A 57,671-nucleotide genomic window follows, 5' to 3' on the forward strand; every position below is an offset into this window, starting at 1 on the left:
TTAATACCTTCGTAAATAAGTACGTTGGCATCCACAGCCATACCGATCGTAAGAACGATACCCGCAATACCCGACAAGGTAAGTACAGCACCCAATGAAGCCATCACGCCCAATAGCAGGAATAAGTTGATCAACAAGGCCATATCGGCGATCCATCCCGCACGAGAATAGTAGGCAAACATAAATACCAACACAATCACCAAACCTACCAATGATGACACCACGCCGTCTCTGATGGCCTCGGCGCCCAGGGTAGACCCTACTACGGCTTCTTCTACGATATTGGTAGGAGCGGGAAGCTTACCTGCTTTCAATACGTTGGACATATCCTTGGTTTCCTCTACGGTAAAGTTACCCGTAATGCTGGAGTTACCATTAGGGATTTCTCCTTGTACGGTAGGGGCAGTATACACCAAATCATCGATAATGATGGCTACCGGACGGCCTACACTGCGAGCTGTAAGGGATTTCCACTTGCGAGCACCCTCTCCGTTCATACGCATCGTCACTTCAGGACGGCCTCTGTCGTCGTAATCGTGAGTGGCATCTACGATCACATCGCCCTCCATAGCGGGCTGGCCACCTTGTTTTTTAATAAAGTAAAGCGGTAGTATCAACTGACCATCGGCAGCATCCATCCCTTTACGATCCCACATAAATACGAGGTCGGCAGGGAAAAGGCTACGAACTTCAGGGCTGTGCAATATACGATTGGCCTTGGCAGTATCTTTCAAATAAACGCCCAACCCTTGAGGCATGGGTACAAACAAACTCGTCAATGCGCTGCTTTGAGCCGCTGCTCTGGCACTGTCGGAAACGGTGGAGTCGGCTTTCTGTGCCAACTGTGCCGCCAAGCCAGTGGCTTCCGTCTTGTCGGTAGTATCAGTAGAAACAGATGGGGTCGCTGGTGCGGCCAATTTTTCTTTAGCTTCTTCACGCTCCAAATAGGCTCCTAAGCCTTCTAAAGCGGGCATAATTTCGTTGGTCAAATAGACCTCGCAGAATTCCAATTTGGCAGCTCCTGAAAGCAATCGACGTACACGCTCGGGGTTTTCTACACCTGGCAATTCCACCAAAATACGGTTGGTATTGGGCAAACGCTGGATGTTAGGGTTGGTAACTCCAAATTTATCGATACGGGCTTGGGTAATCTGGAAAGCACGGTCAATAGCGCTATCCACCTCCGTATTCAGCATACTCACCACTTCCGATTCCGATGAGCTGCTGTTGATCTTATCCTTATTGGCACTGGTAGCAAACACCGAAGCCAAGCTCGTATTTGGAGAGGCTGACTTATATGCCTTTACAAAAAGGTCTACAAATGAACTGGTGCTGGTTTTTTGCGCTTCAGCGGCTTCTTTTAAGGCCTTTTGAAAGGCTGCCGAGCGCGCATTTCCACCTGCCAAACCCTTGAGGATGTCTACAGGCGATACTTCCAATACCACGTGCATACCCCCTTGAAGGTCTAGCCCTAAGGTAAGCTCCCGCTCCATTACTTCTTGCAAAGTTTGGCCCAGGTACACATCTTGCCTCCATAACGAATCGATATATTGCTGCTTCTTAGTGATACTCACCGTACCATCGGCACTGGTGGCATACGCTTCTGCCTTGCCCTTAATATTTCTCGACACAAAGGTAAACGAGAGATAGTAAACGCTAATAATGGCCAAGACAATGCTCAGGCCTATTATTCCTTTCTTATTAGTCATTTTTATATTTGCTTAGAATGATTGCTTAATTATATTGATTACCTCAGCCATGAGAAAGAGATTGGCCTAGGTATAACCTATCCTGAAAGGGCACCAAAGCCGCTAAGGGGCGTTGGTAACGATACTAACCCCAAATATCCGGGAAAAGGTACTATAAAGTACTGCAACAGACGGTGCTAGGGTACTCTGATATACGAAGCCTTCCAATACCCGCCAGATGGGGGAAGGGATAATATAGAAGTATTGTAAAAAATCGTAGGAAAGTGAAGGAGTAATGACTGCGTTCAAATGTAGCGTCCGCAATACGGCATCCTTGCCCAATGGGGCCTGGTCCTGTCCGGTTTCGGCTTGAGAGGCCAAGCTCACCGACTCTGACTGCTCAGCAGGTAAAATTGTTTCAGCCATAGGCCACGACCTACCCGCAGCTACCATTAATACCATGGCAGCCATCAGTACAGTTAGGACCCGACTAAAAAGCTTCTTTGTTTTCACTTGTGACAATCAATTAAAGCGCAAATTAGAGAGTAAAATATCAAAATCACAAATTCCTCTCACATTATCTAAAGGGATTCCCTGTCAAAATCGCCCAATAGGCCATTGGTAAGAGGAGTTCTGTCTTAAACTGTAGAGGGCTCCTTGGCAGAATGCGTTGTTGCGCTTTGTTGCAAGGGTAAGCTGATATAAAATGTGGTACCGTGCTCCTCTTCGCTTTCAAACCATATTTTACCCTGATGCCCCTCTACTACGTTTTTGGAGAAGGGCAGGCCAATTCCGTACGATTTCTCGCCATTGGTGCCGGTTCTCTTTGCGCTACCATTATCAACAAACACCTGTTCATGAAGTTCTTTAGGAATTCCTATACCCTCGTCTTGAATTTTGATCACGACTTCACTTCCCTCTAGTACTAGGAAAACATGGATATCCTTACCTACCGGACTAAATTTTATGGCATTGATCAATATGTTGATTAAAACGCGCCCCAGTTTCTCCTTATCTCCCTCCATGAAAATATCTTCTTCGGCATGCAGAAATAGCCTTTGTTTTTTTGCTTCGGCCTTGAAGGTAATCTGTCGAACACAGGCAAAGGCTAGCTCCCTTAGGTCCATCTTTTCGGTTTTCAAGTCCTGGCCCTTTTGCCCATTCCGGTTGCCCAACACATCCCGAACCATATCCATAGACTGCCAGGTTAGCTCTTTAATCATCGTGACCAACTTGCGTTGATCTTTATTGAAATTTACTTCATCTAACAAAATAGAGGAAATACTCGCTATTGCCCCTATCGGGCTTCGCAGGTCATGCGCCACCACCTTTAAGATCCTATCCTTCTCCTTACTACTCCTATTCAAATCTGCGAGGGTCTGTTCATATTTCATATTCTGAACGGTGATCTGCTTATTCAAGTTTTCGAGTGACCTAAGGTTATTAGTCGATAACCGCCAATGGCGCCACAGAAGTAGTAGTATGGCCAACGTCATAGCCAACATAGCGAAGGAAAGGTAAAGCCAAATCTTCTTTAATTCAATGGCCTGGACTAGCTCTCTATTTTCTTGTTTTTGTCTCAGGATCCGAAATTCCTCATCCAAGTCGGCCAAAATCAGCTTGTGTGCTAAGGAATCGGAAGCCGTTAAAACGCTCTGATAGCGCTTTAGATAAACATAGGCAGAGTCCATTTTTTTTACCGAAAAAAAGTAATCCGACTTTAATTTATAAAGCTTTTCTTCAGCCTGTGGAATCTCCATGAGTCCGGGGCTCGCATCTAAGCGCTTCAAGACCTCATAGGTTTTGGCAGGCTGACGGGTTTGCTGATATAGCATGCCCAGTTTTAAGAGGGAGATATAGCCATCGGCCTTGTCGTATCCCGGTTGAGAATTGATCACTATGCTCTTTAACAAGAGGCTCTCCGCCTTGGCATATCGGCCAAGCTGTGCATAATAATCCGACTGATTCCCGTATATCACGGCCTGGGCACTATGGTTATATACTTTTTTGTAAGGGTATTTCGGTCCTTCCCTCTCAATATAATCTAGTGCCCTGTTACTGTACACTAAGGCGGAATCCAGCTGCTTTAATTTGCCAAAACTAATGGCTATATTATTCATCAGCTCTTGTTTTTTGGCAAATTCGGCAAAAGTGGTACCACAGAAATCCTGGCCCACTAGGCTAGCACTAAAATGTGTGATGGCATCCTCATACTTTTCCTGACGGTAACTCACCATGCCAAGCCGATAGTTGTAGTCGCTCAAGGCACAGGGGTTAGCATCCTTTTTGGCAGCTTCCATGGCCTCATAAAAACTTTCATAAGATTCTGGATATTTACCCATGTCCAAAAGTCGGTCCCCTTTAGCAAAATTGACGGCTATATACCGGCTCCTATAACGCATGCGCAAGGTCTCCGAATCTAACAAATACAGGGCACTATCCAGGCTTTCTAAGGCTTTCAGAAACTCGCCCGTCCTTCTGTAATATTCCGCCCCCAAAAATATATAACGATCGAGGCGGTCTTCAAGGCTTGGGGAATCAAGCTCGGCATAAACGGAATCGTAAACGGCCAACGCCTCTTTGGGTTTTCCAGAGTTAAAGGCCGAATCGACCAATACTTGAATGGAGAAATCTGTTGCTAAATGCTTTTCCTCTTTTTGGGGGGTACAGCCCAAAACCGCCCAGTACAGGCAGGCCAGCCCAATCACGCCTGTCCATGGGCCCGGAAAAACATATTTCAACAAGTAGTGATACATATTACAATACAAACAGAAGGCATTTACAACATGAAATAACCACTCTAAATCCTATTAAATGAAATTTCCAAAATTTAAAGACCAATTCCAACTAAATCGAGACACAATCCTTATAAAATTAGAACAAAATATACGAATTAGTTATTTACTCATGTAGTACAACAACCCAGCAACGTCATTAATCATGGGCTAAACTCATTATGCATGAAGAAACTTTAGATATTGCTCTCCCAGTTCTGTCAAAGAATAACCCGGCTCATGGCTAAAAGTAAGGCCTAAGGATTTCAGTTTTCTGATATTCAGCTTCAGCCATTCCTGTTCCTTATGACCCTTTTTGGCCAGTTCAGCCGATTTCATATGCGGGTTATCACGAATCAATTCGAGCGTTTTTGTCGTCCATTTACCCAACTTACTGTGCTGGTCCAGCTTAGTAAGCTGCTCTTGTAAGGCTTCAAACCTCATTTCCGGTGACAAGTCCCCTTCTTCACTCGGTTCCACAATACTTTTCTTGTTGAACTTATTGCTATTGAACGCCTTTTGTTTTTTTAACATATAATTTTGTAGGATTGTCGAAAGCGACAAAGATACAACGATATTTGATAGTCTGATCTTGTCTATTCTTGAGAATAAAAACCTTGGGGCAACATAGATTCTCCTCCTCTAGGCACCAGTAGTTCGTTGAAGAGAAGTACAATCCACCTATTTTTTCAATCGTCCATATTTTTTCATCAGTGCAAGGACCTTCTCCCGTGGGAGGGCCTCTACCCTATGCCCCTCCGATCCTTCCAGAGTAGTAGCCATAAAAAGGGAATTGATGATAGCCTCTTCTGTCGCTTCTATAGCAGCCATAAAGATGGGAGAAACGTAATCGTTATGTAAATAGGTTGCCGGAGCCGTAGGCTGAGGGCTCTCATGAAGCACCCGATTGACGGTAGAAAAAGCGATCACATAGTCGCCACTACCATTGGATGCTATTCCTCCTGTTTTGGCCAAGCCCAGCATAGCCCTTTTGGCCAGCCTCTTCAGGTTGCGTGCATCTAAGGGGGCATCGGTAGCGATTACAATCATACAGGAACCATCACTGGATTTATCCAAAACATCCTTAAATGCGTATTGCCCCAACTCTTCGCCAATGGGGACTCCATTGACCTGCAATACCCCACCAAAGTTGGTCTGTACTAAAACCCCAATGGTATAGCCCCCAAACTTACCTGGAAGTACCCGCGACGACGTCCCGATGCCTCCCTTATATCCAAAACATACCGTCCCCGACCCGGCACCGACGTTCCCTTCACTTACCTTCCCTCCTTCGGACTGGGCAAGGGCGTTCAATATCTGTTGCTTAGTGACCGACCTCCCTCTGATATTGTTCAAATACCCATCGTTGGTCTCTCCTACCACGGGGTTCACCGACCGTACCGTCTCGTTTCCCTTCTGGCCGAGAGTCCAGTCGATCAGGGCTTCAGCGGCAGTCGGCACCGACAGGGTATTGGTCAGAATAATGGGTGTTTCCAAGTTGCCCAGCTCCTCTATTTGGGTAGAGCCCATCAGCTTCCCGAAGCCATTGCCTACATATACTGCTGCGGGGACTTTTTGCTGAAACACGTTGCCGTCATGGGGTAAAATAGCCGTGACTCCAGTATGAATCTCACTGCCCTCATGCAAGGTTACCTGTCCCACCTTTACCCCCACCACATCGGTAATGGCGTTTAGGTTGCCCGTCGGAAGTACCCCTATTTCAATACCCGCCTGCCGGGCACGTGTTTGCCCGAAGACCATCTCCGGCCCTATTGCCAATACGAGTAGCACTAAAATATGTTTCATTGCGGTCACTTTTTTAATTATTGTCATTATATTCCGTTATCCTCCTTCAAAATGAATCAAAATGCTTAATCTTGCCCCAGCTATAATACCACATCTTATGAAACTAACGGGACTTATCGCTTGGCTATTGTCAATCATTTCATTCCAGGCATTCTCTCAAACGACCTTAATCGTAAGCCCTCCGCCTCCCTTTTTAACTAATAATCAGCGGCTATTTTTAGCTACCGACTTCAACGATTGGGAACCAGGCGACCTTCAGTATGAGCTACATCAACAGGCCGACCGTTCCTATATCCTTACACTTCCCCAGCCCCCCACACAGTTCGAATACAAAATTACACAGGGAAGCTGGGATCTCATAGAAGGCCGCCCCGATGGAACACCCATCAAAAATCGGCAATATATCAGGACGACAGAGCAACCCGTCGACACGATTCGGATACGCCTTGCCGGTTGGGAATACAAGCCCACTTACCGCTTTGTAGTTACCAATCTCCCCGAAAACACCCCTAAAGATGCCCAAATATATATTACAGGGAATTTTAATAACTGGAATCCCGGCATGGAGGACTACCGTCTTCGAAAACAAATGGATAACACCTATCGGGTGACGGTGGTTTCCGATCTCGATCGGTTGGAGTACAAATTTACCCGTGGCGACTGGAACAGCGTGGAAGGGAAGTTGAATGGAAAGGCCTTGCCCAATCGCATCCTAGAGACCGACGATCGGGACCAAATTGAGAGGATTCCTATAGAAATACTAAGTTGGGAAGATTTCTCCAGCACTTTTAACTTCTTCTCTATCTACGACCTGTTGCTGCTATTCTCTTCCTTTCAGTGTATCCTACTTATTATAGCCATACCCAGTATGCAGGATTACAACCGTAGGGCCAATTACTGGTTAGTCATATCTATTTCCTTGATCGCGGCGATGGTCTTCCTACATGTCATAGGCAGCTACAGAGACGTGGCCCAGTCGAACACCAAGTTATTGCTCCTGCCCGACTTCACCATGTTTTTGTACGCCCCACTATTTTATTTTTACCTTAAAAACCTGCTCTTCAAGACCCCCGGTTTACCCAAACATTGGTGGAGGCATTTTATATTACCCGCTCTGCAAGTGGTGCTGTATTTACCCTATTTCTTGATGGAACACAAAGAGTTGCAAATCCTGATTGTTAATAAGGATCCTGCCATGTATATGCTCTTTATTTCGGTAGGCTTTGCTGGACTGCTGAGCAACACCTATTACTGGTTCCTTTGCCGGCGAACCATGCAGACCTACGAAAAAGAATATACCACCCTAGCCTCTACCGAACAAAATATACAATACCTCGGTACGGTGATGGTCATTCAGGCCGCTTGTCTGCTGATTTGGCTCACGGCTGGGGGGCTTATGGTTTTTAACCATTTTGAAATATCCAACAACTACTCCTCCTTCGAAACCAGCGTAGATACCATCTGGCTGGCCTTTTCGCTGATCCCTTACTTCCTGGGGTATTTTGCCATACACCAACCAGAAATTTTCAAAATTCCCCATAAAGAGACGGTAGGCTTATTTAATAAACCCATTAGCGAACCGCCAACATTGCCCTTGACTCCCACAACGGCCGACGATAACAAGGACAAAGAGTTTGAGATCCTTTGGCAGGAGTGGCAACATAAAATCGAAAAATTTATGGCTACGGAGAAACCCCATCATAATCCAGGCCTCACGCTGGGCGCCCTGGCTGAGCGGCTCCATATTCAGCCCCATCAGCTCTCTAGGATTATCAATGAAGGATATCAAAAAAACTTCTTCGATTTTATAAACGGCCACCGTATCGAAGATTTTAAAATCCAATATGAAGACCCCAAGAACAAACATTTTACCATGCTCGCTATCGCCTTTGAAGTAGGGTTCAATTCCAAAACGGCATTTAACAGGGCCTTCAAGAAAATAAGTGGCAGTACCCCAAGAGAGTACTTCTACGACTCCCGGGTAGAGGATTAATCAGGGATTTTCTTCTATTTTTTTGCATAAAAAAGGTGCCACCTTATAAAGTGGCCCATCAAAAAGACGCTTATCCCCCTATTATTCAAACAATTGCCAAAAAATCAATAATAATGGCATTTCGGGAAAGTGGAACGACAGCACCTTAGTTTGATAGTATTTTTGCAAGATCAATTTTAATAATTGACCGACCAAACCGGGTCATTTGCAAATTTAACTAACATAAATAACAAGGTAATGTCAGAAATTTACACGTCAAAATGGGCATGTGGCAGTCGAACCCACACCAGAAAGGGGCGCCTCCTGTCGGTACTCTTCTTCTTGGTTATTATAGGCCAGTCGGCCATGGCTCAAATTTCGGTCAAAGGAAAGGTTACCGACCAGGCCGACGGCTCAGCCATACCTGGAGCTACCGTATTACTCAAGGGAGGAACCATAGGGACCCAGACAAGCCTAGAGGGCACCTACGAGCTAACAGGAATCCCTGATAACGCCATACTCATTTTTAGCTTCGTAGGAATGAACAGCCAGGAGGTATCCGTGGGCAACCGTACCACCATCGACGTCGCCCTGTCGGCCGATTCCCGTATCCTCCAAGAAGTAGTAGTGGTAGGGTACGGAAGTCAGAAGAAATCGGATCTTACAGGGGCCATTACGGCCATTAGTTCGGTCGACTTTGTAAAGGGTAATGTAAACACGCCCGAGCAACTCATTGCCGGCAAGCTGGCTGGGGTACAAATCACCTCCAACGGGGGAGCCCCAGGCTCTGGCAGTAAAATTCGTATCCGGGGTGGCTCCTCACTCAGTGCCAGCAACGACCCCCTCATTGTGATCGACGGCATCCCCCTAGACAATAGCGACATCAAAGGTGCCGCCAACCCGCTGAGCTTTATAAACCCTAACGACATCGAGTCTTTTAATGTATTGAAAGACGCCTCAGCGGCCGCCATATATGGATCAAGAGCCGCCAATGGGGTGATCATAATCACCACCAAAAAGGGGCATTCCGGTGACAAGCTCAAAGTAAATTTTAGCACGCTATTCTCGGCCAGCCAAATTGCCAAAAAAATAAATGTGCTCAATGCCGAGCAGTTTAGAGAAGCCGTGAATACCCATGGCACCGAGACTCAGAAGGCGCTATTGGGATCGGCCAATACCGACTGGCAGGATCAAATATACCGCACCTCTTTTAGCAGCAACAATAATTTGAGCCTTTCAGGAGCCGTCAAAAGCATCCCTTATCGATTGTCGGTAGGTTATAACCTCCAAAATGGTATCCTGAAGACTTCCGCTATGGACCGTACCTCTGCCTCTTTGGGCCTAACGCCTAAGTTTTTCAAAGATCATCTGAAAGTCGACATCAACGTCAAGGCCTCTACCACCAAAAGCAAATTTCCCGACGAAGGGGCCATTGGCAGTGCCATAGGATATGACCCTACCCAGCCAGTATATATGGAAAACGATAAGTTTGGCGGGTATTATCAATGGTTAAATCCCCAAGGAAATATAGAGGCCCTGGCCGCTTCCAACCCCTTGTCCCTCTTAAGACTGAAAAGCAATAACGGCACCCTTAACAGGGTCATTGCCAATGCGCAGTTCGACTACCAATTCCACTTCTTACCCGAGCTACATGCCAACTGGAACATCGGTATCGACCGCTCCAGTACCGATGGCAAGGAATGGTCTTCGAACCTCGTATCAGCGTCATCCTATACCAATAATGGTTCTACTGGTTATTATACCCAGAGTCGTCAGAATTTCACCAATCAATTCTTTTTGAATTACGTAAAGCAGGTCGATCAGCAGAACTTCAACATCATGGTAGGAGCTGAAAATCAAGGATTTGTCCGAGAAAATGAAAATGGAACTACTTATGGCAACCCCGATGTGGCCGGCATCAAGTCCTATTTTAAAACCGACTATGCCCTATTATCCTATTTCGGACGCCTTAATTACTCCCTTAAAGACAAATACTTAGCGACCGTGACGGTACGTAGAGATGGCTCTTCGCGCTTCGCCAAGGAAAACCGCTGGGGAACATTCCCCTCCGTAGCTTTGGCATGGAAAATCAATAAGGAGCTATCACGCGACGACATCTTTTCGGACCTTAAGCTTCGGTTTGGATGGGGTATTACCGGGCAACAGGACCTCTCCTCTGGCGACTACCCCTACCTGAATGCCTATACACCCGGACAAGGGCTCCGCTACCAGCTTGGCAATACCTTTGTAGAGGTATTAAGGCCCAATGCCTACGACCCCAACATCAAATGGGAGCAGACACAATCAACCAACTTTGGCTTGGACTTTGGGCTTAGCAAACAACGAATATCAGGTAGTATCGATTTCTATCAGAAGAAAACCTCAGACCTGATCAACGAAATTGACGTACCCGCAGGATCCAACTTCAGCAATAAAGTAACTACCAACGTAGGGACTCTGGAAAATACTGGCCTAGAAGTCGTACTGAACTACACCCCCATTACCAACGACCACCTGACTTGGGACATCAGCGGTAACTTCACCTACAACAAAAGAAAAATAACCGCCCTTACCAAGGTGGATAACCCCAACTACGTGGGCGTGCTAGTAGGTGGGATCGATGGAGGTACGGGCAATTACGCCCAGGTGCATTCTACAGGTTATGCGCCCAACTCCTTCTTTATGTATCAGCAAGTATACAATGAAGCTGGCGCTCCAATAGAAGGAGTCTTCGTAGACCGCAACCAAGACGGGATCATCAGCGAACTGGATCGCTACCGATACCAGGCCGCACCACCAAGGTTATTTTTAGGACTCAGCTCTCAGCTAGCCTATAAAAAAGCCAGTGTAGGCTTCGTCATGCGCTCCAATATTGGCAATTATAACTTCAATAATATTTATGCCAACCGAGGCTCCTACCAATCGATTACCGGTTCAGGAAACTTTTTGAGCAACCTGTCGGCCAATGTCTTGGAAACCGGATTTACGCAAAGAACCGATCAATCCATTCTTTCAGATTATTATGTACAAAATGCGTCCTTCTTGAGAATGGATAATATCAATTTTGGCTATAACCTCGATCATTTATTTAAGAAAGGAAAAATAAGGGCTCAATTGTCGCTGGTAGCCCAAAACGTCTTTGTAATTACCAAATACAAAGGGCTGGACCCTGAGATAGCCGACGGTATCGACAAGCAAGTATACCCTCGCCCCCGTACGCTATCACTCGGTCTCAACCTTCATTTCTAAAGAAAGCTATCATGAAAAATATATTTAAAACCATTTTCTGCGCTGCCGTCCTACTTCTGAGCCTTGGAGCTTGCAAAGACTTGGACACCAAGCCCTATGTAGGGGAGGTTTCTGAACTCGTGTACCAGGACGTCAATAACTACAAAGAAATTCTAGCCAAACTTTATGCCGGACTGGCCGTGTCTGGAATTAAGCCCAAAGACGACGATGTAGACCTTAAGAACTATGATGGGGGCTCGCAAGGATATATGCGGGTGTATTGGTACTTGCAGGAGTTCCCTACCGACGAGGCCGTGACCGGATGGGGTGACCCGGGCCTACCCGATTTGCACCGAATGAGCTGGACGGCCTCCAACCAATGGTCATCGGCGTTTTACTCCAGAATATTGTTCCAGGCCGCAGTAGCCAATGAATTCCTACGCGAAACCACCGACAACAAACTGAGTGAAAGGGGCATAGAAAAAACCCAGGAAATACAGAACTACCGGGCGGAGGCGCGATTTATCCGTGCACTCGTTTATGCACATGGAATAGACCTATATGGCAGTATCCCCCTGGTCACCGAAAAAGATCAGGTAGGATCTTCCCTTCCCAAGCAAGCAAGTCGTCAGGAGTTATTTACCTTCCTAGAAACCGAACTAAAGGCACTAGAAACGGAGCTTCCAGCACCCAAAACCAATGAATATGGCCGTGCCGACCGGGCGGCGGCTTGGATGACCCTCGCCAAATTGTACCTTAATGCCCAAGTATACATCGGTCAGGAGAAATACTCCGAAGCGGCCGAATACGCAAAAAAAGTCATTGACGCCGGATTTACACTAGCCCCAAAATATGGCAACAATTTTTTGGCCGATAATGATACTTCTACCGAGACGATTTTTACCATCAACTTCGACGGCAACGAGACCCAAACTTGGGGTGGAACTACCACCCTTATCCATGCTGCCGTCGGAGGCAGTATGAACCCCGCCGATTTTGGAGTAGATGGAGGCTGGGCCGGCTTCCGCACCACCAAAGAGTTTGTCGGCCTTTTCGACGATGCTAAGGATACCAGGGCCATGTTCTATAAAGAAGGCCAATCCTTGGAAATAGAAAGCCTGACGACCTTCACAGATGGATACGCCATCAGCAAATGGAAAAACGTAAAACAAGATGGTACCCCAGGAAAAAACCTGACCCATACCGATACCGACTTTGCAGTATACCGATTGGCAGACGCCTACCTAATGTATGCCGAGGCCGTGGCCAGAGGAGGTAGTGGAGACGCAACCCTAGCCCTTAGCCTAGTCAACGAGTTAAGAACCCGGGCACAGGCCAACACCCTGACTACCCTCACCCTAGACAACCTCCTCAACGAAAGAGGTAGAGAACTGTACTGGGAAGGGCACCGCCGTACGGACCTCATCCGTTTTGGAAAATTCACATCAGGCTATAACTGGGCCTGGAAAGGTGGTGAAAAAAATGGGAAAGATGTAGAGCCTTTCCGCTCCCTATATCCCATCGCCGCTACCGACCTAGTAGCCAACCCGAGCCTAAGCCAAAACCCAGGGTATTAGACCATAAAATCAGAAGCGTCATAACAAACCTAATCGGCGCCTGGCCAAGGGTGCCTGGCTAAGGGTGCCTGGCTAAGGGCGCCTGGCTAAGGCCCCTTAGCACTTCATGATCCTAGCAGATTACCATCACGACCATAATTCAGAACATGATGAAACTTTTCAATAAACTCTTACTGCTGACCTTCACCAGTCTCCTAGCCTGGAGCTGTATGAAGGAACAAGATATGGCCATACTCAACAGTGGAGCCATCCCCCAGGTCACTCTGTCGACCAACGAGCTGGTCCTTAATAAGGAATCGGCCCAAGAAGAAGCCTTGGCTATTGCCTGGCAAACCGACTATGGTTTCAGCGCTTCCTCTGCTAACACCATCCTAATCGATAAAAAAGGAGGAGACTTCACCAAGGCCGCCTCCGTAACGACTGGTGCAGTGCAAGAGAAAAAATTCAAAACCGCCGAACTCAACTCCTTGCTCATTGGCTTGGGATTGGCTCCAAACGAAGCTGCTGACGTAGATATTCGCATTCAATCCAAATTGGGCACAAGCACCCTTCTCACCTCCGAGGTGCTGGGGCTAAAGGTGACCCCATATTCGGTACAGCTCGACCTTAGCAGCCCTTGGGGCATCGTGGGAAGTGCCATTAACGATTGGGGAGCCACTCCCGACGCCCCCCTTTATAAGACCGACACCCCCAACGAGCTAGTAGCCTATGTTACCTTTATAGATGGTGAAATAAAATTCCGCCAGGATAACGATTGGACCGTCAACCTCGGGGGTAAGGATGGAAAGCTTTCGGATGGAGGCGACAATATCGTCGTAAAAGCAGGCACTTATAAGGTAACCTTTAATGCCGTGGCCCTCACTTATAAAATTGAAAAATACGCATGGGGACTCGTGGGCAGCGCCGCCAACGACTGGGGAGCCACTCCTGACCTTCCCCTATCCTACGACCCTACCGTGGACCTATGGCGAGCGGTCGTCAAGCTAGTGGATGGGGAGTTGAAATTCCGTCAAAATAACGACTGGGGGGTAAACTATGGAGGCGCCAATGGGGTACTCGTCGACAATGGGGACAATATAGTAGTTACAAAAGGCACTTACTTGGTGACGGCTAACTTCAAGGAACTTAAGTACACCATTACCCCCTACATTCCTTGGGGCATCGTTGGCGACGCAACAGCCACGGGCTGGGGCGACCAACCCGACCAAAAGTTCAGCTACGACCTAAGCACCGAGACCTGGCACCTCAACAACGTGGTGTTGACCGACGGAGCCATGAAGTTCCGCCTCAACGACGACTGGGGGGTAAACTTAGGCTCTACAGCCGAGACCGAGCCAGATCCTATCGCCGAAAGTGGCCCCTTAAAAAGCGGGGGTAAAAACTTTGCCGTAACCGCGGGAGTATGGAGCTTCGTGTTGGATGTGAAAGACCTCGACAATCCCAGCTACACGGCAAAAAAAATTAAATAAACTTCAATACAATCATCAATAAAAACCAAACGGGCAGCAGGCTTCAAGTCGGTTGCCCGTAAATTCTTATCTGCTTGGTGCTACTAACCCCAATAAAAATGAACTTTCGGCTTTACTATATCCTCCTATTGCTGCTGTCGTATAGCACTTTAGTTCGGGCCCAAATTCAACATTTGGAGCCCCGGAATTGGTGGGTGGGCATGCATGAATCGGAACTGCAACTCCTGGTACACGGCCCCAACATCGCCCAATACGAGCCCCACCTTTCCTATAAGGGTGTAAGTCTTAAAAAAGTCCATCGGACGGTCAACCCCAATTATCTGTTTATCGACCTGCACTTATCTCCAGATGCCCCCGCGGGAACCATGGAGCTAAAATTCGAAAAGGCTGGGCTACCCATTATCACCCATCCCTATGATCTATTAAAAAGAAGGGCCCAATCGGCCCAAAGAGTGGGCTTTAACTCCCAAGATGTGATGTACCTGATCACCCCCGACCGCTTCGCTAACGGCACCACCGCCAACGATACCCAACCTGGCATGGCCGACACCCTCAACCGCGCCGAGCTATACGGGCGCCATGGTGGGGATATCGAAGGAATTATCGACCACCTCGATTACTTTTCCACACTCGGCATCACTGCATTGTGGATAAACCCCCTATTGGAGAACGATATGCCCAACAGCTCCTATCATGGCTATGCCATCACGGACTTCAGCAAAACGGATCCACGTTTCGGCACCAACGCCGACTATCTGCGGCTGTCTAAGCTTGCAAAACAGAAAGGAATCAAACTCATAGCCGACATGGTGGCCAATCATTGTGGGTTGGAACATTGGTGGATGAAGGACCTCCCCGACAGCAACTGGGTCAACTACCAGGGGCAGCCGCTTACCGTTACCAACCACCGCCGCGAGACCCTCCACGATGCCTACGCTTCCGACTATGACAAGACCCTCCAGTCGGACGGTTGGTTTGTAGCCTCCATGCCCGACCTCAATCAACGCAACCCTTACTTAGCCCAATACCTCATTCAAAATGCGATCTGGTGGGTAGAATACGCCGACCTCGACGGTATTCGTATGGATACCTACCCTTACCCCTCTAAGGAGTTCATGGCCGAATGGAGCCGGCGCATCATGGCCGAATACCCTAATTTCAATATTGTAGGAGAAGAATGGTCCTACAACCCCAGCTTGGTAGCCAACTGGCAACGAGGGGTGATCAATCGGGATGGTTATCGGTCCCATTTGAAAAGCCTCATGGACTTCCCGCTCAACCAGGCCCTGATAGAAGCCTTTAGGGAGGAAGAAAACTGGAGCCAAGGCCTCATTAAGCTATACCAAATCATGGCCAACGATTATGTATATGCCCAACCCAACGACCTGGTTATTTTCCTCGACAACCACGACATGAGTCGAATATATACCCAGCTCCACGAAGATGTTGATAAACTCAAACAAAGCCTGACCTTCTTAATGACTACCAGGGGAATACCCCAACTATATTACGGCACCGAAATCCTTGCAGCGAACCCCCACAGTGAGGAACATGGGGAAATCCGGAGCGATATGCCTGGAGGCTGGAAAGGGGATAGTGCCAATGTATTTGATGAAACGGGGTTGTCTCCCCAAGAGCTGGATATGCTTCATTTCGTTAGAAAACTACTAAATTGGAGGAAAACGGCCACCGCCGTACACCAGGGCAAGCTGATGCATTTCGCCCCTCAAGATGGCGTTTATGTACAATTCCGCTATACTGACAAGCAAAAAATAATGGTGATTCTAAACAAAAACAAAAAAGAATACCAGCTCGATTTAAAGCGCTTCGAAGAGATTCTGCCCCGCCAATTTAAGGCTCAGGATGTACTTCAAGACCGATCGATAGACATATCCGACCATCTGACTCTCCAGCCAGGAAAGGCTTTGCTTTTGGAAATAAATTAAATCTCTGACTTGCAGTGCTTGCTGGCCGGCATTAAAAATACCATCATAACCAAACCCAGCCCGATGATGAAAAACTATATATTGGTCCTTTACCTATGTTGTCTGTCGCTGTGGGGACAAGCCCAAGCCCTACAGGTAAGCCCAGCCTTCCCGGCTGCTAACGGCACAGTCACCCTTACTTTCGACCTTAACCAGGCCACCGACAACAGAAAAGAGGGTCTACTGAACAAAACTACGGGACTATATATATGGACTTGGGGGGGCTCCGATGCCAGCAACAAGGTGTCGGAGTATGGGCCGGCCGGTCAGACGAGCTTCAACCAACCCTTTGATCCCGGCAAGCTGACACACGTCAGCGGCAATACCTGGAGCATCACCCTTACGCCTACTCAGTATTTGGGAATCTCTCCCGAAAAAAAACTGGCCTGGCTGGGAGTTTTGGTGAAAAATGCGGACGGTTCGGCTCAAACAGAAGATTTCACCATCGACCTCTTCGATGCGGCGAAACTGCAGGTACAGTTCCGCCAACCCCTTTCCGACCAATTTTTCGTAGAAGCTAACGAGTCTATCCCGATTGAGGTAGTCGCTTCCCAAAAATCAAAGCTGGAGCTATCCGTGGACGGAACCCTGATAGCCACTACCTTGGATAGCACCCTAAAAACCACCATCCCGTCGGGTTCGGCCGATAACCAAACCCATACGGTGACGATTAGGGCCCAGGTGGAAGGACAAGCAGCCAGCGACGAATTCCGCTTTACCGTCTCCCCGCATCCTCCAATTATTGCATTGCCTTCGGGACTAAAAAGAGGAATCAATTATACTTCCGAGTCCTCGGCAACTTTAGTATTGTATGCGCCCAACAAAAAATTCGTTCACCTGCTGGGGCCTTTCAGCGACTGGGCCACCCAGCCCAACTACCTCATGAACCGTACCCCTGATGGGGATACTTATTGGCTTCCCCTGACTGGCCTGTCGCCGGGGCAAGAATACCCCTATCAGTATTTGGTAGATGGAAGCATAGCCATAGCTGACCCTTATTCCGACAAGATACTCGATAGAAATAACGACTCATTTATTCCGGCATCGCATTACCCCAACCTACTGGCATTCCCCGATAAGGCGAAAGACAATATAGTGTCCGTACTACAGACCAACCAACCCAGTTACGATTGGCAGACCTCGAGTTTCCAGCGTCCACAGCCCGCAGATTTGGTCGTATACGAGGTGTTGGTTCGTGACTTTACCAGTAGCCGGTGGTACCAAACCCTCACCGATACCCTCCCCTACCTCCAACGATTGGGTATCAACGCCATCGAATTGATGCCCATTATGGAATTTGCTGGCAACGACTCTTGGGGCTACAACCCTATATTCCCCATGGCACCCGACAAAGCCTACGGAACCCGCCAAGAACTTAAAGCCTTTATAGATCAGTGCCATAAGTTGGGCATCGCCGTACTGCTCGACATGGTGCTCAACCAAGCCGATTATGACTTCCCCTACGTCAAAATGTACTGGGATGGCAACCAACCCTCCTCCGATAGCCCCATGTTCAACCAGCAGGCTACGCATCCTTATAATGTATTCTTCGACTTTAACCATGAGGCTCCAGCCACCCAGCAATTGGTGCGCGACGTTACCAGCTTTTGGCTAGAACAATATCGGTTCGATGGCTACCGTTTCGACCTTTCCAAGGGCTTTACTCAGGTCAACTCCGGGAACAACGTAAGCGCTTGGGGGCAGTATGACCCTAGCCGGGTGGCTATTTGGAAGGGCATATATGACCATATCAGATCGATAGACTCTTCCGCATATGTCATTCTAGAACATTTTGGAAGCGATAAAGAGGAAGCCGAGCTGACCAATTATGGTATGCTCGTTTGGGACAACCACAACGGAGTCTTTAGAGAGACCATTAAAAACGGAAAAGGAAATTTCAATAGGCTCTCATGGAAAAATCATGATGGGTTTACGCGCCCAGCGGCCATAGGCTATATGGAGAGCCACGATGAAGAACGCCTCGTATACGACGCCACCACCAATGGCGGAATCGGGAATGGGTATTCCGCACGAACCTTAGACAACGCCCTGGAACGACTGAAAGCCTCAGCCGCCCTCGCACTTCTGACACCGGGCCCTAAGATGATCTGGCAGTTTGGCGAACTGGGTTACGACATATCCATAAACGAAAATGGCCGTACCGGAGCCAAACCCGTAAAGTGGGAATACCTCCAACAGCCCAACCGCCAAAGGGTTTACGAAGTGTTTTCCGAACTTATTGAAATGAAGCGCTCAGACCCCGCGTTCCGGAGCTCCACTTTCGAACTTCAGGCCGACGAGCAGACCATTAAAAAATTACATATTCAGGGCCAAACCCAGGAAATATGGGTATTAGCCAATCTGGGCCTCCAAACAGAAGACGTGGCCATTCCCTCCGGCGATTGGTACGATTACTTCACCGGAAGGTTGATTAATATCAGCCGTAATACCCCCTTCAAACCCGGCCAGTTTCATATCCTGACCTCCATCCAACATCCTGAGCCTACGCCTGGGCTGGTTCCCTGGAGCCTGGAGCTGATCACCGCGGTAGAACCAGCACCGGCCAACACCGATATCCTGCTTGCCCCCAACCCAGTACTTCATGCGGCTCATATACAATGGGCCAGCGACTATCAGGGCCCCATCACCCTGTCCCTTTGTACTCCCAGTGGGCAAACGCTCGAGCGCCTTTCCTATAACAAGACGGTACCAACGTTCGATCAATTTCTACGCTTGGACCATTTGCAAACAGGAATGTATTTATTGATTATCAGGGAAGGGGAAAACACTTTCACCAAAAAATGGATCAAGCAATAGTAGATCCTAAAATTATAGCCCCAAGCACTACTTATTCATAGGAGCCAGTGTATACTGGGCTTTGACCTGGATTGTCTGTGCGATTTTCATAAAAACAATTTTTGGAACATCTATATGATGATCTTCCAATTGTACCTCGAAACTTGAGTCGATTATGATGGTCCCCCTTCTTACAGCAATGGTTCCTTCTAGGGTCCTGGTCTGGCTCTGGCCATGTACTGTAAAAGTTCCTGTGGCCGATACCTTACTAATCCCTTCTTTGCCCAAATCGATCGCTTGGTTCACCTTCCCTCTAAAGCTTGCCGTTGGATATTGGTCCGATTCCATATAGTTTTCGTTGAAATGCTCTTGCATCAACTTATTAGGAAACACAAAATCCTTCATGTTCATACGAATGGCCAATTCTCTCGTTTTTGTATTGAACACGGCTTGCCCCCGTTTGTTCTCGGCTTGGATGTTTTCTAGTGGGGTATCCGAAGAAAACTGCGTATTGCCACTCGTGGTACTATACAAAGCTGCAGCGACTTGTCCCAAAGCGCTATAGGAGATAAACAGCCCAACCAGCACCAAGTGTAGTGTATATTTTAACTTATTCATAATAAAAGATTTAAAACCATCCACTCCCTACTCCTTCAGTTCCGTACCAACCGGGTCTTTTTGCCTAGGCCAAACGTTCGGGAAATATTAAAACCATAATGAATATCACCCTTTCCCCAGGTACCGAGTGTCTCCCCTACGAACTGCCGCTCGATCATCCCCAGTGCATTCGTAAAATGCAACTGGAATACATGCCCACCAGTCTCTATATCCACCCCAATCGACAGGGCGTCGTAATAGGGAGCGGTAGTAGTAAACTTTTCTCGGGCCGTATAAAAATATTCGGCATTGACCGACACCCGTTTGCTTAGCTTATAGCGGCCCCCTACCCCTACGGCCAGCAACAACTTTTCGTCCCCTTGGGTCAACGGATCATTTCTAAATAGCCAAGTCGGAGAAAGTTGCAAGGAGAGCTTTTCGCCAAACTTTCGAGCCACTAATACCTGGGCTGTATAGGCGATCCTGTCTTGAAAAACCTGCTCTTTGTCGGCCGTATAGGCACTAAGACTGCCGAAAATGGTAACCGACACGGGTACAGGTTTTAGACCCGTAGCTTGTTGAAAAAGCTTGTACTTCAAAAATGAATCATAGGCCTTTTGAAGGGTACTCCTGCCTAGCCCTACCATCAAGCGGTCGGTAATACCATATTCGAATCCCATGCGCATGGTGGCCTGGTCGAGGCCAAAGAACTGATAGGCTCCAGAATTCACGCGTCCAAAGCGATGTGAAATACGAAAATCCAAATGCTGCCTTTTCATCGTCTCTATCGATTGACCATTTACTACCCTGGTCGACTTAAAAGTGGCGGATACTGGGGCGTTAAGAGATGAATCTAAGGAGGGCAATTGATCGAACAGATCGTCCTGCGCTAAGCCCAATAATGGCATAAACAGGATCCATACTAGATATTTACACTTCCTGATCATACACAGTTAAGACGTTACGGTGAGGATATTGCCATCCATTGACAGCGTTATTTTATAGGTCTGTAGGTCGGGTATAGTCTCTCCGGTACTAGGTCCTTTCTGCACCGAACCACTGGTCGAAAACTCCGAACCGTGGTTGTTACAATACAAATTATTATCCCCTTTCTGGTATTGCAATTCGGTACCTACATGGGTACATCTTTTGGCTAGGGCGACATAGGTTTTTTGAGTAGTAAAGGCCACCAGTACATCCCCAAAAATCTGATATTCCCCTTCTATTTTCAACTTGGCGTTGGACGAATTACCGAGATCGACCGTGAAATTAATGCTGCTACCGGTGGTCGTACCTGTTACTCCGGTGCCACCGTCGCTTGGGTCAGGATCTTCGTCTGTAGTACCACAGGCACTCAAGCCCGTACCCAGGCAATAAAATGCCATTAAGGATGAGGTACTTAACCCCAGTCCTTTCAGAAATTCTCCTCTTTTCATAGTTGTGTTGGTTTATAGAATTTGAATGAATAGAATGCTCAAAATTTTATGATTAAATCTATATCTATAAGTAATCTCCTCGCCAACGCTCACCGAAACTTTGGGGTATAGCGCAAAGAAAACCAGATGCCTGCTGTAAACAGATTGACCTTACCAAAGCCTACTTTTTTAATGGGTACCGTAATATTGGGCTCGGCCATCAAGGATACCGATTTATTGAGGCGGTATTCATAACCCACCGATGCGTTGAGATGACTAAACCAGTACCAACCGGTTTGCCCTTCCCAATTATACCACTTGATACTGGGGTCTGACTGCGCGTAGAGGTATTCATATTTTTCATTTCCCATATGGTACGAGGAGCCCCCGGCTGTAAGGGACCATCTATGCCGACGGGTGCTACGCAAATCATAACGCAAATTGATTGGAATCTCCATAATCTTGCAATTTCCATCGACGGCCATGGGCATCACAGCCTGTCCCCAGTTGGACGGCCAAGTATAATCGCCATGTTTGGCCATGTATTTTTTTGTACTCATCACGGCTCCCGACTGAACGTAAAGCCGAGGTGCCACCCCATACTCCACCAGTAAAGCTACCGACCGGCCCATTTTTGCCTCCTTCATAAACCTTACCGACCCTAAGTCGGGCGAGAGCCCAAATTTTACGGCCCATTTAGGGCTATCTACCATCGGTTTCCGAGCCGGCTCCAACCCCAGGGCATCGGGCTTTTGAACCCCGGGCCATTGCATTTTTACAGGATTATGTACCGTTGGGTCGGCCAAGGCCAGCACCTCCAGTCCCCCCTGCTTGGGCTCCTGTTCTTGCGCGTTCGCTACCCCTATACGTTGCTCCGAAACCTCGGATTCCTGCCCTTCTCCCGATAGGTTTCTATCCCCCATTTTAGGTGTTAAAAGTGATTCAAAACTGTCTTCATTGGGTAAATGTCTTGCTTTATTGGAACCATCCACTTCAAACTTTCTACTTTCCGTATAGCGCGTGGGTTGTTTTAGCCGATTTTTGGGCTTAGGGGAGTCAGTTCCTAGCGATAAGCCTTTCTCACGACCCTCTCTAGCTTGGCTTCCCTCCGTGGTCGCTGTAGCCACGTTCCCTTCTTTGAGCATCGGGCTACTGTATTCCGCGACTTCTCCCTTGCCGGCCTCTATGGCTGAACCTTTTTCCTCAGCTCCATGAGCCGTTGTCGACGTGTTTAACTCTATCGTACTGTTCCTATTATCCTCTCCGGCTTCGCGAGTCCCTACCCATACCAATCCACCCAGCAACGCCACTACTCCTATCAGCATAGCCAAGGGAAGGCGCCTGTACCAAGGCAATGGACTGCCTCCTTGATCGCTGGCGTCTAAGCGCGACCGGAGGTCTTTCCAGCCATCGGGATCGTACTCCGTATCAAGCTCCTCTGAAGATTTACTGAAGAGCTTGTCCAGTTCGTCATCTGGTAACTCTATCATAATCTTCTATATTTAGCTTGGATAACATTTCTCTGAGTTTTTCTCGTGCACGTGATAAGTTCGACTTGGAAGCCCCTACTGTAGTACCCAGTTGTTCGGCGATCTCTTCATGCGAATAACCATCGATAACAAATAAACTGAATACCGCCCGGTAAGAAGGAGTAAGGCGCTGTATTAACAAAACCAAATCATCGTGCGACAACTTCCCAATTACCGTTTCATCCACCATGACCTGCTCAGCTCCCTTGGGGTCGTCATATATTTCATGGCGCGACTCTTTCCTATAATGGTCAAGGGCAGTATTAATCATGATCCTACTAAACCAGGACTTAAAGGGTCGGTTGACATCGAAGGTATCCATTTTGGTAAAAACTTTAAAGAAACCATCATTTAGAATTTCTTTCGCCTGGCCCCGATCCTTTGTGTAGCGCATGCATATGTTCATAGCAAAGCCATAGAACTGCTTATAGAGCAATTCCTGACTCCGACGATCTTGTTTTAAACAACCGTCGAGTAGCTCTTTCAACAAGTCCGCCTCACGCTCGGTCATATAGGTTATTTATTCATTGGTACGGAGTCCCCCCCCATGAGGTTGCGCAATTGAAAAAAATTATATTAAAATAATAAATATCTCCTTGAAAAACAATTAATTACAATCATGGAGCATGATAGGCTTCTAACAATAAAAATGCGGGTTGGCCATTCATTTTTTTAGATTAGCTACCTTTGTCGTTTCACTATCTTTCTAAAAGGAAAGACAGTTCCAAAAAAATAGTGAAACATAGACCATCGGACTCCATGGTCTTAAGCATACGATATGTCAGAAACAGAAAAAGCATCGACCCCTACCTCCCCATTTACCGTCAGGAAAATCAGTAAGGATGGGCTAAAAATAACTTTTAAACTATTTAGATATCTGTTGCCTTATAAAGGCACTTTTATTGCTGGCCTCATTTTCTTGGCCCTTTCTACCGGCACCTCGCTGGTATTTCCCAAGCTTATCGGGAGCATCATAGAAGTCATCGAGGGCAAGTCGCCCTATACGATCAACCAGATCACCCTATTTTTATTCTTTATCCTGGTCTTTCAGGCTATTTTTTCTTTTTTCAGAATCTACCTGTTTACCCAGGTAAGCGAATGGTCCATGACCGACATCCGTAGCGACGTCTTTAGCAAGATCATCACCCTTCCTATCAGCTTCCTAGAACAGCGCCGTGTGGGAGAGCTCACCAGTAGGATTACCTCCGACGTCGGACAGCTGCAGGGACTGCTATCGTTTACGATCGCGGAGTTATTTCGGCAAGTAGCCACCCTAGTCGTGGGCATAGCCATCCTATTTTACACCTCCTGGAAGCTTACATTATTTATGTTAGCTACATTTCCTATACTAGTGGTGGCGTCGGTATTTTTTGGCCGCCATATGCGTCGGCTTTCCAAGAAAGCCCAAGATGAGCTGGCCGCTGCCAACGTAGTAGCCGAAGAAACACTGCAATCGGTCAACGTGGTTAAAGCCTTTACCAATGAGCAACTGGAGTCGGACCGGTACAAAAGTATCTTGCTTCGTGTAGTGGACTTATCCCTCTATGCGGCCCGTTTTCGAGGAGGCTTCGTTTCCTTTATCATCTTCGCCCTCTTCGGGGGGATCGTCGGCGTGGTATGGTATGGCGCAGGACTGGTACAGTCAGGGGAATTCGGCTTGGCCGACCTATTCACCTTTATACTCTATACCACCTTCATTGGTGCCTCCATCAGTGGTATGGGGGATTTATATGCTCAAATCAATAAAACGGTAGGTGCCTCTGAAAGGCTTTTCGAGATATTGGCCGAACCTGCCGAAATAGAGCTCAAGAACACCCATCCACAGGCCAAAATCCCTATTAAAGGGGAGGTAACCTACGACAAAGTTGTTTTTTCTTACCCCTCTCGCCGAGATGTTCCGGTACTCAAGGGCATAGATATTCAGATACCTGCCGGCGAAAAAATCGCCCTGGTGGGCTATAGTGGCGCCGGAAAGTCTACCATCATACAGCTTCTGATGAGGTTTTATAATACCGATGCCGGGGAAATTCGCCTCGACGGCAGGCCAATTTCCGATTTCGGACTTACAGACCTCCGTAACAACATTGCCATTGTCCCCCAAGAGGTGATGCTATTTGGTGGAAGCATCTACGAAAATATCCTGTATGGTAAGCCTGGCGCCACTAAGGAGCAAGTCTACGAAGCCGCCAGGAAGGCCTACGCTATGGAGTTTATCGATACCTTCCCCGAAAAACTCGACACGCTCGTTGGTGAGCGGGGAATAAAGCTTTCGGGAGGGCAGCGGCAGCGCATCGCCATCGCTAGGGCTATATTAAAAGATCCTAAAATTCTGATTCTCGATGAGGCTACCAGCTCGTTGGATGCCGAATCGGAAAAGTTGGTGCAGATTGCCTTGGACGAGCTCATGCAAAATCGGACCACCATCGTGATTGCCCACCGACTGGCCACTATACGCAAAGTCGACACCATATACGTAATTCGGGAAGGTCAAATTGCCGAATCAGGCTCCCACCAAGAATTACTTTCTATGGACAACGGGCTATATGCAAGCCTCATTAAGATGCAGTTTGAAGACGCTGAAAACCTGAAATGAACCAACCCACTTCCTCCCCCCACGCTTTTTTCGAAAAGACCGTATCCGAAGCCCAGCAAGCCGAGAAGGTTGCTCAAAAAAGAATCAATTTATTAGCCATCCTCCGGCTGGGATCATTTATTGGCCTGGTGCTCGGGGCTTGGCTGTGGTATCGAACCGGGCAAGTCGCCTATGGCGGCCTCTCCCTTGTATTGGCTGCGGCATTTCTGCTGCTCATGCGCCGGCAACAGGTGGCCAAGAGAAAGCGCAGCTACCAACAAAATCTGCAACTTATCAATACAGATGAAATCAATCGTTTGAAATTTCAATTTACCCGTTCTGACAATGGACTGGAGCATAAAATAACGGACCATCCCTATGCGGCAGACTTAGATATTTTTGGCGACTATTCCCTATTTAGACTGCTGAACCGTACCCGTACCAAAACGGGCAGTAAAAGATTGGCAGAGTGGCTGCGGCAACCTGCTCCTTTGGAGGAAATCCTGATGCGGCAGGAGGCCATTACCGAATTTGCCAAAAAACCAGAGTGGCGGCAACACTGGGAGGCCACAGCGTTGCTGTACCCCCAAGCGGGACAACATATTGGAGCCCTCAGAACCTGGGTTCAGCAGACTATGGAACCCGATCTGGCGGGCTCTCTACGATGGAGATTCTTCCCGGTACTCACATTTTTGGTAGGTGGCGCATTTTTGGCGGGATGGATACCTGTATGGCCCCTCCTATTGGCTATTGGATGGCAGATGGTCATTTTGAAGCGCTATCAAGCGCTCTTAAAGGTTTTGGTGAACCAAACTACCGAGCTGGGCAAGACATTGATAGCCTATAGCGAGTTGCTCGAACAGGCCGAAAACAGTTCCTTTTCTTCTCGTTGGTGGCAACAGCGCCGTGCCGAGCTAAAGCAGGCTAGTCAAAGCCTCAACCAAGTGGGACAAATATTCGACCGGCTCGATTTTCGAAACAATCCTTATTTTTCAATTTTTATTGGCATCCCTACGATGTGGGACCTGCACTGCCTGGCCGGCCTAGAGGACTGGAAACGGAAGTATAGGACGCCACTGGGCCAATGGCTGAACGTACTGGCCGACACCGAAGCCATTAACAGCCTGGCTGGGTTTTGCTATGCCAACCCCGGCTATGTTTTCCCTCAAGTGAGTTGGGGTACCGAATTGGAGATTAATGCCCAACAACTTGGCCACCCCCTCATTGCCAGAGAAAGCATCGTTTGTAACGACTTTAGGATGTCGGGCAGGGGCAACACCATCCTCATTACTGGCTCCAATATGTCGGGGAAAAGCACTTTCTTGCGAACCTTAGGCATCAACTTGGTACTCGCCCAAACGGGATCGGTGGTATGTGCCCATGCCCTAGCCTGCTCTCCAGTACGCGTTTTTAGCAGCATGCGCACGCAAGATTCTCTGGAAGAAAGCACCTCTTCTTTCTATGCCGAACTGAAGCGTCTACGCCAACTATTAGAATATGCCGATGCCCCAGACCCCATACCGGTATTTTATCTGCTCGACGAAATCCTAAAGGGTACCAACTCCGCCGATAGACATAAGGGAGCCGAGGCGCTGATCAAACAGCTACATCACAAAAACGCCCTAGGGCTTGTCTCCACCCACGATCTTGAGCTAGGAGAATGGGGTAGTCAACGTGATTTTGTAGAAAATTTCCATTTCCGATCCGATGTAGCCGAGGGAAAGCTCGACTTCGATTATAAGCTACACCCGGGGATTTGTCGGAGTTTCAACGCTTCGGAGCTCATGCGGATGATGGGCATCAATATAGAAAGAGAGAAGCCATAACCTACCCAAAAAACAATCCCTTTCTGTTCTTATCATCCCTTTTACGTAACTTTGTAGATTAATTTTACGTTGTACTAGGCAGCGGACATATTATACAAAAAAAAATCAGGAGAAATAAGTCTTGAAAAGTTCCTAAATAAGTAATTTAAACGTTCACACAGAAACCTAAATGGAAGTATTAATAATGGCCGGACAGCTCATACTGGGCTTGTCCATCTTGGTAGGATTACATGAATGGGGGCATATGGCCGCAGCAAAAATGTTTGGCATGCGGGTAGAGAAGTATTTCATTGGGTTCCCCCCCAAAATATTTAGCTTCCAGAAAGGTGAGACAGAATACGGTATAGGCGCCATTCCTTTGGGAGGCTTCGTGAAAATATCAGGGATGATTGACGAGTCCATGGATACCGAAACCATGAATAAAGAGCCACAACCCTACGAATTCCGCAGCAAACCCGCTTGGCAGCGCCTGGTAGTGATGCTAGGTGGTATCATTGTCAATGTAGTGGTGGGGGTGTTTATCTTCATTGCCATAGCCTATAACCAAGGAGAAAAATTCCTTTCAGGAGAAGAGGTCAATAAATATGGAATTGTAGCGGGAGAGCTCGCTGAGGAAATAGGCCTTAAAACAGGCGACAAGATAGTCCGGGTCAATGGACAACCCTACCAAAACTTTAGTGACTTACTAAGTTCCGATGTTTTTCTGGGATCTTACAGCTCCTATACCGTCGACAGAAATGGCCAGGAAATTGACATAGACATCCCTAACAACCTGATCGAAAAGCTTTCGGATCCAGAACAAAAGGGGAATTTTATTCGCCCTCTGGAGCCTTTTAAAATTGGAGAAGTAGTCGCCGGTTCTCCAGCCGCCAAAGCGGGATTAATGACCGACGATAAAGTCGTGGCCATCAATGGAACCAGCATCACCTATTTTAACCAGATGCAGGATGTATTGCAAAACCTTAAAGGCAAGTCGGCTTCCCTAGCCGTACTTCGCAATGGCGAAACCAAAAACCTGAGCGTGGATGTGAACGAAGATGGTACCATTGGGTTCTATCCAGTGAGTTTGCTAAACTTTACGGTAGTAGACTATAGCCTCGGTGAGGCGATTTCGGTAGGTACTCAGGATGCCTTCGCCGTGGTGTTCAATAACATCAAAGGCTTCGGTAAGATATTTCGTGGGGAAGTGTCGGCATCGAAAGCCCTCAGCGGCCCTATCGGCATTGCACGTATGTTTGGTGGGGTGTGGGACTGGAGCCGCTTTTGGTACCTTACAGGCCTGCTGTCGATGGTATTGGCCTTTATGAATGCGCTTCCAATACCGGCACTCGACGGTGGCCATGCCGTCATTTTGTCGTATGAGATTATTTCAGGACGCAAGCCTTCCGATAAATTCCTAGAGAATGCCCAAAAAGTGGGCATGGTACTTTTGTTAGGACTGATGGCCTTCGCCATCTTCAATGATGTGTGGAAAGCAGTATTTTAAGATGCTCAATATTAAAGCCGGGAATTCCCTTATCAATATAGCTTCCCTAGCCCCTTTCGGGACCATTACGCAATGGTCCCGAAAAGGAGTATTTCTTCTATTGGTGTTGGTTACTTGTACGGCAAGTTCCCTGCATGAGTACCATGTAAGCGTTACCCAGATCCACCAAAACAAGTCAGGAAAAACTTTGGAAGTGAGTATCCGGGTCTTTACCGACGACTTGGAGCGTGCGCTTTCGGAGAATAATGGCAAACGACGATTTGTCATTAACGACAAAGACCAAAACGACGCTTTTATAAAACGGTATATTGCAGAGCACTTTAAGTTAGTCAATTCCAAAAACGAGCCCCTACAACTGAGCTATCTGGGTAAAGAGGCCGAAGCCGACGCTACTTGGATCTATCTGGAAACTGGTGTTAATACGCCTGTAGAAGGCCTTTTGCTCACCAACAGCATCCTTACTGACATTTTTGACGACCAGGTAAATATGACCAACCTTAAAATTGGTTCCTCAAAAAAAACCTACTTATTTAAGAAAGGAAAGACCAAACAGCCTCTGTAGGCTCCCTGGTGGTTGCCTTGCTGCCACTGTTTCCTTTGGCATGGCTATTTTGTATTGTTTTACCTTTCTTTTGATATTCATTATTTATATATTGGGACATGATTATCTGTCACAATGACAGAACGCCTATGAAATTTGAACCTTCTGACTTATACAGTCGACTGCTTGTATCGGACGATGACATTGATAGCCTTGAAATAGTGCCTTTGGGAGGACCAGATGGGGCCGAGGAACCATTGGAATTGCCTAGTGAACTGGCCATTTTACCTATCCGACAAACGGTACTATTCCCTGGAATGGTAATACCCGTAACGGTGGTGCGTCAGAAAGCCATTCGTCTGGTAAAAAAAATATACCGAAATTCGGATATCAATTTGCGCATCTTAGGGGCCGTTACCCAAGCCAAACCCAATAAAGAGGACCCCTCTGCGGAGGATCTTTATAACGTAGGGACGGTAGCCCAGATCTTAAAGATGATCACCCTTCCTGACGGCAACGTCACCATCATCGTTCAGGGTCGTCAACGCTTCGAAATTAAATCCATCGTCAGCGAAGATCCCTATATCACTGCGGCCGTGCAGGCTATTGAGGACGTTTTTGGGAGTGCTTCCAAAAAGGAATCTAAGGCCTTGTTGCAGTCCTTACGAGATGGAGCACATAAGATCATGAAGCTTAACCCGGAGATCCCTCAAGAGGCCCGGATCGCTTTGGACAATATTGAAAGTCCCATTTTCTTGATTCATTTCCTTTCCTCGAACATCAACGTAGACGTTACCGACAAGCAAAAGTTGCTCGAGGAGCGCAACGGTCATAAGCAAGCCAATCTGCTGCTACAGTACATGATGCGCGACATCGAAATGCTGGAACTAAAGCGGGAAATACAGTCCAAAGCTAGCTCTGATATCGATCAGCAGCAAAGAGACTATTTCCTACGCCAGCAGATCAAGGTGCTACACGATGAGTTAGGAATGGACAGTCCTGAGCGCGATTTGGACGAGCTTAGGCTCAAGGCTTCTCTTAAAAGCTGGACCCCCGCTATCCAAGCGCATTTCGACAAGGAACTCTCCAAGTTGCAGCGCATTAACCCCATGGCTCCAGAGTACCCCGTTACGATGAACTATCTAGAAACGATGGTAGATCTACCCTGGGGGGAATATTCGAAAGACAATTTCGACCTGAACCGTGCTCAAAAGGTGCTTGATACCGATCATTTCGGTTTAGAGAAGGTGAAGGAAAGGATCATCGAATACCTGGCGGTATTAAAGCTTAAAGGGAACCTGAAGGCTCCTATTCTCTGCCTCTATGGCCCTCCTGGGGTGGGTAAAACCTCCCTGGGCAAGTCGGTAGCCAAGGCATTGAACCGCCAATATATCCGTATGGCCCTAGGTGGGGTGCACGACGAAGCCGAAATCCGTGGCCACCGGAAGACCTATATTGGAGCCATGCCCGGCAAAATCATCCAGAACATCAAAAAAGCGGGAACTGCTAACCCTGTTTTTATCCTCGATGAAATCGACAAAGTTAGTTCCGATTTCCGTGGTGACCCCTCCTCGGCCCTGTTAGAAGTATTGGATCCCGAACAAAACGCTTCCTTTACCGATAACTACCTAGAGGTAGAATATGACCTGTCGCAGGTACTATTTATCGCCACAGCCAACTCATTGGAGACGATCCATCCCGCCCTCCGCGACCGGATGGAGATCATCGAAATGACGGGGTATACCATCGAAGAAAAATTACAGATCGCAAAAAAATACCTCGTTCCCAAACAACGCAAGGACCACGGCCTTAAAGCCACCGATATCCGTATCGACGATGCCGCCTTGCTCAAAATTATAGAAGGATATACCCGCGAGTCTGGAGTTCGTAACCTCGAACAAAAGGTAGGTACCGTGGTACGCAAGATTGCAAAATCGGTGGCTATGGAAGAGGACTACGTAAAAAGCGTGAAGGCCGACCATATAGAAAAGCACCTCGGAGCCGAAATATTTGACAAGGACCTTTACCAGGATAACGACTTCGCTGGAGTGGTTACTGGGCTAGCCTGGACGTCGGTAGGTGGAGAAATCCTCTTTATAGAGACGAGCCTTAGCAGGGGTAAAGGTAACCTGACCCTCTCCGGGCAACTTGGGGATGTAATGAAGGAATCGGCCGTAGCCGCCTTATCCTACCTCAAAGCCAACGCCGACCGACTAGGCATCGACTATAGGGTGTTTAATCATTACGACCTCCATGTCCATGTACCCGCCGGAGCGGTTCCAAAAGACGGCCCGTCTGCAGGAGTTACCATGGCTACTTCTATGGCTTCGATTTTCACCCAACGAAAAGTGAAGCCCTATATAGCCATGACGGGCGAAATAACCCTGAGGGGAAAAGTATTACCCGTAGGTGGTGTAAAAGAAAAAATCCTGGCAGCTCGACGCGCAGGGGTCAAGGAAATCATCCTATGTGTTAAAAACCGCAAGGACGTCGAAGAGGTCCCTGCCAACTACATTAAGGACCTAAGCTTCCATTATGTAGACCAAGTAGATGAGGTTTTGAAAATTGCCTTACTTCCAGAAAAAGTAAAGAATGCCATGACATTCGTCTTCCCTGCCGAAAAGAAAGATACCGAGCAGGAAGACCCCATGAAAGTGGTCACTGTATAAAAAAAATCCTTCTAGCGACCGTCTCCTTTTAATAGTGGGACGGTCGTTGGGTTTTAGGGGTTCCCATCGATTTGTTGCGTCCTAATAGACAGAACAGAAACATACGAATCGATGTCGCGAGCAACTTTATCTCCCCAATTACTTGACCAGCAGCCAGACCTGCTGCCCAACCATGCGCAACTACTGGCCTTGCCCGAGAAAATCATACAATTCGGTACCGGCGTACTGCTTCGTGGCCTACCCGATTATTTCGTAAATAAGGCCAACCAACAAGGCGTATTCAATGGCCGCGTGGTGGTGGTAAAATCGACTTCAGGAGGTGGTACCGATGCCTTCTTAGATCAGTCGAGCATATTTTCGCATACCATCAGAGGAATCGATAATGGGAAAGAGGTGGATCATACCCTGATCAACACAGCCATAAGCCGGACCCTGAATGCCCATCAGGATTGGGAAGAGATACTGCAATGTGCCTCCAACCCCAGCATGCAAATCGTATTGTCGAATACCACCGAGGTGGGGATACAATTTGCCGACGACGATCTTAAGGCAAGCCCACCGGTGAGCTTTCCTGGGAAGCTTACTGCCTTCTTATTGGCCCGGTACGAAGCCTTCGACGGCTCCGAAGAATCGGGGATGGTGATTGTACCCACGGAGCTCATTATAGGCAATGGAGATAAACTCAAGGCGATAGTGCTTCAACAAGCCACAACGCATCAACTAGATAAAGGCTTTATACGGTGGATCGAAGAGAGCAACCATTTTTGCAACTCCCTCGTCGACCGTATCGTACCAGGAAAACCCGACGCAGCCACTATTGAGGAACTTGCCGAAAAAAATGGCTACGACGATCAGCTCCTCATCGTATCGGAAGTGTATAGTCTTTGGGCCATTCAAGCCCAGAGCCCCGTTGTGGCTGAAGTTCTCTCCTTTGCCCAAACCGACCCAGGAGTGGTCATTGCGGCCGATATCGACCTTTTTAGAGAGCTAAAATTACGGCTATTGAATGGAACGCATACGCTGGCCTCGGGCTGGTGCTACCTCAACGGCCAAAACACGGTACGAGAATGTATGGAAAGCGAAGAGGCTTCCTCCTTCATTTCGGAAGTAATGCTTCAGGAATTATCTCCGGCCATTCCTTTCCCAGTAGAGCAATCCGTAGCCCTAGAATTTGGCAACCAGGTACTCGATCGGTTCAGGAATCCTTTTATCCGTCATAAGCTCATCGACATCACGGTGCAATATACCGCCAAAATGAAAATGCGCAACGTCCCTACTTTATTGAATCATTACCGTAAAAGCTCCGAAGTTCCACAACGTATTGCCAGTGGATTTGCCGCCTTTCTACAATTTATGAAGCCCGTAAAGGAGCAAGATGGCCAGTATTTTGGGGAAAGAAATGGGGAGCAGTATCCCATTCGCTGTGACGCTGCCGCCTACTTCAACCAAAAATGGGAAGCGGCCCAGTCAGCAGAATCCCTGGTGGAGGCTGTCCTGAGCGATGAAGGGCTGTGGGGCACCGACCTTACCACCCTGCCCGGATTTGCCGACTCCGTAAAAACTAGCCTGGCCAAATACCAGATCACTAGCCAAGCATAAAGCAAAAAGGGATGAAGTGCCAAAACGCTTCATCCCTTTTTAACTTAATAATAGCTAAGTAGCGCTTATTCCTCTGGACGGGCCTTGCTCGGATCGATCACCGTTTCTTTTCGGCTCACAGCCGAAGCTCCAAAAAACCCTAAAGCTTTCGGTCCATTTGGGTTGCTGTTAACAACATTACTAAAAATATTTTGGACAGGCGTAGCAAATAATCCCCCGTTGGAAGCTTGCTGCTGTACCTGCTTCAGAAACTCAAAAGCCTCATTGGTGATGCTATGCAGCTCCACCCCTACCGAATTCCCAGCCGAGTAAAGAGAATCGGTCGTGATCGACTGACGTAACGGCAATATAAAAATAAGTCCGTCGGAGGGGGCACCGGCATTAAAGGCCGCATCGTAAGCAATAGATATGTTGGAGGGCCTGTCGACCCGTGCCTGTCCATCCACTACCGGCTTGATCCAATAATTATCCCCTTCCCCCACAAAGTCGCGGGCATAGAATTGGGCAATATACCCTTCCTTAGGGCCATTGTCGGGATCAATGGGCAAGGTCTCCTTCTGGTATACGACCGAATCGACCTGCGGTACCCGCCTAATCTCCGTGTCGGCCGTATAAACTTCTCCATCCGTTGTTATGGTCAGTAGGTAGGTACGGCCAATACGACCTAAGGTGTCCTGAGCGGTCCCCCATTCATAAATACCATCTTGATCGACATCCAAAAACTCATAGACGTTTCCCTCATTATCTTCGACCAGTACCGAGGCATTGGTAACAGGCGTAGCGGGGCCATTGTTAAAATAGGGAGCCGACAAGCTGAGACTAATCTGCTGCACTCCGGGCTGATTGGTTATCCAACCATCCACAACCAATTGACTTGGCCCACTATCCACATTCAGATCGATAATATCTTCGCAACCGGTCAATAGCAGCATAGCCGGTGCAACTACCAAGCTTATTCTTTTTAAAATATTCATATAGCGTTTCATAAAGGAATGTCTACTAGTAGGAGATTAAAACTTGAAATTATAGGTTACCGACGGTATAAAACTTCCAATAACAGAATACTTAACGGCCTCCGTTCGGAGGGCATTATCCTCGTTTACCTGGGTATAGACCGAGAAAGGATTTCTTCTATTATAAACGTTGTATACCGAAAACACCCATTCTCCATCCCCAGTTTTGAACAATTTACGCTTAGACTTGAGCGTAGCGGCGAGGTCGAGGCGGTGATAGGCCGGTATACGGCTTCCATTCCTAGTGCCGTCGTAATTATGCCCTAGGGCCCAGCCATTATAGCCGTATCGGTTGGTAGGGAAGGTGGCTGGCGTACCAGAGGTTATGGTAAAATTGGATGATAGGGCCAATCGGTCGGTCAGGTCATAAATAGCAACGGCTGTAAAGTTGTGGGGCTTGTCGAAACGGGCCGGAAACCAGTTGTCGTTGCTGATCGTCTCCACCTTACGCTCGGTTCTCGAAAGGGTGTAACTGACCCATCCTGTAAGCTTTCCTTTATTCTTTTTAAGATAAAACTCGGCTCCATAGGCTCGGCCATCGCCAAATAGCAGGTCGCCGGGCACAAACTGGTTCAGGAGCAGGTCCGATCCGGGCACATAGTCGATCTGATTGTATAACTTTTTATAGTAAACTTCAACAGAAGCTTCAAAGGTATTGTCGCGGAAGTTTTGGAACCAGCCTAAAGCTATCTGGTCGGCCAACTCGGGCTTAATAACGGCCGAACTCATGGTCCAAACGTCCAAGGGAGAACTTGCCGCCGTATTCGATAGCAAATGCAGATATTGGGAAGTCCTGTTGTAACTAGCCTTAATAGACGTGTTGGTGGTTATCCCCACGTTCACAGAAAACCGAGGCTCCCAATTCCCATAGGTTTTGATGACATCGCCGTCGCCATAGCTTGTTCCTGGAAATATGGGTAACTTCCTCTGTCCCTTTTCTACTTCTAGGTAATCATATTCTGTAGAAGGCCCCAAGCTCCTGTAAAAACTGTAGCGAAGCCCATACTGTAAGGAGACCCTGCCCAGCTTTTGTTCGTTACCGATATACAGGGCCGATTCGTCGGCATACCGGGGCTCCAAACTGATATCGGTAGTTTCGCCCTCCGAAATGGCCGTAGCCTTCCCAGGACGTGAATCGTAACGAATATACTGTCCACCAAAAGTCAGCTGATTGTTGGGGGTAAGGTAGTAAGTAAAATCGGGCTTAATACTCGTGCTGATAATCTTCGACTTCCAGTCAAACTTATCTTTGGCATTGGGATCATTGGTATTTTGGCCCAGGGAATAATCATAATTGCTGTAGTAGCCGGTCAGATTCATAAATAGCTTGTTAGAAAATATATGGTTCCAACGGCCTGTAGCCGTGGCATTTCCCCAGCCAAAGCCAAAATCCCCACCACCGAAGACATCCTTACCAAAATACCCCGAAGCGAAGAAAGTATCCTTATTCCCCAGCTGATAGTTGACCTTGGCCGTCAGGTCATAAAAATTGAACTTAGAGTCGCGCAAATCCTTTTTGAGAAAAGGCTTCGACAAGATATCAATATAGGAACGGCGCCCGGCCACAATAAAAGAACCCTTACCCTTCGCAAAAGGCTGCTCATAGGTAAGCCTAGAGAAAATGGTACCAATACCGCCATTTACCTCCCTTTTTTTGGAGTTCCCTTCCTTCATCCGTACATCCAGAATCGACGAGATACGCCCTCCATACTGAGCGGGAATCCCCCCCTTAATGAGCTTTACATCTTTTACTGCATCGGGATTAAAAACCGAAAAGAACCCGAACAAATGGGAAGAGTTATACACGGGCGCTTCATCGAGTAGCACCAGGTTTTGTGAAACATCGCCCCCACGCACGTTAAACCCTGAAGCCCCTTCGCCAACGGTAGTGACCCCGGGTAGTAGCTGAATACTCCTAATAAGGTCCACCTCACCTAGCAAGGCTGGCATCTTCTTAATGGTCTTCATATCCACCTTATTGACCGACATCTCTATACTGCGCACATTCTCATCGTCCCTACGCGTCGATACGGTAACCTCCTGTAACTGCTCGCTCTCCGAGCCCAGCTCAATATTCAGGGTCTGGTCGGTAGTGAGGTCTATAGTTTTGATCCGTTTTTCATAACCAATATAGCTATATACCACATTATAGTTTCCAGAAGGAAGGGTAATAGAATAGAACCCATAGGTATTGGTGGTGACACCCGTTTGGGCCTCACGGACGTATACCGATACCCCTATGAGGCCTTCGCCATTGGCAACATCCTTAACATACCCGCTGATGGTCGACTTACTTTGGGCCTGGAGACTGTAGTTCCCCAATAGAACTAGACCCATCAAACAGATTTTGAGTATTGTATTTTTCATGTACTTACTTTATTTCCAATGATTAACTTATTAATTGAGTTGATACGCATGGACGACAACTTAAATAGGCATTACCCTCATCGACAAGGGATAAAATTAATATTAAAACTATACCATAAAGGTAAATAAAACCATAGTCTCCAGACTTGGAAAAAATGATGAACCGCACCAAAATGATCATGAAAGGGCCAGAAAAGGGGTTGGGTGAGCAATCTGTTTTAGTACTTTTTCAGGATACTAATGTCACCATTTCTTTATCTTCACAATCCTCCAAAAGGATTTTATTCGATTTCATAAAAACTGGATGGATCCAGTCGGCGGCTATTTCGACGAGGGGTATGAGGGTGAACCGCCTGTCTTGCAAACGGGGATGAGGGATAGTAAGTTTCTCTTGTTGGGTTATTAAATCATTAAAATAGAGGATATCAATGTCAATAACCCTAGCAGCCCAGCGCTGAAGGCGAACCCGGCCTAGGGCCAGCTCGATGGCCAGGGCAGTTTCTAAAACGACTTCGGGGGAAAGGCTGGTTTGCACCTGCAACACCTGGTTCAAAAAAGGAGGCTGGTCGGTCACCCCCCAAGGGGCCGTTTCATAAAGAGATGAAGCACCGGTAATAGTGCCTATGCGAAGTGAGATGGCCTTAGTGGCCTGGAAAAGCAAGTCCTGGCGATCGCCCAGATTCGAACCTAGCAATAGCAATACGGTATTGGGGGCGTCATGATCCATATCAGATACAAACATAGGCTTGACAGCTCTAGACGGCCCAAGGCCTACCCAGAACTACAAGCCAAAAAAGGGACCAACCAAAGCGGATAGTCCCTTTCCAATAAATTCGTAATTTCTTAGAATGTAAGCGTGCCTTTTTCGTAAGCCTTCTGAATGGTAGATTCTACACCATTCTTATTGATCGTACGAAGGGTAGACGCCGCTACTCTTAACGTAACCCACTCCCCTGTTGAAGGCAAGAAGAAACGTTTCTTTTGTAAATTCGGGAAGAATTTACGTTTTGTTTTATTGTTAGCGTGAGAAACATTATTTCCAACGCGTGTTCTTTTTCCAGTAATTTGACAAACCTTAGCCATATCCTTATGATTTTTGCAAATGAGGGTGCAAATATAGAACCTATTGTTTTAAGATGCAACAAACATTTAAAGATAATTTCATTTTTTTTACCAGCGTACCTTGAAGCCAACTCCGTGAATATTATCTATTTTGAAGGCTGGATCCCCTGAAAGGTACTTCCGCAACCTAGAGATAAACACATCGAGACTCCTGCCCATAAAATAGTCGTCGTCCCCCCAAATCGCCTTTAAAAGGTCCTCCCTCTTGATGATCTCCCCTGGGCGTTCCACCAGGTATTTCAGCACCTCTCCTTCCCTAAACGTAAGGCTCTGGGTAGTATCTTGGAGCGTTAGGGTCAATTTTTCAAAATTAAAAGAATGAAGTCCTACCTGAATGACCCCAGGCACTTTGGAGGACTGTTCGGCGGTATGGCTCCTTCTGAGGAACACCTCGATTCTCAGCTGCAGCTCCTCTACACTAAATGGCTTAGTAACATAGTCGTCGGCCCCCAGTTTTAGGCCCTTTATCTTGTCTTCTTGCAACGATCGGGCCGAAAGAAAAAGAATAGGAACCTGGGAATCTTGCTGGCGAATATGACCGGCCAAGATAAACCCATCCACTTTGGGCAACATAATATCCAACACACAGATATCGAAATGTTCTTTTTCGAACAGGGCCAAGCCTTCTACCCCATCGCTGGCATGTACGATTTCATAATCGTACTGTTCTAGGTTGTCGGCCGTAGCGAAAGCCAGGTTTGGGTCGTCTTCTACGTATAAAATTTTCTTTTTCAAGGATCTTATCTTTTAGTTTTACTCCCTCCGGCATCGCCATGGAGCCTATCTTTATTTATCTAAAGGGATGCTTATTTTGAAAATACTACCCTTTCCTAATTCACTTTCAAGGGTCAGTTTCCAGCGGTGCGCGCGTACGATCTGCTTCACGTAGCTTAAGCCTATGCCAAAGCCCTTTACATTATGCACATCGCCATAGGTGATTCGGAAGAATTTGTTGAAGATTTTCTTCTGAAACTCTGGAGCAATACCTATGCCCCTGTCGGCCACGGCAATCACACAGCGCCGCCTTTGGTAAAGCATACTCACCACTACCTGAGGAGCATCGGACGAATATTTAAGGGCGTTGTCGACCAAATTATTGACCATGCATCGAAAATGGAAGGGATCTGCCTCCACATGGCGCTCCTCCCCTTCGGTTACTAGGCCCACCTTGCCGCCATAAGGAGCGAGCACCTGCTGAACCACTTCCGACAGGCTCATATATTCCTTCGACAAATGAAGGGCATTCTGCTCGGCCTTGGCCATAGAAAGTACCATTTCTACCTGCCCTTGCATGCGCTTGATCTCCTGTTGTACCATTTGCACATACCTTTTATGACGCTCGGGTTGGGTGATAATCTGCTCCGTATTCAGCACATCGGCCGCAATACGAATGGTAGATATAGGCGTTTGGAGCTCATGGGTCATGTTATTTACAAAATCCTTTTGGACCTCCGAAAGCTGTTTCTGCCGCAGGATAACGAATAAGGCATACGCAAAAAAACAAACCGCTACCAGCACCAAGGCCGAGGACCCAATGGCACTGTTGATACTCCCGGCTATAAAGGTCGACTGCTCCGGAAAGCGCACGCCAAAATAATATGGATACTTATTGGTTTTGATCCAATTAGAAGTCTGAGTGGGCGACTTCTCATTGTTTTTGGTACTCATCGACATCCCGTAGCGAATGCGATTGGTGGTACAATCGTAAATACCTACCTCAAAATCCGTGATTAGTTTATGCTTCTGAAAACTTTCTTTTAGGTACAGTTCCAACAGCTCGGGCTGGGTGGTAGAATTGGTATTCACCAAAAAATACTCCGCAGAAAGCTGTTCTACCGGATTGGTGGTCTGCATGACCTGATTGACCCGCGCCAGCCTATCGGCGACATCCTGCAGGGCCACATGGGCGTTCTGGTTGAACTGTCGACGGCGCAACTCTAAGGCCTGCTTCACCCAGAAAATCTGGGTGATCACTACCACCAGAATGAGCAACGCCGAAAAAACCGTTAACCATTGTATCGTTTTCCTTGACATATTTTTTTTGGTTCCACAGCAGGCATAAAGACCTACACCATGGCATCAATTAACTTATTTTAGAGTAGACCTTCCCAGGCCTTTTGAACCCTACTAACGAAATTGGCACAGTTCCAGTGCCATTCTGCCCCCTTAATCGGCCAAATGGTAATCGACTAGCCCCGGCAATGGTGCCTTTGCCACATACCCCAATTCCAAGCCCTGACTAGCAACCACCACTTCCAAAATATCCTGAAAATAATACGCTACCGATCCAGTAAAATGGATGGGTAGGTGGGAGGATTCAGGGTGTTTTTTTACATATTTCAAAACGAAGGAAGTAAAGGCGTCGTTCACCATCTGCTCTATAAAACAATGCTGCTTATGCTCGGCCATAAACCGTGTAAAAGTAGCAAAATATCGGTTGGGGAAGGGTTGTCGATAGGCTTTTTCCAATACCGACAGTCGGTTTACTTCGGGAAACTGCGCTCTAAATAGCGTATCTAAATCGGCGGGAAGGTCCTTTTGTAAAAAAGATACCAGGAGCCCTTTTCCCAGATAGGAGCCGCTCCCTTCATCGCCCAGCCAAAAACCTAAGGAACCAATGGACTTGGTGATATAGGCCCCATCATACACGGCATTATTGGCACCAGTACCCAAAATACAGGCAAGTCCTGGAGAATGCCCACAAAGGCCCCTTGCCGCTCCTAACATGTCGCTGGCCACCAACAAATGTTGTAGGGAGGGGAATAAGGACTTCAAGGCCTCCGAAACCGGCCTCGAGGACAATTCGTCGGCACAGCCTGCCCCATAAAAATACAAGCTATCGATGGGCCCCGGCAAATTGGGCAGTACCTCTTCGGCAAGTATCCGTCCCACCTCCTCCTCCTTCTGATAAAAAGGGTTGATACCGGCCGTCTGAAACTGCTCCCTTACGGAAGCTTCTTCTACCCTCACCCAGTCGGTTTTGGTAGATCCGCTATCGGCAATAAGCATTGTGGTGGTCTTCAAAGCCATGTTCCTTCTTTTAGATGTTGATCTATTTTTCCTAATTTCATATCAAAAGCGATAGAAAGCCCTATTATACCAATTTGCCCACCGCCCTAAAGCGTCCGAAAACTTGGTCGGTATGAGGAGCATCCCCAAGTTCCTTAGTCAGATCCTGACCCGCCCAGTGCTCATAATGGTGCCCGTTACGCCATAACCGCGAGGGCGACACATCGTAAATAATGCCTCCATACGCACACCAAATCTCCTCTTTATCCTGTCCATTTCTCAACGCCAATTGGGCCCTGGTATATTCCTTCATTTACTCCGTAGGTTTGTCAATTTTTTTAAGAGCCTAATTATAGGACAAAAAAAGCCCATCTCCAGATAATATTTTGATTTTAAGTCAAAAAAGTGGGAACTTGGCACTTTGTTTAGCACAAACATAAACCTGAAATATGAAAAAGAAATACGCTTTAATATGGTGTATCTTCATCGGACTCACCGTCCTTTCCTCTAGCTGCAAGAAAAAGGTAGCGCCGATCTCCGAAAGAATCGCCAAGGCTTGGTTGGCACAAGAGGTCAAATACAATAACGATGTGGTGTTTACCAGAGGAGGTAGCAACAACATTGTATTGGGCTATTCCAATTTTCGCCTTACCTTGAGTACAGTCAATGGTGAAAACAAGGTAACTTACATCGAATTTGACGGAAATAGTTTCTCGGGAACCTGGGCCCTAGACGGGGACTCCAAACTGACTCTTAGCGGGCTTACTCCCGAACCTACTGGCACAGGGGGTACCATTTCGTTTACCATCGACTCCATCGACGACAACCAAATGGTGATTACCCGCACCACTACCAGCAAAAAGACAGGCGATACCAAAAACACCTATACACTCGTCAAATAAACGGTGGTGTGCCATTTGCAACCGTCATGGAACCTTGCCGTACATTTTTACATTGATCTATCACGAGCCATTTCGTAAAAGAAGTGGCTTCTTTATTTGAAAGCCATATATTATTATGTCACAAACAAGAACGGAAATCAGTAGCTTAGGAGAGTTTGGACTGATTCAAAGAATTAATAAAGGGTATAAAACCACCCGTCCCGACAGCATTACGGGTATCGGCGACGATGCCGCCGTAATAGACCTTGGGGATGAGTTTGGGCTTCTCACCACCGATATGCTCCTGGAAGGTGTACATTTCGACCTTTCCTTCTTCCCCCTAAAACACCTTGGCTACAAGGCCATCGCCATCAATGTATCCGACATTGCCGCCATGAACGGTCGGCCTCAGCAGGTAACGGTAGGAATAGCCCTGAGCAACCGCTTCTCGGTAGAGGCCGTCGACGAATTTTATGAGGGTGTGAAGCTAGCCTGCAAAGATTTTAATGTGGACTTGGTCGGTGGCGACACCACCTCCTCCCGCTCGGGACTGATCGTATCGGTCAGCGTATTTGGCAAGGTAGCCAAGGATAAAATCACCTACCGCCATGGAGCCAAAGCCGGAGACCTACTCTGCGTAACGGGCGACCTTGGCGGGGCCTATCTGGGGCTGCAGCTCCTGGAGCGGGAAAAGCAGGTGTACCTAGCCAACCCCAATATGCAACCCGAACTGGAAGGGAAGGATTATGTAATACAACGGCAACTTCGCCCAGAAGCCCGTATGGACGTGGTCTACGAAATCGAAGAGGCCGGAGTGCTCCCTACTGCTATGATCGACCTCTCCGATGGGCTAGCCTCCGACCTGTTGCATATCTGCTCCCAGTCGGGGGTGGGCGCCGTGGTATTTGAAGACAAACTCCCCATCGACGACCAATCCTTCCTAGCCGCTACAGAGCTGAAGTTGAGCCCCATTACTGCGGCACTCAACGGAGGCGAGGACTATGAACTGTTGTTCACCGTCCCGCAGACGGCCTACGACCTCATTAAGAACAATCCAAAAATCAGCTTTGTGGGCTATATCACCGACACCCCCAACGAGGTGCTGCTGCATACCAATGGCGATAACCGAATCCCCATCACCGCCCAAGGCTGGCAACAATAGTCGGCACGTTTTGAGTATATTGACCCAAAAAAACACAATCGGAACCGGTTGTGTTTTTTTGGATTGAAGGAGAGTTTACCAGCATCCAATCGGTCCCCTTGATACGCCTACCCCCTAAAAAGGAGAACCAAAGAGCCCGTAAAACAATCAAAGTGCTGAATTTCAGTGCATTATAAATTATTTTATATTTTAAACACTCCAATATTTTTTTATTACTAAGCAAGTGCTTAGGTTTGCAAAACAATCACCAACAAATGGCAAGGAGCAAGCAATATAACGAACAAGAGGTAATCGAAAAGGCCACCGCCCTATTCTGGGAGAAGGGCTACGAAGGCACCTCGGTTCGTATGCTGGAGAAAGAAATGGGCATCAACCAATTCTCGATCTATGCCAGCTTCGGCAACAAACGCGGGCTCTTTTTGGAATGTATCCAGTGCTATAAAAAAAGATTGAAAGGAATAATAAGTACCCTAGAGGCTTCGAAGGACGGACTAGGTGGCATTAAGCAGTATTTCTATGACTTTGTGGCGTTTTCTAAGGAGAATGGCATAAAAAAAGGATGCCTGGTGAGCAATACCGTTAACGAATTAGGCCCTGATTCCGACGCACAATTGATGCAGGAACTCATGAAATTCTCTGGCGAAATCCATACCTTATTCCGCGACAAACTAAAACAAGACCCGACCAAAGATATGGAAACCATAGAGCGGCAAGGCCATTATTTGTTGGGCTCCATGCTAGGCCTATCGCTGGTTTCAAAAGTTTTTACCCAAAAGCAAATTGCCGACTATATCGAAACGATATTCTCTAATTTGTGATTTTTTTTGACCTTTTTCTAAGCGATTGCTTAGAAAAAAAAATTAACCAACCAATCATCAATAAAACCATGAGTGCATTTAAATTACACGACCTTGAGTCGGCCCCTGAGAACAGCAAACCTCTCCTAGAAGAATCTAACAAGGCCTTCGGGATGATCCCCAACCTACATGCGGTATTGGCCGAGTCGCCGAATATTCTAGAAGCCTACAAAACTTTACATCAGTTATTTGCGAGCTCTTCCTTCAATAACGACGAGCTCACCGTAGTATGGCAAACCATTAATGTAGAACACGAATGTCATTATTGCGTACCAGCACATACCGGCATTGCCCATATGATGAAGGTAGATGCCGCCATTACGGATGCATTACGGAATAGAACGGCACTTCCTTCCGACAAATTACAGGTATTACACGATACCACCCTATCGATAGTGCGCAACCGAGGAAGGATTTCTGAAGAAGAATTAAACGCATTCTATACCGCCGGATACACCCAGCAAAACGTTCTAGATATCATTTTGGGGCTTTCGCAAAAAGTGATCAGCAACTATACCAACCATATCGCCGACACACCGGTAGATGCTGGCTTCAAAAAATTTGCCTGGGAACCTACTACTGTATAATAACCCTAGCCAGGTGGCCTCCCCCTTGCGTAAGGCCACCTGGATTCGAACCATATAAACAAAAACATATCATGGGTATTTCAATCAATAACAGAGTCGCTTTAGTAACGGGTGCCAACCGTGGAATTGGCAAGGCCATCGTAGCATCGCTGATCGCCCATGGGGCGCAAAAAGTATACCTGGTCGTTCGTAACCCCACCTCTACGCAGGAATTGGAGGAGCAGTACGGCACTAAAGTGCAGACCATACAGGCCGATGTAGCCGACTCCGCTAGCATAAAGGCCTTGGCTCAACAGGCTACAGACGTATCCATCGTGATCAATAATGCCGGCATAGGCACCCCCCACTCCACCCTAGGAGACGATGTGGAGGCCGATTTCCAAAAACAATTGGACGTGAACGCCTTTGGCTTATTACGCATAGCGAATGCCTTTGCCCACATTTTGGAAAAGAATAAAGGGGCCCTTGTACAACTTAATTCCATAGCTTCCATCAAAAATTTTGCCCAGTTATCCACCTATTCGGCCTCTAAAGCGGCAGCGTACTCTTTAACTCAAGGATTACGAGTAGAATTGGGAGCCAAAGGGGTTACTGTAGTGAGTGTTCATCCGGGCCCCATAGCCACCGACATGGGCGTTGCAGCGGGTTTTAAGGATGGAGCTTCTCCTTCCGTAGTAGCGGAGGGTATTATTACCTCCCTACAAGATGGTGACTTCCATTTGTTCCCCGACCCCTTGGCCAAGCAAATTGAAGGCGCTTACCAAAGTTTTTCTGATCACGACGTCATGGCCGATCTTTCTTAATTCACCTAAAACCATTTGCTTTATGATTAAGCTAACCGTTTTGTATCCCAATGTTGCAGACCTAAAGTTCGACAAGGACTATTATATCGAAAAACACGGACCATTGCTGACCGATTTATTAGGTGATGCCTTAAAGTCTGTCGATGTAAATATGGGGCTAAGCGGGGTAAGTCCCGACCAGCCGGCCCCCTATGTAGTGATTACCAACCTTACTTTCGACTCCCTAGAATCCTTTCAAGGATCCTTTGGTGTCCATGCAGAAAAGATTTTGGCCGACCTCCCTAACTTTACCAACGTGCAACCGGTGGTACAAATCAGTGAGGCCGTTTAGTCGGATCCTGTATAAACAATAATGATGTCTCCGCACAAATCTTGCGCATCTAGTTGATTAATCCCATTATGGCCTTGGGGTTAATCGTCTCTCGCCCTAGCCCATATATACCCATATAATTTTTCCAAAAAAGGAGTTTCTAGCAGATAGAGTCAGCCTACTGATCTTATTTTCGTAAATTTGAAAATAAGATCAGTAAATTGACTCTAGATGGTCAAGTTAAAATCATTCTCAAAGGAACAGATTCTTACTAGAATAAAGTTTGAAAACCCCTGGTGGAGTACAGGTAAATATCCGCAACGATATCATAGATAAAGTATTACTACGGGATCTGCCAAGTCTGTACGGTATCCAGGACGTCCAAGAACTAAATGCATTATTTACAACGATAGCCTACAATTCGGGCAATGAATTCACCTATGATGAGTTGTCCATAGGATCGGGTGTATCCAAGAATACCATAAAGAGATATATAGAATATTTGGAAGCAGCATTTTTAATCAAAGTTGTGAATTAAGATAGATAACAACGCTAGAAAATTCAAAAGAGCTACTTCATTTAAAATTTACCTTACTAACCCATCCTTAAGAAGTGCTCTATTTTCCCCTATTGGCAAGGACGACGACTTCATGGGCAACCTGGTTGAAACGGCTATTTTTTCTCAATGGAATCATAATATTGATTTTACCCCATACTATGCCCGTTGGAAAAGGGGTGAGGTGGATATCGTTCGTCTTTCTGAAAATAGGCAAAAACCTGTGTGGGCAGTCGAAATCAAATGGAGCAACCGCTTTGTAAAAAGCCTCAATAAGCTTGCAGGATTAAAGTCATTTTGCATTTCCAATAACCTTAGTCGTACTTTAGTTACTACTCTGGACATCGAAGAAACTAAGGAGGATGATGGGTTAATTTACGATTTCACACCCTGTAGCCTCTACTGCTATACCGTCGGAAGAAATGCCGTGGAAGACAAACAACAAAACCTCTCTATGGCAATCAACCACTAAAGGTGATTTTCGAAATTTAATAAGCAGTGTTTTGAACTGCCGTTTGGTGGCCAATTAATGGCTATCATCGGGTATGCAATAGGAACACTAACTGGGGTTAGGTATTTGAAGACTACGACCCTTCGTGTACTATTGTGTATTCTGGTACTTATAGGATTTGGATCATTCAATACAAAACCCAAATGGATATCACTTTTCAACGGCAAAAATCTTGAAGGATGGTCCACCAGTGACAACGCTACTTGGGAAGTGAAGGATGGTGTAATAACCGGAACCGACGGTAGAGGTCATCTTTATGCCAATCCTTTTTTGAAAGACCTAGAAATTAAGGGTGAGCTCAGAATCAGCAGTCAGGGTAATAGTGCGAACGGAGGTTTATATTTTTCGAGCCAATGCGCCTGCCAAGGATCCAATGCTTTCCCACAGGGATATGAAGCCAAAATCTGCAACAGTCAGGATGCCTACACCGGTTGGCCTTGGAAGCCAGGAACACCAACGGGAAAAGCCAGTGCCTTACTTACAAAAGATGGAGAATGGTTCCCAATGCGGGTTCAGGCTATTGGTAGTACCATAAAAATTTGGGTGAAGGATCAGCTTGTTATGACCCAAATTGATGATACATACAACGAAGGCCATTTTGCATTACAATGCCATAATGCAGGTATGATCTTTGAAGCAAGGAATCTTTATTATAAAAAGCTCAAATAGTTAAAATAGGGATTGAATTCAATCTCTTCCAAACCAACTTCACTGTGAATTCTCTCAAATCTAAAGGCCGGAGCGGTTATAGGTAAATCGGTGTGCTTTCGGAATTTGGTGGGAGCATAGGCATGGTACCATCACTTCGGCGATCCGACGTCTGTGACGGTTTCGGTTACACGCAGTAATCGGTCGGCATGGTCATATTCAAAGGTTTGGATATGGGCTTTGTCACTGCCGTTACAGTTTGTACCCAAGGTCATACAAGTCCCGGACAGTTTGGATGGGGCGGTATTCCCCTTCATAATAGGTGACGGCCGTGAGCCAACCGCCTGGGCTGCCGTTGCCCGGCAGCATCCGAGTCCGCCCGCCTGTTACCTGTCCCTTTACGGATGTATTGGCCGAGCCATAATAGCCCGCCGCATAGTCAAAGCCACTAGGCTTCTGAAAACCATAGTCGTCATAAAAAGTGATGGTGAGCAAATGGGCTTCTGTGGCGCTGGTAGGTGCCGTCTGACTGAGGGAATATCCTGCCGTGCTGCCATTGGCCCAATTTTCGTGGTGCTGGGTGCCGCTATCGACCGTCCCGGCCAGGGTGGCTCGGTTAGAAGATGAACTTATTTCGCCGGTTACGATGGGTCGGTTGAGACCATCGTATTTGATAAAGGCCCATACGCCCCGGGCGGCCTGATTGGCATCCCTGCTATACACCAGCCGGTCGTACTGGTCATATACCAGTTCGGTAACACCCCCTCCGGGAATCTTTTTGACGATCATCCGTCCCCTTTCGTCAACTATAATGGCGGCTTGCTCAAAGAAGTTGTCATTGAAGACAAAAACACCACCCAGCAATTAAAACTGATTCAGGAACTCGAAGACGAAGACAGGAGCACAATTTTTAAACTCGGCGATAAAATGCTCACCAAAAAGAAGTTTAAAGAATTCTTTAATCAAAATGTAGCGGCGCTGTAATAGCAAAAACGCCCCGAGTTACCGGGGCGTTTTGATTTGATACTGAACATAAAAGCTAAATACCCATAGCTTTGGCTATTAGTCTCTCACGTAAAAGCTGTGTGATAAAAAAAGTAATTATGCCTATCAACGATATCCACTCCTGATACTTGATCACCCAATAGATAAAAGGGCTGCTGACAAGTAGCCACTCTAATAGTAACTTTTGTTTGAGTAACTTTTGACTCCATACAATAAGTAATAGATCTGCTACGATCAACGAGATTATAAACAGGCCCCAGAAAATCATTCCATAGAGACAAATTAATATCAAGCCAGCTACGACCGACTGAAAAATATTATAGTTCAGATTGCTGTTAGAATAATTTAAAATAACAGCGTAGAAAAGAGTAACTATAAAGACGCCGAATATATTGATCCAATTCGTGGTCAGTATTTTCATGATATTATGGTTGTATAGTGGGTTTATTACGATTCAGATCGTTCCACTCGGCTACGGTATAGTTTGTTTTCCCGTGCTGTACGCCAGTAAAAACGCCTTTACTGTCCATCGTTACCCTAAAATTTGCCGACATCATGGATCTGTTATTGTTCCCGGGCAGGCTTGAATATGGATTTCCGTTAGCCGGGCTGACGCCGATAAACAACTGGTTGCCCTTCGTATCACCAATAAGTGTTCCTGCTGCGGGGAATGCGTCACCTTTTTGGACCGCGCTAACATCCAGCCTCCCCGCTTTCACATTCTCTGTCATGGTAAAGTCGGTGTTTACATTTATATCAGGTGTTGGGATGCCCCGTTCCTTAGTTAACGGATTACTTCCAGCCATAGAAGCGGTAAATGAGACGGTATTGCTTCCATCCTTATTCGACGTGGCGGTAAAGTTGGATATTTTTCCTCTATCGTCAGTGGCAGTAGCTGTTCCTAACACGGGGTGTGAAGAAGGGCTGGATGACGCTCCTTGATTTGAATAAGACTGCTTGGAGGGGTCAACAGTAAACGAATGGGAAAGTCTGGCAGTTACATTTGTTGCAGTACTGTAACCAATGTCGTTTACTTAAGAACTATAGTCTCTTATAGTTCTTAAATTTAATCTCTCATTCATTGTAATTAGCCTTTGATTTTGGTTTGCCCATCGGTGGTTTATTGTTATTACCACTTCGATTTAAGTCATCAGGTTTACTACTATTCAATTTCGTTGGTCCGGCTTCCCACTGTGGTTGTCCTTGAAGAGTAACATCGTTCATCGCATTTATACTTTAAACAAAGCTGTAAGGGGTAAAAACAGCAAGAGCCCCGATCACTCGAAACGCACTACCTATTTTTCGTAAATCTCAATCTCTAGATATTCAACCCCATCTTCCTCATAGAAGTCCAAAACTATTTCCTTTCGTAAATCTTCTTGCGTAAAAGTAATTAACCCAGATAATAGAGCATCAAAGGGAAAGTCAAAATCGAAATTATCGAAGGAGTTCATCAATAAAGTTCCGCAATCTCTTGAGTATTTGGTAAATACGTAATATCCCACTCCTAATACTTCATTGATTTTAATTATTTCTTTTAGCTTATTTTTTTCATCGAATAATATTTTCGTCGAAAATATTAAGTTTTTTGCAAGATTCTGTTGACGTATTTCATCTGTTTCTACAATAGATAATAAATCAGTTGGACCAATATGGATTTTTAGAATCTTATTGAGCTCTGCCAGATACAGCGGTACATCTTGCTTACCAAATAATCTCCTTCGTTTTTGTTCAGTTGTTTCCATTAATAATTAACTTTTGATTTATCGCTATCTAGCCTAGGTCTACCGTAGTTATTCATTTTTACATGACCATCAGCATCTCTTTTTACAGGACCTGCTTCCCAATGCTTTTCATTTGGGTGGCTTCTATCCATGGTCTGTTGTTGTACCGACTTGGTTTCTTTACCACCTCCTTTTTTCGGAACCTCATAACTATATTCTCTGCCCGATGCATTCCTAGATTGTGAAGACGGTTGCTGACTAGTTGGAATTCCGGCATCTCTCATAGCTTGACGTCTTGCAGCTTGTGATGTCTCTGCAACGACTTCTTTGCCTGCTTTTACAACCTGAGATTCTACACTGGTCTTAGAAAGCAAATTCCCAGGATTGGCCGGGCTTGAACCCGCAGTAGCTACCAAAGCTACGTCACCGACCGCATTTACTGCTTCTCTTACCTGTCCGGATAGCGAATTGTCAACGGCTTGCCTGCTGATCTGGGTCTCAAACGTCTGATTTCCGTCACCATCTACTTTGTACCCGGCCCGGATATCAGAATTAAAAGCCCTGGCTGCCGTATTAATGATCGCATGTTTGGTATCAAAGAACGCCGTTGTTACCAGCCTTGCGATCAGGAAAGGGTCATCACCAGGCCCGTCTGGGTAAGTACCATTAGGGTCGCTCCGCAAGATAGGGTTATTCCAGCCATACTGATAGGTGGATTGATCTTCCTGAGTATCCGTAACCGGATCAATCTGCATAAACCGCCCAACGGTCGGATCATAGAACCGTGCTTGAAGATCAATATATCCCGTAGCAACCTGAGTTTCTTTACCCAGGAAGTTGTAGCGGTTAATGGCGTTACGTGCCGCTGGGATTTGAACTGGGCTGTTTCGATCGATCTCCAACCCAAAAGGATAGTAATCAGTTTGTTGCAAGATATCTCCTTTTTCACTAAAAACTAGTCGAACATTCCCAAGATGGTCTTTAAGATAATAGTCAAAGCGAAGCGTATCACCAGAGGGAACCATTTGCCCTTCCGAAGTAGCAATTCGTTTCAACACATTCGAAGCATCATACTCAAAAGCAGGATGGCCTGCCCCGCCCGCGTATTTGATATTTACTGTATCGCCAGCATACTTATGTTTTATACCAAGCCCGGGGTCGCGCACGACTCGTAATCATACAGAAAATTCTTCCCACCAACAGCAACTGTTTTGGGCAAATTCAAATAATTGTAGGTAAGTACCGCCCCCCGATTCCCATCAGAAGTCATGTTGCCATTAGCCCGGGGTCGCGCACGACTTATAAAGATATGAACTGGCTCCACTTATCACACCGGAATTATTCCCACTAGCATCGCTGATAGCCGACAGCGGAACGCCGCCCGACCGATTGCCGATGTAAGAATAAGTCAGATTATCCGTCTCGCTTCCATACCACGGCAAGGTTGTGATAAAATGCTGACCAATAAGCGTTTTAAAGATTTCTTCGCCAAAAATGTAGTTGATCTGTAAATAAAAAAAAGCCCCAATTATAGGGCTTTTTGGTTATTTAGCGATATTTAGTAATGAATATGAATCATGAAAATAAAAAGTCTTGACCTCTTTTCCTCGTATCACTTGGGTAATAAAAGTTCGATAGCCTCCTAAAATTTTATGTTTGTCTAAACTAGTCGTATCGAAGCGTTCAGCGTTGCTTTTCAATGGGTCTTTCCATAGATTATAATTAATACTTGTGGTATCAATTTTTAACATATACCCTTTTTTCAAATAGATAATATCTGTTTCTTTAAACACCAAAACCTCATTTCTCTTTTCATTCCAAATGGCTCCTTCTGATTTCAAAGAAGGCTCATCAACTCGCTCAATAAGAAATAATGTATCTGATTTAACGAAGTAGTTGCTTAATCGTTTTCTGTTTGAAAAAGTAGTTATAGCAATTCTTTTATCAAAATCCGCTTGTTGTTTTAATATGTTCTTGTTCATTTTTACAAATTGGTTTTGTGATATACAACTTGTAAAAAATATACTAAATAATAGAATTCCTATGTATTTCATCTTTTCCGATAGTTTATTGGTTTGAAAAATAGACTGTTACCTTTTGAGTCAATAATTCTTGTTGAATTATCTGGCATATTAATTCCATTTGGGTCTCTTAGAACTCCATAATGTGTTCTTAAAGGCAATCCATTTTCCGACCTAAATTGATTTTCACGATTAGTTGAGTATTTTTCAGCCTCTAAATAGCCATTCCAAGTTGTGTTTGTATTTAGAGTTCCTTTTAAATGGTCTTCGGCGTGGGCTAATTCATGCCCTAAGCTAATGTATGAGGGTGCTGTCGAGACTCCACCTTTCGCACCTTCTGTAGGTATTTGTGCACCACTATTTTCAATAAAACCTACACTATGGGTAGCATCAATATATTTATTTGATGTTGACATACCAATTGTTACGGTTTGGGCATCGTATGAAAGAAAATCAACCATTTGTCGGCCCTCTTTTCCCAATCCTAATCTACCTAATGCACCTCCCACTTGTGCAATGAATTTATCACCACCAGAATAAGCTGTTCCATCTGCATTATAGAAACTATATCCGCCTTGTTGGGTATAGCCATAATGTACTCTTTGTGTTTGGCTGTTAGAATCGAAGTAATTAACCACCAAACTATCGCCATTCATATCGGTATATCTGAGGGGATTACCACCAAAGGCAGAATAAGGGGAAAGGTTATAATATTTATCGGCATATCGGTCGGGTCGATTCCAATGAACTGTTGCAGGGTCAAATAATCTATTTCCAAAGTCATACGAGTTGAATTCGGGCATTTTCTCTTGTCCTTGGAATAAGTATCTATTCACCCCATTCCTCGAATTCAGCCCCACGACGGGGCTGTTTCTATCCATCTCTAGTCCAAAGGGATAGTAATCCGTACTCTGCAATATATCTCCTTTTTCACTAAAAACTAGTCGAACATTCCCAAGATGGTCTTTAAGATAATAGTCAAAGCGAAGCGTATCACCAGATGGAACCAATTGCCCTTCCGAAGTAGCAATTCGTTTCAACACATTCGAAGCATCATACTCAAAAAAACCTGCATATTTGGCGGTAATCGTATCCCCAGCATATTTATGTTTTGTACCACCCGCATCATAATCGTACGTAAACGTTTTAGAACCAATAGCAACCGTTTTGGGTAGATTCAAATAATTATACGTTAGGGTAGCAACTCTGTTACCGTCGCTGGTCATGTTTCCATTAGCCCGGGGTCGCGCACGACTCATAAGCATAAGCACTAGCCCCGCTTTTAACCCCCGTATTAATTCCACTCGAATCATTGACAGCCGAAAGTCTGTTGCCTGCGTAGGAATAAGAAAGGTTATCAACAGCCGCACCAGCCCGCATCAAAGTCATGATATTGCCATTATTCCGGGGTCGCGCACGACTCAAACCTAATGCCACTTTCCGTATCCGCATAGCCACCTATTCCCGTGCTACTGAGTAGCCGATTGGCTCCGTCATAGCTAAATGAAAGCCCCTTGGTGAGGGTGGATACGTCCTTTCCTGCCCATTGCACTTTGCTAATATTTCCGTTGGTATAGTTACCACCATTGGCATAGTCAAGCCCAATGCTGTAAAAGGGTAGGTCGGCACCCTGGGTCTGTTGGTATTTGGTATTGGCATTTGTGAGCCAGCCACGATTCGGACCGCCGGGCGGTTGTTGGTATAATCAGTACGTCTTCGGAATTTGGTGGGGTCATTGGCGTAGCCGTGAAACCATCGCTTCGGCCTTTAGATTTGCCTGATTGGCATCCCTGCTATACACCAGCCGGTCGTACTGGTCATATACCTATCAGCCCCCAAGCAACCCTCTGGAACATTTAGTCGTACCCTACACAGTACAACTAAAAACCTTTAATTGATAATTAATCTTCATGAAAAAATTAACACACTACACCCTATTGTCTGTGATGGGACTTTTGGCCCTATCTTGTAATGACGATGACAACAACACGCCCGAAACAGTAACTTACGACATTGAAGTGAAAGAGACAACTTTGGGCGATGTGCTTACCGACGACCAAGGCATGACGCTTTATTTCTTTACTAAAGATGTAGACGGAAACTCCACCTGTACAGGAAACTGCTTAACGAACTGGCCCCTATTTACCAAGACCACCCCGACTCTAGACCCGAGCCTTGATGCCAGCGCTTTCGGGACCATCACCCACCCCAGCGGCTCTACCCAAGTGACTTATAGAGGCTGGCCTTTGTATTATTATGCAGGAGATGCCGCTGCTGGAGATGTAAAGGGCGAAAACGTGGGTAAAGTATGGTTTGTGGCTAAAACCGACTACAGCATCATGCTCGCCGACAAACAGCTGGTTGGTAACGACGGGAAAAATTATTTGAGCGATTACACAGAAGGCGACGGTTCGACACAATTCTTGGTCGATGGACAGGGCCGAACCTTGTATGGTTTTGTTAACGACACCAAAGACAAAAATAACTACACGAAAGAGGATTTCAGCAACGATGGCAACTGGCCCATCTTTTCGGCCGATCTGGAGAGCCTACCTTCTACAGTCGACAAAACCCTTTTTGGTGAGATTGACGTGTTCGGTAAGAAGCAGCTCACCTTTAAAGGCTGGCCTTTGTATTACTTCGGCGCCGACAGCACTACCAGAGGGGCCACCAAGGGGGTCAGTGTTCCCCGACCTGGCGTATGGCCTATACTTAATCTGGACACTCCGGAGGCTAGCGAATAACGCTCGTTTTTTTTAATTTGTGGGGTAATTTGGAAAAGGAGGCCGTCGGTTTGATGGCCTCCTTTTTATGATTTCCCCCAGGATGCCAGCAGGGCTTCGAATCGCTCCTGCAGCACCCGAGTATAGGGCCCTACTGCTCCTTGACCTATGGTGGTATCGCCGATCTGCCGGATGGGCATCACCCATTTGGTAGAACTGGTGGTAAACACTTCGTCAGCCTCCAGCATCTCTGGGAGGTAGATGGGCCTAATCTCTATGTCCATAAGGTCCTGAGCCAGCTCGAGGACTACCTTACGGGTAATGCCATACAGGATGTGTCGATCGGTGGTGATAAGCCGCCCTTCCTTAACCAAGAAAACGTTGCTCCTGGTTAGCTCACTCACCTCTCCATCCTTATGAAAAAGCAGGTCGGAAGCTTGTTGCTGTTTCATCTCATCGGCCATCAGTATCATATGCACATAGTTGGTGGTTTTGATAGTCGGCAAGTCGCGGACGTAGGAATAGGGCAGGACTTTTATTCCTTGCAAACGACCCTGTGGGTGGTCTACAGGCAACGATTCGGTGCGAATCACCATATTGGGGCTTTCAACATGCACGCTGTCGGCAGCTATGCCACCGGTGAGCAAGAATCGAAAGGCCACCTCGGGTGCTTCGGATCGGGCATATAGATCGAGCAATACGGCATAGGCCTCTTGTTTTCCGATGGGCAAGGTTAACTTCAGGGAGCGGGCAGAGTTTTCGAACCGTTCCCAATAGTCGTCCCAACGAAAAGGAACGCCATTATAGGTTCTAAAAAAGTCGAACAATCCATAGCCCCGTATCAAGCCTAGGTCGTTAGAAGTGAAGATACGCTCTTCCAATGGAAGGATCTGCCCATTAAAATATTGATATAAAGCCATTCTGATATATTAAAATACTATTTGACGCTCAAAAGCACTTCTGAAGCACCTAGAAGGTAAATATATTACTATTTCAGCGATCCTTTGCCGGCAATTCACAGAACCTTTTGAGTTTTACGCGACTATTTAGGTACTTTGCGTACTTCTACAAAAAGACAGGAAGTGAACCATATTCCTTCAGCTTGACACAACAGTTTAATGATACAGATTGACCCCATTTTAAAAAAACTGCAAGAGAATTTTGCAGCCCATCGTTACGGAACACATCCTACTGAACTTTACGACCCCATCGAGTATATTATGTCCTTGGGCGGGAAGCGCTTCAGACCGCTCCTCACCATATTGGCAGCTTCGTTATATACCGACGAGCTCGAGAAGGCCCTCAAGCCGGCTATGGCCGTGGAAGTATTCCATAACTTTACGCTGATGCACGACGACATCATGGACCAGGCTCCTCTTCGCAGAGGAGAACAAACGGTACACGAAAAATGGAATGCCAATACGGCCATCCTTTCGGGCGATGTCATGTTAATAAAAGCGTACGAACTATTAATACAAGTCGATGACCACAAGCTGCGAAACGTACTGGAACGATTCAATGTTACAGCTGCGGAGGTGTGTGAGGGGCAACAGTTGGATATGAACTTCGAAACCCGTTGGGATGTAACAGAAGCGGAATATCTGGAAATGATACGACTAAAAACCTCCGTAGTGTTGGGCATGGCCCTGGAGCTGGGCGGCATCATCGGAGGAGCCGACGCTGCCAGCAAAAAGGCCCTATACTTAGCCGGAGAGACGATGGGCATCGGTTTCCAGCTCAAAGACGACCTACTCGACGTGTATGGCGACCCCAGCAAATTTGGCAAACAAGTGGGGGGCGATATCATAGCCAATAAGAAGACCTTCCTGCTGATAGAAGCCCTAGCCAGGGCCACGGGACCTACCAAGGCGGAACTGCACCACTGGATCGAGGCCCCTACTTTCGATAAGGAAGAAAAAGTCGCCGCTGTAAAGCAGATTTACACCAAATTGGGAATTCAACAACTTACAGAAGAAAAAATTGCTGCTTGCTTCACCAACGGCATCGCCCATTTAGAAGCGGTGGCCGTAGTACCGGAGCGGAAAAAACCATTGATGGATTTTGTCCATAACTTGGTAAATCGTGAAAACTAACCCACCCTTACCCTTATGTCTATTACCATTATTTTGATTCTAATTATCTGTGGCACCAGCTACTATGGCTTCAACAATTTTTCCTTTATGGATAAGATGATCATGAACCCATACCGTGTCACCAAGAAAAACGAGTATTACCGGTTTATTTCTTCCGGTTTCGTCCATGCCGACTACAGCCATCTGATCTTCAATATGTTGAGCTTATGGTTTATAGGAGAGGGTATTGAACGCCTTTTCGCCATGCTTTTCGGGAGCAGTGGTACCCTTTATTTTTTAGGGCTCTTTATTCTGGGTATCGTCGCTTCGGACGTTCCCACTTTCTTTAAAAACCGAAAAAATTCGAATTATAACTCTCTAGGAGCATCAGGGGGGGTATCCGCCGTATTGTTTGCGGCCATACTTTACGCGCCATTAATGGATATATATCTGTACTTCTTCATCCAGTTAAAGGCCTTTATCTTTGGAATCCTATTCCTGGGCTATTCTTATTATTCCGACCGTAAAGGAGGCGGGTATATCAACCATAGCGCCCACTTATATGGGGCACTGTTTGGGATGGTCTTTATGGCGGTGGTGTATCCCCCATCCGTACCCCAATTCTTCCAACAAATATTCAGCTGGCGGTTATTTTAACTCGGCCAAGACCGTCACACTACCCACGGTCTTGTCTTGCAAGTTGACTTTTATAGCTGCATCTAGTGGAACGAAGATATCGACCCGGGAGCCAAATTTAATAAAGCCCATTTC

At 46.6% G+C, this 57,671-nt stretch carries 52 protein-coding genes (2 of these 52 cut by a window edge); 26 read left to right on the forward strand and 26 right to left on the reverse strand.

The window, feature by feature from the left end; translation table 11 throughout:
• The 5 genes from secDF to CLV98_RS16270 all read right to left on the reverse strand — a co-directional run.
• On the reverse strand, nucleotides 1-1,709 hold the 5' portion of the coding sequence (gene secDF / locus CLV98_RS16250; protein ID WP_109675827.1) for a protein translocase subunit SecDF. Its footprint begins 1,249 nt before the window's first position; the window shows 1,709 of its 2,958 coding nt (coding positions 1-1,709); its start codon is at nucleotides 1,707-1,709; its stop codon lies off the left edge, out of view.
• A 102-nt stretch (nucleotides 1,710-1,811) separates the two neighbouring features.
• Nucleotides 1,812-2,201 carry a hypothetical protein gene (locus CLV98_RS16255; protein ID WP_146202295.1) on the reverse strand — a complete coding sequence of 130 codons (390 nt, stop codon included), beginning with the start codon at nucleotides 2,199-2,201 and terminating at the stop codon, nucleotides 1,812-1,814.
• A 125-nt stretch (nucleotides 2,202-2,326) separates the two neighbouring features.
• Nucleotides 2,327-4,444: an ATP-binding protein gene (locus CLV98_RS16260; protein ID WP_109675829.1), complete on the reverse strand. Its 2,118-nt coding sequence runs from the start codon at nucleotides 4,442-4,444 to the stop codon at nucleotides 2,327-2,329.
• A 198-nt stretch (nucleotides 4,445-4,642) separates the two neighbouring features.
• Nucleotides 4,643-4,996: a hypothetical protein gene (locus tag CLV98_RS16265; RefSeq protein WP_109675830.1), complete on the reverse strand. Its 354-nt coding sequence runs from the start codon at nucleotides 4,994-4,996 to the stop codon at nucleotides 4,643-4,645.
• A 147-nt stretch (nucleotides 4,997-5,143) separates the two neighbouring features.
• Nucleotides 5,144-6,268: a DmpA family aminopeptidase gene (locus tag CLV98_RS16270; protein WP_109675997.1), complete on the reverse strand. Its 1,125-nt coding sequence runs from the start codon at nucleotides 6,266-6,268 to the stop codon at nucleotides 5,144-5,146.
• A 97-nt stretch (nucleotides 6,269-6,365) separates the two neighbouring features.
• Here CLV98_RS16270 and CLV98_RS16275 point away from each other — a divergent pair, with 97 nt between their 5' ends.
• From CLV98_RS16275 to CLV98_RS16300, 6 genes are all read left to right on the forward strand, one after another.
• Nucleotides 6,366-8,261: a helix-turn-helix domain-containing protein gene (locus tag CLV98_RS16275; RefSeq protein WP_109675831.1), complete on the forward strand. Its 1,896-nt coding sequence runs from the start codon at nucleotides 6,366-6,368 to the stop codon at nucleotides 8,259-8,261.
• A gap of 237 nt (nucleotides 8,262-8,498) precedes the next feature.
• Nucleotides 8,499-11,489: a SusC/RagA family TonB-linked outer membrane protein gene (locus CLV98_RS16280; RefSeq protein ID WP_109675833.1), complete on the forward strand. Its 2,991-nt coding sequence runs from the start codon at nucleotides 8,499-8,501 to the stop codon at nucleotides 11,487-11,489.
• 11 nt (nucleotides 11,490-11,500) lie between these two features.
• On the forward strand, nucleotides 11,501-13,045 hold the full coding sequence (locus CLV98_RS16285; RefSeq protein WP_109675835.1) for a RagB/SusD family nutrient uptake outer membrane protein: 1,545 nt from the start codon (nucleotides 11,501-11,503) through the stop codon (nucleotides 13,043-13,045).
• A gap of 146 nt (nucleotides 13,046-13,191) precedes the next feature.
• Nucleotides 13,192-14,514, forward strand: a complete 1,323-nt coding sequence (locus tag CLV98_RS16290; RefSeq protein WP_109675839.1) for a SusE domain-containing protein — start codon at nucleotides 13,192-13,194, stop codon at nucleotides 14,512-14,514.
• A 98-nt stretch (nucleotides 14,515-14,612) separates the two neighbouring features.
• A complete protein-coding gene (locus CLV98_RS16295) occupies nucleotides 14,613-16,460 on the forward strand; it encodes a glycoside hydrolase family 13 protein (protein WP_109675841.1) in 1,848 nt (615 codons plus the stop codon).
• 63 nt (nucleotides 16,461-16,523) lie between these two features.
• The gene (locus CLV98_RS16300) at nucleotides 16,524-19,316 is read left to right on the forward strand and encodes an alpha-amylase family glycosyl hydrolase (protein WP_109675999.1); all 2,793 of its coding nucleotides are present in this window, start codon (nucleotides 16,524-16,526) and stop codon (nucleotides 19,314-19,316) included.
• 27 nt (nucleotides 19,317-19,343) lie between these two features.
• Here CLV98_RS16300 and CLV98_RS16305 read toward each other — a convergent pair whose 3' ends face one another.
• From CLV98_RS16305 to CLV98_RS16325, 5 genes are all read right to left on the reverse strand, one after another.
• Nucleotides 19,344-19,913 carry a YceI family protein gene (locus tag CLV98_RS16305; RefSeq protein WP_109675843.1) on the reverse strand — a complete coding sequence of 190 codons (570 nt, stop codon included), beginning with the start codon at nucleotides 19,911-19,913 and terminating at the stop codon, nucleotides 19,344-19,346.
• A 35-nt stretch (nucleotides 19,914-19,948) separates the two neighbouring features.
• On the reverse strand, nucleotides 19,949-20,839 hold the full coding sequence (locus CLV98_RS16310) for a DUF5777 family beta-barrel protein (protein ID WP_229203420.1): 891 nt from the start codon (nucleotides 20,837-20,839) through the stop codon (nucleotides 19,949-19,951).
• 6 nt (nucleotides 20,840-20,845) lie between these two features.
• A complete protein-coding gene (locus CLV98_RS16315) occupies nucleotides 20,846-21,328 on the reverse strand; it encodes a QcrA and Rieske domain-containing protein (protein ID WP_109675845.1) in 483 nt (160 codons plus the stop codon).
• Nucleotides 21,329-21,417: 89 nt separating this feature from the next.
• A complete protein-coding gene (locus tag CLV98_RS16320) occupies nucleotides 21,418-22,797 on the reverse strand; it encodes a hypothetical protein (RefSeq protein WP_109675847.1) in 1,380 nt (459 codons plus the stop codon).
• Nucleotides 22,778-23,347 (reverse strand): RNA polymerase sigma factor, encoded by a 570-nt coding sequence (locus CLV98_RS16325; protein WP_109675848.1) that lies wholly within the window; start codon nucleotides 23,345-23,347, stop codon nucleotides 22,778-22,780. Before CLV98_RS16325 ends, CLV98_RS16320 begins: the two co-directional genes overlap by 20 nt.
• Nucleotides 23,348-23,614: 267 nt before the next feature.
• Here CLV98_RS16325 and CLV98_RS16330 point away from each other — a divergent pair, with 267 nt between their 5' ends.
• The 6 genes from CLV98_RS16330 (at nucleotide 23,615) to CLV98_RS16355 (ending at nucleotide 33,529) form a co-directional block, all read left to right on the forward strand.
• Nucleotides 23,615-25,429, forward strand: coding sequence for an ABC transporter ATP-binding protein (locus tag CLV98_RS16330; RefSeq protein ID WP_109675849.1), 1,815 nt, complete (start codon nucleotides 23,615-23,617; stop codon nucleotides 25,427-25,429).
• Nucleotides 25,426-27,234: a MutS family DNA mismatch repair protein gene (locus tag CLV98_RS16335; RefSeq protein ID WP_109675850.1), complete on the forward strand. Its 1,809-nt coding sequence runs from the start codon at nucleotides 25,426-25,428 to the stop codon at nucleotides 27,232-27,234. Before CLV98_RS16330 ends, CLV98_RS16335 begins: the two co-directional genes overlap by 4 nt.
• 169 nt (nucleotides 27,235-27,403) lie before the next feature.
• Nucleotides 27,404-28,720, forward strand: a complete 1,317-nt coding sequence (gene rseP, locus CLV98_RS16340) for an RIP metalloprotease RseP (protein ID WP_109675851.1) — start codon at nucleotides 27,404-27,406, stop codon at nucleotides 28,718-28,720.
• A 1-nt stretch (nucleotide 28,721) separates the two neighbouring features.
• Nucleotides 28,722-29,282, forward strand: coding sequence for a DUF6702 family protein (locus CLV98_RS16345; protein ID WP_146202296.1), 561 nt, complete (start codon nucleotides 28,722-28,724; stop codon nucleotides 29,280-29,282).
• 128 nt (nucleotides 29,283-29,410) lie between these two features.
• Nucleotides 29,411-31,930 (forward strand): endopeptidase La, encoded by a 2,520-nt coding sequence (gene lon / locus CLV98_RS16350; RefSeq protein WP_109676003.1) that lies wholly within the window; start codon nucleotides 29,411-29,413, stop codon nucleotides 31,928-31,930.
• Nucleotides 31,931-32,041: 111 nt separating this feature from the next.
• Nucleotides 32,042-33,529 carry a tagaturonate reductase gene (locus tag CLV98_RS16355; protein WP_109675855.1) on the forward strand — a complete coding sequence of 496 codons (1,488 nt, stop codon included), beginning with the start codon at nucleotides 32,042-32,044 and terminating at the stop codon, nucleotides 33,527-33,529.
• A gap of 65 nt (nucleotides 33,530-33,594) precedes the next feature.
• On the opposite strand, the gene CLV98_RS16360 is transcribed toward CLV98_RS16355, so the two are convergent.
• From CLV98_RS16360 to CLV98_RS16395, 8 genes are all read right to left on the reverse strand, one after another.
• Nucleotides 33,595-34,503, reverse strand: coding sequence for a DUF4249 domain-containing protein (locus CLV98_RS16360; protein ID WP_229203421.1), 909 nt, complete (start codon nucleotides 34,501-34,503; stop codon nucleotides 33,595-33,597).
• Nucleotides 34,504-34,539: 36 nt separating this feature from the next.
• Nucleotides 34,540-36,909 carry a TonB-dependent receptor gene (locus CLV98_RS16365; protein WP_109675859.1) on the reverse strand — a complete coding sequence of 790 codons (2,370 nt, stop codon included), beginning with the start codon at nucleotides 36,907-36,909 and terminating at the stop codon, nucleotides 34,540-34,542.
• Between the two features lie 229 nt (nucleotides 36,910-37,138).
• Nucleotides 37,139-37,651: a 2-amino-4-hydroxy-6-hydroxymethyldihydropteridine diphosphokinase gene (gene folK, locus CLV98_RS16370; protein WP_229203422.1), complete on the reverse strand. Its 513-nt coding sequence runs from the start codon at nucleotides 37,649-37,651 to the stop codon at nucleotides 37,139-37,141.
• 101 nt (nucleotides 37,652-37,752) lie between these two features.
• Nucleotides 37,753-37,992 (reverse strand): 50S ribosomal protein L28, encoded by a 240-nt coding sequence (rpmB, locus tag CLV98_RS16375; protein WP_025765038.1) that lies wholly within the window; start codon nucleotides 37,990-37,992, stop codon nucleotides 37,753-37,755.
• Between the two features lie 87 nt (nucleotides 37,993-38,079).
• Entirely contained in the window at nucleotides 38,080-38,766 is a 687-nt protein-coding gene (locus CLV98_RS16380) for a response regulator transcription factor (protein ID WP_109675864.1), read from the reverse strand.
• Between the two features lie 51 nt (nucleotides 38,767-38,817).
• Nucleotides 38,818-40,065: a sensor histidine kinase gene (locus CLV98_RS16385; RefSeq protein WP_109675866.1), complete on the reverse strand. Its 1,248-nt coding sequence runs from the start codon at nucleotides 40,063-40,065 to the stop codon at nucleotides 38,818-38,820.
• A 132-nt stretch (nucleotides 40,066-40,197) separates the two neighbouring features.
• Nucleotides 40,198-41,061: an N-acetylglucosamine kinase gene (locus CLV98_RS16390; protein ID WP_229203423.1), complete on the reverse strand. Its 864-nt coding sequence runs from the start codon at nucleotides 41,059-41,061 to the stop codon at nucleotides 40,198-40,200.
• A gap of 64 nt (nucleotides 41,062-41,125) precedes the next feature.
• Nucleotides 41,126-41,353 (reverse strand): cytochrome b5 domain-containing protein, encoded by a 228-nt coding sequence (locus CLV98_RS16395; RefSeq protein ID WP_109675868.1) that lies wholly within the window; start codon nucleotides 41,351-41,353, stop codon nucleotides 41,126-41,128.
• Between the two features lie 136 nt (nucleotides 41,354-41,489).
• On the opposite strand from CLV98_RS16395, the gene CLV98_RS16400 reads away from it, so the two are divergent.
• The 9 genes from CLV98_RS16400 to CLV98_RS16440 all read left to right on the forward strand — a co-directional run bounded on the left by CLV98_RS16400 (nucleotide 41,490) and on the right by CLV98_RS16440 (nucleotide 47,376).
• Nucleotides 41,490-41,942, forward strand: coding sequence for a hypothetical protein (locus tag CLV98_RS16400; protein WP_109675870.1), 453 nt, complete (start codon nucleotides 41,490-41,492; stop codon nucleotides 41,940-41,942).
• Nucleotides 41,943-42,057: 115 nt separating this feature from the next.
• On the forward strand, nucleotides 42,058-43,083 hold the full coding sequence (gene thiL, locus CLV98_RS16405) for a thiamine-phosphate kinase (protein ID WP_109675872.1): 1,026 nt from the start codon (nucleotides 42,058-42,060) through the stop codon (nucleotides 43,081-43,083).
• Between the two features lie 254 nt (nucleotides 43,084-43,337).
• A complete protein-coding gene (locus tag CLV98_RS16410; RefSeq protein WP_109676007.1) occupies nucleotides 43,338-43,901 on the forward strand; it encodes a TetR/AcrR family transcriptional regulator in 564 nt (187 codons plus the stop codon).
• Nucleotides 43,902-43,969: 68 nt separating this feature from the next.
• Nucleotides 43,970-44,527 carry a carboxymuconolactone decarboxylase family protein gene (locus tag CLV98_RS16415; RefSeq protein WP_109676009.1) on the forward strand — a complete coding sequence of 186 codons (558 nt, stop codon included), beginning with the start codon at nucleotides 43,970-43,972 and terminating at the stop codon, nucleotides 44,525-44,527.
• Nucleotides 44,528-44,598: 71 nt separating this feature from the next.
• Entirely contained in the window at nucleotides 44,599-45,330 is a 732-nt protein-coding gene (locus tag CLV98_RS16420) for an SDR family oxidoreductase (protein WP_109675874.1), read from the forward strand.
• A gap of 22 nt (nucleotides 45,331-45,352) precedes the next feature.
• Nucleotides 45,353-45,661 carry an EthD family reductase gene (locus CLV98_RS16425; protein WP_109675876.1) on the forward strand — a complete coding sequence of 103 codons (309 nt, stop codon included), beginning with the start codon at nucleotides 45,353-45,355 and terminating at the stop codon, nucleotides 45,659-45,661.
• Nucleotides 45,662-45,923: 262 nt separating this feature from the next.
• The gene (locus tag CLV98_RS16430; protein ID WP_109675879.1) at nucleotides 45,924-46,178 is read left to right on the forward strand and encodes a DUF8612 domain-containing protein; all 255 of its coding nucleotides are present in this window, start codon (nucleotides 45,924-45,926) and stop codon (nucleotides 46,176-46,178) included.
• A 112-nt stretch (nucleotides 46,179-46,290) separates the two neighbouring features.
• Nucleotides 46,291-46,668 carry a hypothetical protein gene (locus CLV98_RS16435; RefSeq protein WP_510185939.1) on the forward strand — a complete coding sequence of 126 codons (378 nt, stop codon included), beginning with the start codon at nucleotides 46,291-46,293 and terminating at the stop codon, nucleotides 46,666-46,668.
• Between the two features lie 105 nt (nucleotides 46,669-46,773).
• Nucleotides 46,774-47,376 carry a 3-keto-disaccharide hydrolase gene (locus tag CLV98_RS16440; protein WP_158281280.1) on the forward strand — a complete coding sequence of 201 codons (603 nt, stop codon included), beginning with the start codon at nucleotides 46,774-46,776 and terminating at the stop codon, nucleotides 47,374-47,376.
• Between the two features lie 231 nt (nucleotides 47,377-47,607).
• Here CLV98_RS16440 and CLV98_RS16445 read toward each other — a convergent pair whose 3' ends face one another.
• On the reverse strand, nucleotides 47,608-48,144 hold the full coding sequence (locus CLV98_RS16445) for a hypothetical protein (RefSeq protein ID WP_109675884.1): 537 nt from the start codon (nucleotides 48,142-48,144) through the stop codon (nucleotides 47,608-47,610).
• Nucleotides 48,145-48,174: 30 nt separating this feature from the next.
• Here CLV98_RS16445 and CLV98_RS16450 point away from each other — a divergent pair, with 30 nt between their 5' ends.
• Nucleotides 48,175-48,339 (forward strand): transcriptional regulator, encoded by a 165-nt coding sequence (locus CLV98_RS16450; RefSeq protein WP_109675885.1) that lies wholly within the window; start codon nucleotides 48,175-48,177, stop codon nucleotides 48,337-48,339.
• Between the two features lie 446 nt (nucleotides 48,340-48,785).
• On the opposite strand, the gene CLV98_RS16460 is transcribed toward CLV98_RS16450, so the two are convergent.
• Nucleotides 48,786-49,091: a hypothetical protein gene (locus CLV98_RS16460; protein ID WP_146202297.1), complete on the reverse strand. Its 306-nt coding sequence runs from the start codon at nucleotides 49,089-49,091 to the stop codon at nucleotides 48,786-48,788.
• 37 nt (nucleotides 49,092-49,128) lie between these two features.
• Between CLV98_RS16460 and CLV98_RS23470 the strand changes: the two genes are divergently transcribed.
• Nucleotides 49,129-49,302: a hypothetical protein gene (locus tag CLV98_RS23470; RefSeq protein ID WP_158281281.1), complete on the forward strand. Its 174-nt coding sequence runs from the start codon at nucleotides 49,129-49,131 to the stop codon at nucleotides 49,300-49,302.
• Between the two features lie 353 nt (nucleotides 49,303-49,655).
• Here the strand turns inward: CLV98_RS23470 and CLV98_RS16465 are convergent, their stop codons facing one another.
• The 4 genes from CLV98_RS16465 to CLV98_RS16480 all read right to left on the reverse strand — a co-directional run bounded on the left by CLV98_RS16465 (nucleotide 49,656) and on the right by CLV98_RS16480 (nucleotide 53,286).
• Nucleotides 49,656-50,105 carry a hypothetical protein gene (locus CLV98_RS16465; RefSeq protein WP_109675890.1) on the reverse strand — a complete coding sequence of 150 codons (450 nt, stop codon included), beginning with the start codon at nucleotides 50,103-50,105 and terminating at the stop codon, nucleotides 49,656-49,658.
• Complete coding sequence (locus CLV98_RS16470) at nucleotides 50,105-51,250, reverse strand: RHS repeat domain-containing protein (RefSeq protein WP_109675892.1); 1,146 nt, start codon at nucleotides 51,248-51,250, stop codon at nucleotides 50,105-50,107. The genes CLV98_RS16465 and CLV98_RS16470 overlap by 1 nt, the downstream gene beginning before the upstream one ends.
• Before the next feature lie 378 nt (nucleotides 51,251-51,628).
• Nucleotides 51,629-52,066, reverse strand: coding sequence for a hypothetical protein (locus CLV98_RS16475; RefSeq protein WP_146202298.1), 438 nt, complete (start codon nucleotides 52,064-52,066; stop codon nucleotides 51,629-51,631).
• 68 nt (nucleotides 52,067-52,134) lie between these two features.
• The gene (locus CLV98_RS16480; protein ID WP_158281282.1) at nucleotides 52,135-53,286 is read right to left on the reverse strand and encodes a M91 family zinc metallopeptidase; all 1,152 of its coding nucleotides are present in this window, start codon (nucleotides 53,284-53,286) and stop codon (nucleotides 52,135-52,137) included.
• Nucleotides 53,287-54,015: 729 nt separating this feature from the next.
• Between CLV98_RS16480 and CLV98_RS16485 the strand changes: the two genes are divergently transcribed.
• Nucleotides 54,016-54,849: a hypothetical protein gene (locus CLV98_RS16485; RefSeq protein WP_109675899.1), complete on the forward strand. Its 834-nt coding sequence runs from the start codon at nucleotides 54,016-54,018 to the stop codon at nucleotides 54,847-54,849.
• 65 nt (nucleotides 54,850-54,914) lie between these two features.
• Here the strand turns inward: CLV98_RS16485 and CLV98_RS16490 are convergent, their stop codons facing one another.
• Nucleotides 54,915-55,748 (reverse strand): aminotransferase class IV, encoded by an 834-nt coding sequence (locus CLV98_RS16490; RefSeq protein WP_109675901.1) that lies wholly within the window; start codon nucleotides 55,746-55,748, stop codon nucleotides 54,915-54,917.
• A 198-nt stretch (nucleotides 55,749-55,946) separates the two neighbouring features.
• On the opposite strand from CLV98_RS16490, the gene CLV98_RS16495 reads away from it, so the two are divergent.
• Together CLV98_RS16495 and CLV98_RS16500 are read left to right on the forward strand one after the other, a co-directional pair.
• A complete protein-coding gene (locus CLV98_RS16495; protein WP_109675903.1) occupies nucleotides 55,947-56,921 on the forward strand; it encodes a polyprenyl synthetase family protein in 975 nt (324 codons plus the stop codon).
• Nucleotides 56,922-56,936: 15 nt separating this feature from the next.
• Nucleotides 56,937-57,557: a rhomboid family intramembrane serine protease gene (locus tag CLV98_RS16500; protein ID WP_109675905.1), complete on the forward strand. Its 621-nt coding sequence runs from the start codon at nucleotides 56,937-56,939 to the stop codon at nucleotides 57,555-57,557.
• On the opposite strand, the gene CLV98_RS16505 is transcribed toward CLV98_RS16500, so the two are convergent.
• Nucleotides 57,549-57,671: the final stretch of a phosphatidylserine decarboxylase family protein gene (locus CLV98_RS16505; protein ID WP_109675907.1), read on the reverse strand. The gene runs 537 nt beyond the window's last position; only the last 123 of its 660 coding nucleotides appear in the window; its start codon lies off the right edge, out of view — the gene reads right to left on this strand; it ends in the stop codon at nucleotides 57,549-57,551. The genes CLV98_RS16500 and CLV98_RS16505 overlap by 9 nt on opposite strands.

Source organism: Dyadobacter jejuensis (genome assembly GCF_003149085.1).
GTDB classification, from domain to species: domain Bacteria; phylum Bacteroidota; class Bacteroidia; order Cytophagales; family Spirosomataceae; genus Dyadobacter; species Dyadobacter jejuensis.

Coding starts and splice junctions, on each gene's coding strand:
- CLV98_RS16260 (WP_109675829.1), bottom strand. CDS start 4,444: ATGTATCACTACTTGTTGAAATATGTTTTTCCGGGCCCATGGACAGGC.
- CLV98_RS16265 (WP_109675830.1), bottom strand. CDS start 4,996: ATGTTAAAAAAACAAAAGGCGTTCAATAGCAATAAGTTCAACAAGAAA.
- CLV98_RS16270 (WP_109675997.1), bottom strand. CDS start 6,268: ATGAAACATATTTTAGTGCTACTCGTATTGGCAATAGGGCCGGAGATG.
- CLV98_RS16275 (WP_109675831.1), top strand. CDS start 6,366: ATGAAACTAACGGGACTTATCGCTTGGCTATTGTCAATCATTTCATTC.
- CLV98_RS16280 (WP_109675833.1), top strand. CDS start 8,499: ATGTCAGAAATTTACACGTCAAAATGGGCATGTGGCAGTCGAACCCAC.
- CLV98_RS16285 (WP_109675835.1), top strand. CDS start 11,501: ATGAAAAATATATTTAAAACCATTTTCTGCGCTGCCGTCCTACTTCTG.
- CLV98_RS16290 (WP_109675839.1), top strand. CDS start 13,192: ATGATGAAACTTTTCAATAAACTCTTACTGCTGACCTTCACCAGTCTC.
- CLV98_RS16295 (WP_109675841.1), top strand. CDS start 14,613: ATGAACTTTCGGCTTTACTATATCCTCCTATTGCTGCTGTCGTATAGC.
- CLV98_RS16300 (WP_109675999.1), top strand. CDS start 16,524: ATGATGAAAAACTATATATTGGTCCTTTACCTATGTTGTCTGTCGCTG.
- CLV98_RS16305 (WP_109675843.1), bottom strand. CDS start 19,913: ATGAATAAGTTAAAATATACACTACACTTGGTGCTGGTTGGGCTGTTT.
- CLV98_RS16310 (WP_229203420.1), bottom strand. CDS start 20,839: ATGATCAGGAAGTGTAAATATCTAGTATGGATCCTGTTTATGCCATTA.
- CLV98_RS16315 (WP_109675845.1), bottom strand. CDS start 21,328: ATGAAAAGAGGAGAATTTCTGAAAGGACTGGGGTTAAGTACCTCATCC.
- CLV98_RS16320 (WP_109675847.1), bottom strand. CDS start 22,797: ATGATAGAGTTACCAGATGACGAACTGGACAAGCTCTTCAGTAAATCT.
- CLV98_RS16325 (WP_109675848.1), bottom strand. CDS start 23,347: ATGACCGAGCGTGAGGCGGACTTGTTGAAAGAGCTACTCGACGGTTGT.
- CLV98_RS16330 (WP_109675849.1), top strand. CDS start 23,615: ATGTCAGAAACAGAAAAAGCATCGACCCCTACCTCCCCATTTACCGTC.
- CLV98_RS16335 (WP_109675850.1), top strand. CDS start 25,426: ATGAACCAACCCACTTCCTCCCCCCACGCTTTTTTCGAAAAGACCGTA.
- rseP (WP_109675851.1), top strand. CDS start 27,404: ATGGAAGTATTAATAATGGCCGGACAGCTCATACTGGGCTTGTCCATC.
- CLV98_RS16345 (WP_146202296.1), top strand. CDS start 28,722: ATGCTCAATATTAAAGCCGGGAATTCCCTTATCAATATAGCTTCCCTA.
- lon (WP_109676003.1), top strand. CDS start 29,411: ATGAAATTTGAACCTTCTGACTTATACAGTCGACTGCTTGTATCGGAC.
- CLV98_RS16355 (WP_109675855.1), top strand. CDS start 32,042: ATGTCGCGAGCAACTTTATCTCCCCAATTACTTGACCAGCAGCCAGAC.
- CLV98_RS16360 (WP_229203421.1), bottom strand. CDS start 34,503: ATGAATATTTTAAAAAGAATAAGCTTGGTAGTTGCACCGGCTATGCTG.
- CLV98_RS16365 (WP_109675859.1), bottom strand. CDS start 36,909: ATGAAAAATACAATACTCAAAATCTGTTTGATGGGTCTAGTTCTATTG.
- folK (WP_229203422.1), bottom strand. CDS start 37,651: ATGTTTGTATCTGATATGGATCATGACGCCCCCAATACCGTATTGCTA.
- rpmB (WP_025765038.1), bottom strand. CDS start 37,992: ATGGCTAAGGTTTGTCAAATTACTGGAAAAAGAACACGCGTTGGAAAT.
- CLV98_RS16385 (WP_109675866.1), bottom strand. CDS start 40,065: ATGTCAAGGAAAACGATACAATGGTTAACGGTTTTTTCGGCGTTGCTC.
- CLV98_RS16390 (WP_229203423.1), bottom strand. CDS start 41,061: ATGGCTTTGAAGACCACCACAATGCTTATTGCCGATAGCGGATCTACC.
- CLV98_RS16395 (WP_109675868.1), bottom strand. CDS start 41,353: ATGAAGGAATATACCAGGGCCCAATTGGCGTTGAGAAATGGACAGGAT.
- CLV98_RS16400 (WP_109675870.1), top strand. CDS start 41,490: ATGAAAAAGAAATACGCTTTAATATGGTGTATCTTCATCGGACTCACC.
- thiL (WP_109675872.1), top strand. CDS start 42,058: ATGTCACAAACAAGAACGGAAATCAGTAGCTTAGGAGAGTTTGGACTG.
- CLV98_RS16410 (WP_109676007.1), top strand. CDS start 43,338: ATGGCAAGGAGCAAGCAATATAACGAACAAGAGGTAATCGAAAAGGCC.
- CLV98_RS16415 (WP_109676009.1), top strand. CDS start 43,970: ATGAGTGCATTTAAATTACACGACCTTGAGTCGGCCCCTGAGAACAGC.
- CLV98_RS16420 (WP_109675874.1), top strand. CDS start 44,599: ATGGGTATTTCAATCAATAACAGAGTCGCTTTAGTAACGGGTGCCAAC.
- CLV98_RS16425 (WP_109675876.1), top strand. CDS start 45,353: ATGATTAAGCTAACCGTTTTGTATCCCAATGTTGCAGACCTAAAGTTC.
- CLV98_RS16435 (WP_510185939.1), top strand. CDS start 46,291: ATGGGCAACCTGGTTGAAACGGCTATTTTTTCTCAATGGAATCATAAT.
- CLV98_RS16445 (WP_109675884.1), bottom strand. CDS start 48,144: ATGATCGTCAAAAAGATTCCCGGAGGGGGTGTTACCGAACTGGTATAT.
- CLV98_RS16460 (WP_146202297.1), bottom strand. CDS start 49,091: ATGACAGAGAATGTGAAAGCGGGGAGGCTGGATGTTAGCGCGGTCCAA.
- CLV98_RS23470 (WP_158281281.1), top strand. CDS start 49,129: ATGCCCCGTTCCTTAGTTAACGGATTACTTCCAGCCATAGAAGCGGTA.
- CLV98_RS16465 (WP_109675890.1), bottom strand. CDS start 50,105: ATGGAAACAACTGAACAAAAACGAAGGAGATTATTTGGTAAGCAAGAT.
- CLV98_RS16475 (WP_146202298.1), bottom strand. CDS start 52,066: ATGAACAAGAACATATTAAAACAACAAGCGGATTTTGATAAAAGAATT.
- CLV98_RS16485 (WP_109675899.1), top strand. CDS start 54,016: ATGAAAAAATTAACACACTACACCCTATTGTCTGTGATGGGACTTTTG.
- CLV98_RS16490 (WP_109675901.1), bottom strand. CDS start 55,748: ATGGCTTTATATCAATATTTTAATGGGCAGATCCTTCCATTGGAAGAG.
- CLV98_RS16495 (WP_109675903.1), top strand. CDS start 55,947: ATGATACAGATTGACCCCATTTTAAAAAAACTGCAAGAGAATTTTGCA.
- CLV98_RS16500 (WP_109675905.1), top strand. CDS start 56,937: ATGTCTATTACCATTATTTTGATTCTAATTATCTGTGGCACCAGCTAC.